This window comes from Actinokineospora sp. NPDC051303 (assembly GCF_055586285.1).
The window spans coordinates 1-55,909 of sequence record NZ_JBVJIN010000014.1; the positions used below are offsets into that span (position 1 = coordinate 1).

Annotated in this window: 55 protein-coding genes (1 of these 55 cut by a window edge); 17 read left to right on the forward strand and 38 right to left on the reverse strand. The window is 70.6% G+C overall.

Features of this window, described 5'->3' with window-relative positions; all coding sequences use genetic code 11:
* Positions 1-162: 162 nt before the first annotated feature.
* From ACZ6SD_RS13235 to ACZ6SD_RS13245, 3 genes are read right to left on the reverse strand one after another with little or no spacing between them, the layout of a single operon-like run.
* A complete protein-coding gene (locus ACZ6SD_RS13235) occupies positions 163-831 on the reverse strand; it encodes a helix-turn-helix domain-containing protein (protein WP_465317175.1) in 669 nt (222 codons plus the stop codon).
* Between the two features lie 16 nt (positions 832-847).
* Complete coding sequence (locus ACZ6SD_RS13240; protein WP_465317176.1) at positions 848-1,588, reverse strand: peptidylprolyl isomerase; 741 nt, start codon at positions 1,586-1,588, stop codon at positions 848-850.
* Complete coding sequence (locus ACZ6SD_RS13245) at positions 1,585-2,430, reverse strand: peptidylprolyl isomerase (protein ID WP_465317177.1); 846 nt, start codon at positions 2,428-2,430, stop codon at positions 1,585-1,587. The genes ACZ6SD_RS13240 and ACZ6SD_RS13245 overlap by 4 nt, the downstream gene beginning before the upstream one ends.
* A 133-nt stretch (positions 2,431-2,563) precedes the next feature.
* On the opposite strand from ACZ6SD_RS13245, the gene ACZ6SD_RS13250 reads away from it, so the two are divergent.
* A complete protein-coding gene (locus ACZ6SD_RS13250; protein ID WP_465317178.1) occupies positions 2,564-3,271 on the forward strand; it encodes an MBL fold metallo-hydrolase in 708 nt (235 codons plus the stop codon).
* Between the two features lie 2 nt (positions 3,272-3,273).
* On the forward strand, positions 3,274-3,909 hold the full coding sequence (locus ACZ6SD_RS13255; protein ID WP_465317179.1) for a hypothetical protein: 636 nt from the start codon (positions 3,274-3,276) through the stop codon (positions 3,907-3,909).
* A 17-nt stretch (positions 3,910-3,926) separates the two neighbouring features.
* Here the strand turns inward: ACZ6SD_RS13255 and ACZ6SD_RS13260 are convergent, their stop codons facing one another.
* Positions 3,927-5,156, reverse strand: coding sequence for a YibE/F family protein (locus tag ACZ6SD_RS13260; RefSeq protein WP_465317295.1), 1,230 nt, complete (start codon positions 5,154-5,156; stop codon positions 3,927-3,929).
* Positions 5,157-5,392: 236 nt separating this feature from the next.
* On the opposite strand from ACZ6SD_RS13260, the gene ACZ6SD_RS13265 reads away from it, so the two are divergent.
* Positions 5,393-7,351 (forward strand): intein-containing Rv2578c family radical SAM protein, encoded by a 1,959-nt coding sequence (locus ACZ6SD_RS13265; RefSeq protein ID WP_465317180.1) that lies wholly within the window; start codon positions 5,393-5,395, stop codon positions 7,349-7,351.
* Positions 7,352-8,232: 881 nt separating this feature from the next.
* Here the strand turns inward: ACZ6SD_RS13265 and ACZ6SD_RS13270 are convergent.
* The 11 genes from ACZ6SD_RS13270 to ACZ6SD_RS13320 all read right to left on the reverse strand — a co-directional run bounded on the left by ACZ6SD_RS13270 (position 8,233) and on the right by ACZ6SD_RS13320 (position 21,757).
* Positions 8,233-8,520, reverse strand: coding sequence for a GNAT family N-acetyltransferase (locus tag ACZ6SD_RS13270; RefSeq protein ID WP_465317181.1), 288 nt, complete (start codon positions 8,518-8,520; stop codon positions 8,233-8,235).
* A gap of 1,318 nt (positions 8,521-9,838) precedes the next feature.
* Positions 9,839-10,732 (reverse strand): hypothetical protein, encoded by an 894-nt coding sequence (locus ACZ6SD_RS13275; protein ID WP_465317182.1) that lies wholly within the window; start codon positions 10,730-10,732, stop codon positions 9,839-9,841.
* Positions 10,733-10,782: 50 nt separating this feature from the next.
* Positions 10,783-13,083 carry a RelA/SpoT family protein gene (locus ACZ6SD_RS13280; protein ID WP_465317296.1) on the reverse strand — a complete coding sequence of 767 codons (2,301 nt, stop codon included), beginning with the start codon at positions 13,081-13,083 and terminating at the stop codon, positions 10,783-10,785.
* 294 nt (positions 13,084-13,377) lie between these two features.
* On the reverse strand, positions 13,378-13,905 hold the full coding sequence (locus ACZ6SD_RS13285; RefSeq protein ID WP_465317183.1) for an adenine phosphoribosyltransferase: 528 nt from the start codon (positions 13,903-13,905) through the stop codon (positions 13,378-13,380).
* Positions 13,906-13,907: 2 nt separating this feature from the next.
* On the reverse strand, positions 13,908-15,146 hold the full coding sequence (gene secF / locus ACZ6SD_RS13290) for a protein translocase subunit SecF (protein ID WP_465317297.1): 1,239 nt from the start codon (positions 15,144-15,146) through the stop codon (positions 13,908-13,910).
* Between the two features lie 58 nt (positions 15,147-15,204).
* Complete coding sequence (gene secD, locus ACZ6SD_RS13295) at positions 15,205-17,001, reverse strand: protein translocase subunit SecD (RefSeq protein WP_465317184.1); 1,797 nt, start codon at positions 16,999-17,001, stop codon at positions 15,205-15,207.
* Positions 17,002-17,196: 195 nt separating this feature from the next.
* Positions 17,197-17,592, reverse strand: coding sequence for a preprotein translocase subunit YajC (gene yajC / locus ACZ6SD_RS13300; protein WP_465317185.1), 396 nt, complete (start codon positions 17,590-17,592; stop codon positions 17,197-17,199).
* Between the two features lie 126 nt (positions 17,593-17,718).
* Positions 17,719-18,762: a Holliday junction branch migration DNA helicase RuvB gene (gene ruvB / locus ACZ6SD_RS13305; RefSeq protein WP_465317186.1), complete on the reverse strand. Its 1,044-nt coding sequence runs from the start codon at positions 18,760-18,762 to the stop codon at positions 17,719-17,721.
* Positions 18,763-18,773: 11 nt separating this feature from the next.
* Positions 18,774-19,370 (reverse strand): Holliday junction branch migration protein RuvA, encoded by a 597-nt coding sequence (ruvA, locus tag ACZ6SD_RS13310; RefSeq protein ID WP_465317187.1) that lies wholly within the window; start codon positions 19,368-19,370, stop codon positions 18,774-18,776.
* A complete protein-coding gene (gene ruvC, locus ACZ6SD_RS13315) occupies positions 19,367-19,945 on the reverse strand; it encodes a crossover junction endodeoxyribonuclease RuvC (protein ID WP_465317188.1) in 579 nt (192 codons plus the stop codon). Before ruvC ends, ruvA begins: the two co-directional genes overlap by 4 nt.
* A gap of 42 nt (positions 19,946-19,987) precedes the next feature.
* Positions 19,988-21,757 (reverse strand): metallophosphoesterase family protein, encoded by a 1,770-nt coding sequence (locus tag ACZ6SD_RS13320; protein ID WP_465317189.1) that lies wholly within the window; start codon positions 21,755-21,757, stop codon positions 19,988-19,990.
* A 79-nt stretch (positions 21,758-21,836) separates the two neighbouring features.
* Here ACZ6SD_RS13320 and ACZ6SD_RS13325 point away from each other — a divergent pair, with 79 nt between their 5' ends.
* Positions 21,837-22,265 carry a cupin domain-containing protein gene (locus ACZ6SD_RS13325; RefSeq protein ID WP_465317190.1) on the forward strand — a complete coding sequence of 143 codons (429 nt, stop codon included), beginning with the start codon at positions 21,837-21,839 and terminating at the stop codon, positions 22,263-22,265.
* Positions 22,266-22,421: 156 nt separating this feature from the next.
* Here ACZ6SD_RS13325 and ACZ6SD_RS13330 read toward each other — a convergent pair whose 3' ends face one another.
* On the reverse strand, positions 22,422-22,580 hold the full coding sequence (locus ACZ6SD_RS13330) for a hypothetical protein (RefSeq protein WP_465317191.1): 159 nt from the start codon (positions 22,578-22,580) through the stop codon (positions 22,422-22,424).
* A gap of 211 nt (positions 22,581-22,791) precedes the next feature.
* On the opposite strand from ACZ6SD_RS13330, the gene ACZ6SD_RS13335 reads away from it, so the two are divergent.
* Positions 22,792-23,319: a cupin domain-containing protein gene (locus ACZ6SD_RS13335; RefSeq protein ID WP_465317192.1), complete on the forward strand. Its 528-nt coding sequence runs from the start codon at positions 22,792-22,794 to the stop codon at positions 23,317-23,319.
* Here ACZ6SD_RS13335 and ACZ6SD_RS13340 read toward each other — a convergent pair.
* From ACZ6SD_RS13340 to pdxS, 7 genes are all read right to left on the reverse strand, one after another.
* Positions 23,309-24,517: a cytochrome P450 gene (locus ACZ6SD_RS13340; RefSeq protein WP_465317193.1), complete on the reverse strand. Its 1,209-nt coding sequence runs from the start codon at positions 24,515-24,517 to the stop codon at positions 23,309-23,311. The two genes, ACZ6SD_RS13335 and ACZ6SD_RS13340, sit on opposite strands and share 11 nt — an antisense overlap.
* 74 nt (positions 24,518-24,591) lie before the next feature.
* A complete protein-coding gene (locus tag ACZ6SD_RS13345) occupies positions 24,592-25,140 on the reverse strand; it encodes a hypothetical protein (protein WP_465317194.1) in 549 nt (182 codons plus the stop codon).
* A 112-nt stretch (positions 25,141-25,252) separates the two neighbouring features.
* Entirely contained in the window at positions 25,253-27,283 is a 2,031-nt protein-coding gene (locus tag ACZ6SD_RS13350) for a multicopper oxidase family protein (protein ID WP_465317195.1), read from the reverse strand.
* A 67-nt stretch (positions 27,284-27,350) separates the two neighbouring features.
* Entirely contained in the window at positions 27,351-27,863 is a 513-nt protein-coding gene (locus ACZ6SD_RS13355; RefSeq protein WP_465317196.1) for a DUF4262 domain-containing protein, read from the reverse strand.
* Between the two features lie 67 nt (positions 27,864-27,930).
* On the reverse strand, positions 27,931-28,680 hold the full coding sequence (locus tag ACZ6SD_RS13360; RefSeq protein WP_465317197.1) for a YebC/PmpR family DNA-binding transcriptional regulator: 750 nt from the start codon (positions 28,678-28,680) through the stop codon (positions 27,931-27,933).
* 30 nt (positions 28,681-28,710) lie between these two features.
* Entirely contained in the window at positions 28,711-29,331 is a 621-nt protein-coding gene (pdxT, locus tag ACZ6SD_RS13365; protein ID WP_465317198.1) for a pyridoxal 5'-phosphate synthase glutaminase subunit PdxT, read from the reverse strand.
* 420 nt (positions 29,332-29,751) lie between these two features.
* Complete coding sequence (gene pdxS / locus ACZ6SD_RS13370) at positions 29,752-30,663, reverse strand: pyridoxal 5'-phosphate synthase lyase subunit PdxS (protein ID WP_465317199.1); 912 nt, start codon at positions 30,661-30,663, stop codon at positions 29,752-29,754.
* 228 nt (positions 30,664-30,891) lie between these two features.
* Here pdxS and ACZ6SD_RS13375 point away from each other — a divergent pair, with 228 nt between their 5' ends.
* The 3 genes from ACZ6SD_RS13375 (at position 30,892) to ACZ6SD_RS13385 (ending at position 34,034) form a co-directional block, all read left to right on the forward strand.
* A complete protein-coding gene (locus ACZ6SD_RS13375) occupies positions 30,892-33,012 on the forward strand; it encodes an elongation factor G-like protein EF-G2 (RefSeq protein ID WP_465317200.1) in 2,121 nt (706 codons plus the stop codon).
* Between the two features lie 72 nt (positions 33,013-33,084).
* Positions 33,085-33,342: a hypothetical protein gene (locus tag ACZ6SD_RS13380; protein WP_465317201.1), complete on the forward strand. Its 258-nt coding sequence runs from the start codon at positions 33,085-33,087 to the stop codon at positions 33,340-33,342.
* A complete protein-coding gene (locus tag ACZ6SD_RS13385; RefSeq protein WP_465317202.1) occupies positions 33,339-34,034 on the forward strand; it encodes a hypothetical protein in 696 nt (231 codons plus the stop codon). Before ACZ6SD_RS13380 ends, ACZ6SD_RS13385 begins: the two co-directional genes overlap by 4 nt.
* Here the strand turns inward: ACZ6SD_RS13385 and ACZ6SD_RS13390 are convergent.
* The 5 genes from ACZ6SD_RS13390 to ACZ6SD_RS13410 all read right to left on the reverse strand — a co-directional run bounded on the left by ACZ6SD_RS13390 (position 33,962) and on the right by ACZ6SD_RS13410 (position 38,546).
* Positions 33,962-34,939: an NUDIX hydrolase gene (locus ACZ6SD_RS13390; protein WP_465317203.1), complete on the reverse strand. Its 978-nt coding sequence runs from the start codon at positions 34,937-34,939 to the stop codon at positions 33,962-33,964. The genes ACZ6SD_RS13385 and ACZ6SD_RS13390 overlap by 73 nt on opposite strands.
* On the reverse strand, positions 34,936-36,066 hold the full coding sequence (locus ACZ6SD_RS13395; protein WP_465317204.1) for a glycosyltransferase family 4 protein: 1,131 nt from the start codon (positions 36,064-36,066) through the stop codon (positions 34,936-34,938). Before ACZ6SD_RS13395 ends, ACZ6SD_RS13390 begins: the two co-directional genes overlap by 4 nt.
* Entirely contained in the window at positions 36,063-36,998 is a 936-nt protein-coding gene (locus tag ACZ6SD_RS13400) for a phosphatidylinositol mannoside acyltransferase (RefSeq protein WP_465317205.1), read from the reverse strand. The genes ACZ6SD_RS13395 and ACZ6SD_RS13400 overlap by 4 nt, the downstream gene beginning before the upstream one ends.
* Positions 36,995-37,606, reverse strand: coding sequence for a phosphatidylinositol phosphate synthase (pgsA, locus tag ACZ6SD_RS13405; protein WP_465317206.1), 612 nt, complete (start codon positions 37,604-37,606; stop codon positions 36,995-36,997). Before pgsA ends, ACZ6SD_RS13400 begins: the two co-directional genes overlap by 4 nt.
* A 445-nt stretch (positions 37,607-38,051) precedes the next feature.
* The gene (locus ACZ6SD_RS13410) at positions 38,052-38,546 is read right to left on the reverse strand and encodes a MarR family winged helix-turn-helix transcriptional regulator (protein ID WP_465317207.1); all 495 of its coding nucleotides are present in this window, start codon (positions 38,544-38,546) and stop codon (positions 38,052-38,054) included.
* A 99-nt stretch (positions 38,547-38,645) separates the two neighbouring features.
* On the opposite strand from ACZ6SD_RS13410, the gene ACZ6SD_RS13415 reads away from it, so the two are divergent.
* Positions 38,646-39,209: a YceI family protein gene (locus tag ACZ6SD_RS13415; RefSeq protein ID WP_465317208.1), complete on the forward strand. Its 564-nt coding sequence runs from the start codon at positions 38,646-38,648 to the stop codon at positions 39,207-39,209.
* Position 39,210: 1 nt separating this feature from the next.
* Here the strand turns inward: ACZ6SD_RS13415 and ACZ6SD_RS13420 are convergent, their stop codons facing one another.
* From ACZ6SD_RS13420 to ACZ6SD_RS13430, 3 genes are all read right to left on the reverse strand, one after another.
* Positions 39,211-39,780 carry an HIT family protein gene (locus ACZ6SD_RS13420; RefSeq protein ID WP_465317209.1) on the reverse strand — a complete coding sequence of 190 codons (570 nt, stop codon included), beginning with the start codon at positions 39,778-39,780 and terminating at the stop codon, positions 39,211-39,213.
* Positions 39,781-40,436: 656 nt separating this feature from the next.
* Positions 40,437-42,491 (reverse strand): threonine--tRNA ligase, encoded by a 2,055-nt coding sequence (gene thrS, locus ACZ6SD_RS13425; RefSeq protein WP_465317210.1) that lies wholly within the window; start codon positions 42,489-42,491, stop codon positions 40,437-40,439.
* A 147-nt stretch (positions 42,492-42,638) separates the two neighbouring features.
* On the reverse strand, positions 42,639-43,271 hold the full coding sequence (locus ACZ6SD_RS13430; protein ID WP_465317211.1) for a DUF305 domain-containing protein: 633 nt from the start codon (positions 43,269-43,271) through the stop codon (positions 42,639-42,641).
* Between the two features lie 162 nt (positions 43,272-43,433).
* Here ACZ6SD_RS13430 and ACZ6SD_RS13435 point away from each other — a divergent pair, with 162 nt between their 5' ends.
* The gene (locus ACZ6SD_RS13435) at positions 43,434-44,861 is read left to right on the forward strand and encodes an LVIVD repeat-containing protein (RefSeq protein WP_465317212.1); all 1,428 of its coding nucleotides are present in this window, start codon (positions 43,434-43,436) and stop codon (positions 44,859-44,861) included.
* A 43-nt stretch (positions 44,862-44,904) separates the two neighbouring features.
* Here ACZ6SD_RS13435 and ACZ6SD_RS13440 read toward each other — a convergent pair whose 3' ends face one another.
* Positions 44,905-45,519: a malonic semialdehyde reductase gene (locus tag ACZ6SD_RS13440; protein ID WP_465317213.1), complete on the reverse strand. Its 615-nt coding sequence runs from the start codon at positions 45,517-45,519 to the stop codon at positions 44,905-44,907.
* Between the two features lie 240 nt (positions 45,520-45,759).
* Entirely contained in the window at positions 45,760-46,719 is a 960-nt protein-coding gene (locus ACZ6SD_RS13445) for an EamA family transporter (protein WP_465317214.1), read from the reverse strand.
* A 343-nt stretch (positions 46,720-47,062) separates the two neighbouring features.
* Between ACZ6SD_RS13445 and ACZ6SD_RS13450 the strand changes: the two genes are divergently transcribed.
* Complete coding sequence (locus ACZ6SD_RS13450; protein WP_465317215.1) at positions 47,063-48,301, forward strand: PP2C family protein-serine/threonine phosphatase; 1,239 nt, start codon at positions 47,063-47,065, stop codon at positions 48,299-48,301.
* Positions 48,302-48,310: 9 nt separating this feature from the next.
* Here ACZ6SD_RS13450 and ACZ6SD_RS13455 read toward each other — a convergent pair whose 3' ends face one another.
* The gene (locus ACZ6SD_RS13455; protein WP_465317216.1) at positions 48,311-49,270 is read right to left on the reverse strand and encodes a TIGR01777 family oxidoreductase; all 960 of its coding nucleotides are present in this window, start codon (positions 49,268-49,270) and stop codon (positions 48,311-48,313) included.
* 382 nt (positions 49,271-49,652) lie between these two features.
* On the opposite strand from ACZ6SD_RS13455, the gene ACZ6SD_RS13460 reads away from it, so the two are divergent.
* Complete coding sequence (locus ACZ6SD_RS13460) at positions 49,653-50,876, forward strand: DUF6801 domain-containing protein (RefSeq protein WP_465317217.1); 1,224 nt, start codon at positions 49,653-49,655, stop codon at positions 50,874-50,876.
* 113 nt (positions 50,877-50,989) lie between these two features.
* On the opposite strand, the gene ACZ6SD_RS13465 is transcribed toward ACZ6SD_RS13460, so the two are convergent.
* Positions 50,990-51,304: a hypothetical protein gene (locus tag ACZ6SD_RS13465; protein WP_465317218.1), complete on the reverse strand. Its 315-nt coding sequence runs from the start codon at positions 51,302-51,304 to the stop codon at positions 50,990-50,992.
* An 83-nt stretch (positions 51,305-51,387) separates the two neighbouring features.
* Between ACZ6SD_RS13465 and ACZ6SD_RS13470 the strand changes: the two genes are divergently transcribed.
* Positions 51,388-51,978, forward strand: coding sequence for a TetR/AcrR family transcriptional regulator (locus ACZ6SD_RS13470; RefSeq protein ID WP_465317219.1), 591 nt, complete (start codon positions 51,388-51,390; stop codon positions 51,976-51,978).
* A gap of 568 nt (positions 51,979-52,546) precedes the next feature.
* Here the strand turns inward: ACZ6SD_RS13470 and ACZ6SD_RS13475 are convergent.
* Positions 52,547-52,975: a MarR family winged helix-turn-helix transcriptional regulator gene (locus tag ACZ6SD_RS13475; protein WP_465317220.1), complete on the reverse strand. Its 429-nt coding sequence runs from the start codon at positions 52,973-52,975 to the stop codon at positions 52,547-52,549.
* 51 nt (positions 52,976-53,026) lie between these two features.
* On the opposite strand from ACZ6SD_RS13475, the gene ACZ6SD_RS13480 reads away from it, so the two are divergent.
* Together ACZ6SD_RS13480 and ACZ6SD_RS13485 are read left to right on the forward strand one after the other, a co-directional pair.
* The gene (locus ACZ6SD_RS13480; protein ID WP_465317221.1) at positions 53,027-53,623 is read left to right on the forward strand and encodes a TIGR03086 family metal-binding protein; all 597 of its coding nucleotides are present in this window, start codon (positions 53,027-53,029) and stop codon (positions 53,621-53,623) included.
* Between the two features lie 49 nt (positions 53,624-53,672).
* The gene (locus tag ACZ6SD_RS13485; RefSeq protein ID WP_465317222.1) at positions 53,673-54,143 is read left to right on the forward strand and encodes a GNAT family N-acetyltransferase; all 471 of its coding nucleotides are present in this window, start codon (positions 53,673-53,675) and stop codon (positions 54,141-54,143) included.
* Between the two features lie 23 nt (positions 54,144-54,166).
* Here the strand turns inward: ACZ6SD_RS13485 and ACZ6SD_RS13490 are convergent, their stop codons facing one another.
* Positions 54,167-54,997 (reverse strand): alpha/beta hydrolase family protein, encoded by an 831-nt coding sequence (locus ACZ6SD_RS13490; protein ID WP_465317223.1) that lies wholly within the window; start codon positions 54,995-54,997, stop codon positions 54,167-54,169.
* Positions 54,998-55,091: 94 nt separating this feature from the next.
* Entirely contained in the window at positions 55,092-55,541 is a 450-nt protein-coding gene (locus tag ACZ6SD_RS13495; RefSeq protein ID WP_465317224.1) for a winged helix-turn-helix transcriptional regulator, read from the reverse strand.
* Between the two features lie 131 nt (positions 55,542-55,672).
* On the opposite strand from ACZ6SD_RS13495, the gene ACZ6SD_RS13500 reads away from it, so the two are divergent.
* Together ACZ6SD_RS13500 and ACZ6SD_RS13505 are read left to right on the forward strand one after the other, a co-directional pair.
* Positions 55,673-55,795 (forward strand): hypothetical protein, encoded by a 123-nt coding sequence (locus ACZ6SD_RS13500; RefSeq protein WP_465317225.1) that lies wholly within the window; start codon positions 55,673-55,675, stop codon positions 55,793-55,795.
* Positions 55,792-55,909, forward strand: partial view of a PPOX class F420-dependent oxidoreductase gene (locus ACZ6SD_RS13505; RefSeq protein WP_465317226.1) — the 5' end (the start) only. Its footprint extends 293 nt past the window's final position; 118 of the gene's 411 nt are visible here — the first part of the coding sequence; its start codon is at positions 55,792-55,794; its stop codon lies beyond the right edge, outside the window. The genes ACZ6SD_RS13500 and ACZ6SD_RS13505 overlap by 4 nt, the downstream gene beginning before the upstream one ends.

Genomic DNA, 55,909 nt, shown 5'->3' on the forward strand with positions numbered 1-55,909 from the left:
CCCACCGAAAAACTCAACGAACTCCTGATCAACCACGGTGTCGCACCCACCACCTGAGACCAAGGCCCCAAAGAAACCACTCCACCCCATCGAGCGGACCCCACGAAGCCCGAGACCACCCCACCCCATCGAGCAAACAACGAAGCAGAACCCCAGAAAACCTCACACCACCCGACCAAGCGACACTCCAGCCAACCCCCGAACCTCCCGAGCAAGATGCGCCTGATCCGCATACCCAGCCGCATAAGCCACATCCCCAAACGCCATCCCAGCCCGCGCCAACCGCAACGCCCGCTGAAACCGCAACACCCGATGCAGCACCTTCGGCCCATACCCGAACGCCGCCAGAGCCCGCCGACGCACCTGCCGCTCACTCATCCCCAAAGCGTCAGCGATCCCCCGCACACCGCGCCCCTCAGCCGCCAACCCCCGAATCACCGCCACAACTGGATCAGGGACAACCGGCAAAGCAGCCACCAGAACATCCTGCGCGGCCACCACATCGGAAGCCGACGCCAACCGCTCCCCCAAGTCGCCTGCCCCAGCCCACAGGTCAGCCAACGCCACCCGCGCGTCCCGCAGAGCATCCGCAGGCACCTCTAACGCGATGTCCCCAGGCCGAAACCGCAGCCCCACCAGCGTCCCCGGCTCGCTCACGTGCAGCTGCGGCCCTGTGTCCGGCCCGGCCACCCACAGCCGCCCGCTCTCCCGATGCCAGATGACATCCACGCAGGCGTCCGGCACGATCCGGCTCTCCACCACCCGCGAGTACTCCCGCGACCACACACACGCGACCGCCGCCCCAGGCACCTGTCGCTCGCGGTAAGTCACGATTCCGGAGAACCCGTCAGGAAGAGCTGACCGCAGCCTGTTGGATCGTCACCGGCAGAGTGGGGGAACCGTCGGTGTCCATGCTGACCGGCGTGATCCCGCCCGCCGCGATCTTGTCGAGCACGGCCAGGCCCGCGTCGTCCACCGAGCCGAAGACCGCGTACGTGGGCGGCAAAGTCGAGTCGGCGTAGACCAGGAAGAACTGGCTGCCGCCGCTGTCGGGCTGCCCGGTGTTGGCCATCGCGACGGTGCCGCGCGGGTACACGACCGCCCGGCCCGTCGCGGGCTTGAGGTGGGTCGGGTTCTCGTCGGGGATCGTGAAGCCCGGACCGCCGGAGCCCAGGCCGGTCGGGTCGCCGCATTGCAGGACGCTCAGGCCCGGCGTCGAGGTGAGGCGGTGGCAGGGCGTGTCGTCGTAGTACTTCCGCTCGGCCAGGTAGGCGAAGCTGCGCGTCGTGCACGGCGCGATGTCGGTGGCCAGCCGCACCTCGATCTCGCCGTGGTTGGTCGTCAGGGTCACCTCGGCCGCGTCGTCCTCGCCGTGCTCGGGCGGCTTGCCCACGTCGCGAACGGCGTCGTCCGAGCTCGTGGCGTAGTCACAGGTCGTGCCGCTGCTGGACTTCGCGGTCGGCTGGGACGTGCCCGACCGCGCCGCCGACTTGCTGGGGGTGGCCTGGCTGCCGCTGGAGGTGCCAGAGCAGCCGACCACCGCGAGCGCCGCGCACGCCAGCACCGCGGCCAAGCTCACCCGGCTCACGCGACCGCCACACTCTTGATGTCGACCGGGGTCTTGGGCTTGCCGTCGCCCTGGCCGCCCTGCGGGATCACGCCCGCCTTGGCGACCTGGTCGACCTTGGTGAGGCTTTCCGCGTCGACGGTCCCGAACGCGGTGTACTTCGCGGGAAGCGGAGTGGGGCCGTAGACGATGAAGAACTGGCTGCCGTTGGTGTTGGGGCCCGCGTTGGCCATCGCGAGGGTGCCGCGGCCGTAGGTCAGCTCCGGGAAGACCTCGTCGGCGAAGCTGTAGCCAGGGCCGCCGCTGCCGGTGGCGGTCGGGTCGCCGCACTGGAGGACCATGATGCCCTGGGTGGTCATCCGGTGGCAGGTCGTGTCGTTGAAGTACCCCTGCTTGGCCAGGCTCACGAAGCTGTTGACCGCGCACGGCGCGAGCGAGCGGTCGAGGGTCAGCTTGAGGTCGCCGATGGAGGTGGCGACCGTCGCGGGGACGGTGCCCTCGGCGGAGACGTCCGCGGTGGGCGGGGCCTGCGCGGGCTTCGCGGGGGGCTTGGCCGAATCGGCGGGGTAAGCGCAGGTGGCCTTCGCGGGCAGCGGCGTTGGCCGCTTCGGCGCGGGCGCGAGTTCGGTCGGGATCTCCACCGGCGTGTCGGCTGGCGCGTCCGACTGCTGCGCGGCGGGGGTGGTGGCCGGGTCGTCGCCCATGTTCGCCAGCCAGTAGATCAGGCCGACCACGGCCACGACGCCGACGACCGTGCTCACCACGCCAATGGTCCGGCGCTTGCGGGCGCGCTCGACCCTGTTCGCGAGCTGGCGTTCCAGCTTGCGCTTGGCCGCTTCCCGGCGCTGCTCATTGCTCGGCACCTGGCACCCTCCCTGACCTGACCTGTTGCTGGCTGGCGCGCAGTCTATGGGGGACCCCGGTAAGAACCGTGTGGAGGTACCGGCCACTAGGCTGAGAACCGGCAAAGAAAACCCGCCGACCGGAGGTTCGCCCGTGCTTGTCGTCGGCTTCCCGACTGGGGCCTTCCAGGCCAACTGCTTCCTGATCGCCCCTGGCGCCGGGGAGCAATGCGTGATTGTCGACCCCGGCCAGGACGCGGAGGAGCCGATCGCGGCGGCGTTGCGCGAACACCGGTTGTCGCCGGTCGCGGTGGTCCTCACGCACGGCCACCTCGACCACATCTACTCGGTGACCCCGGTCTGCGACGGCAACGACGTGCCAGCGTGGATCCACCCCGAGGACCGCTACATGCTCAGCGACCCGCTGCGCGGCCTGAGCCGCGAGTCCGCCCAGTTCTTCGGCGGTCTGCAGCTGCGCGAGCCCAAGGACGTCCGGGAGATGACCGACGGCGCGGAGCTGGACCTGGCCGGGCTAAAAATGACCGTCGAGCACACGCCCGGCCACACCCTGGGCTCGGTCAGCTTCCGGCACGCCACCGACGAGGGCGGCCAGCTGCTGTTCTCCGGCGACACGCTGTTCGCGGGCTCGATCGGCCGCACCGACCTGCCCGGCGGCTCGATGGCGATGATGACCGAGTCGCTGCGCAAGGTGCTCGAACTGGACGACGAGACGGTCGTCCTCCCCGGCCACGGCCCGACGACCACCATCGGTCGGGAACGCGTGAGCAACCCGTTCCTCACCGGCCTGGTCGACCTGTCCGATCCGGCGGCGGAGCACCGCGGGCGGGGCCGGGGCATCTGAGCATGACCGAGGACACCCTTCCCGAGCGCATCCCGCTGACCCTGGCCGAGCCGGTCACCCGCCGCCGCGGCTGCGTGTCCGCCGGTGTGGCGCTGGTGTTCGGCGCCGCTCTCGGCGGCATCGTCGGCCTGATCGCGGGCCGCTGGCCGGGCGTGGTCACCGCCGCGGTCGTCGCGGGCCTGCTGATGCTGCTGGCCTGGGCGTCGGGCAGGCGCAAGCTGTGGCTGGAGGGCAGCAGCGTGGTGGCCCGCACCATCGGCACCAAGGCGGTGGACCTGCGGCACGCGGACCGCCTTGAGCTGCTGGTCACCGACGTGCGCGGCGTCCGGACGATCGGCCTGCTGGTCGCGCGGGGCCGCAAGACGATCAACCTCTCGCTGGCGGTGTACTCCGGCACCGGTGGCCGCGAGCTGGGCATCCTGGTGCTGCGCAAGCTGGCCGACACGCTCGCGAGCAGCGAGAACACCTCCGGCCTGGTGTTCTCCCAGCTCCTGGTCGCGCAGCTGCGCGCGGAGGCCAAGGGCGAGGCCGCGCCCGACCGGCCGCTGTTCCGGCTGGCCTCGGTCGCGCCGGGCGGGCGGCTCGCGCAGCGGCTCAAGGCCGACGCGGTGACCCGGTTCGTGGCCTCGCTGGACTGAACTACCCCCCGCGTCGCTCAGTCCCCCGCGTCGTCGGGCACGGGCTCGCGCACGGCCACGAGCGCGGCCACCGCCGTGGTCACCGGGACCGCGGCCACCAGGCCGATGCTGCCCACCAGGGTCCGCACAATCTCCTGCGCGATGCTCTGCTGCTGCAAGATCGTGCCCAACCCGACCCCGGACAGCGACGAGTACAGCAGCACCGGCAACGCCGCGCCCGCGTAGGCCATGACCAGCGTGTTCACCGCCGAGGACACGTGGTCGCGGCCGATGCGCACCCCGGCCGCGTAGAGCCGCCGCCAGCCCAGCGCCGGGTTCGCCGCCCGCAACTCCCAGACCGCGCTCGTCTGGGTCACCGTGACGTCGTCCAGGACGCCCAGCGCGCCGATCACGATCCCGGCCAGCAGCAGCCCTCGGGTGTCGATGCCGTGGCCGAGCGAGCCGACCAGCGTCGCGGTCTGGTCGTCCAAGCCGGTCAGCCGCGCCGCGGCGCTGAACAGGGCGCTCAGCACGCCGATCAGGCCCAGGCTGACCATCGTGCCCAGGACCGCGGTGGACGTGCGGGCCGAGAAACCGTGCGTCAGGTAGAGGACCCCGAACATGATCACGCCCGCGGCGGCGATCGCCACCAGCAAGGGGTTCTCCCCGCCCAGGATCGCGGGCAGGACGAACAGCAGCAGCACCGCGAAGCTCAGCCCCAGCGCCACCAGCGCCTTGAGGCCCTGCCACCGGCCCAGCACCAGCACCGCGACCGCGAACAGGCCCGCGAGGACCGCGAGCGGCATCCCCCGCTGGAAGTCGACGATCTGGTACGAGCCGCCGCTGAGCGGGTCGCCGCCGCTGTAGCTGAGCACCACGTCGTCGCCGACCGCGAAGCGCGGCGTGCTCGGCTCCAGCGGCACGGTCGTGCGGATGTCACTGCCCGCCGCGGCGCCGTCGGTCATCTCCACGGTCACGATGAGGCACTGGTCGCCCTCGGTCTCACCCACGCCGCACGGGCCCGCCGCCGCGGTGGTGATCGTGCCGAGCACGGCCTGCTGGCCCGCCGCCGCGCTGGTGGTGTCGCCGGTCGGGAACAGCAGCACGACGCCGATCACAGCGGCCACGGCGAAGGGGGCGACCAAGAGGGCCAGCAGCCTGCGCACTGGCCGGGACACCGGTCGCGCCGGGCCGTGGTGGTGGCCGTGCCCGTGCCCGGTGGGGAGCGCGTCGTCCTTGGCGTGCCGTCCGCCGGTCACCCGGGGAATCGGCCGGGTCTCCCAGTCATCCACCAGGCCATCCTGTCAGCCGCACCGGTCACAGTGGATTGGCGTAGCTCTTAAGGGTTCCCGCACACGCCCGGATCGCGCGACACGCGCGGTGCTTGGTAGAGCCAGCAAGCAGCGCCCTCGTCCGATGTCGCCTGAGCCTGCGAAACGCCGTTCGTCTCCTCCCTCAGCCGTTCGTCGCAAGCCGCGGCGGAGTGGTTGCACGGTTGTCGAACATGTGTTCGACTAGCGGTGTGCGATGGGATGGCCAGCGGGTGGACAGCCACCGAGCGACCGAGACCGGCGAGCAGGCACTGCCTGGCTTGCCCGGTCTGGTGCGCAGCGTGCGAACGCCGGAGTTCGCCGGGATCGTCTTCCACGAGGTCCTGGCGAAATCGGTGCTGAACCGGGTGCCCGGGAGCTCGCCGATGCCCTTCGGGTGGACGGTGAACCCGTACCGCGGGTGCTCGCACGCGTGCAGCTACTGCCTGCACGGCGACACGCCGATCCTCATGGCGGACGGCAGCACGAAACCGCTGGCCGAGCTGCGGGTCGGCGACAAGGTCTACGGCACCGAGCGCAGGGGGAACTACCGGCACTACGTGCCCACGGAGGTGCTCGACCACTGGTCGACGGTGAAGCCCGCGTACCGGGTCACCTTGGCGGGCGGCACGCAGCTCATCGCCAGCGGCGACCACCGGTTCCTCACCGAGCGCGGGTGGAAGCACGTGGCGGGCGCCATGTCCGGCCCCGGCCGCCGCCCGCACCTCACCGAGGGCAACAAGCTGATGGGCACCGGCCCGTTCGCCGCGCCGCCCAAGGACACCGTCGACTACCGCCGGGGCTACCTGTGCGGCGTGGCCCGCGGCGACGGTAGCCCGCCGCCCGACCCGCAGGTCAGTGCCCGGGTCGCGGAGTACCTGGAGGGCGACCTCGCGGTGAGCCTGCCCGTCGAATGGCCCGCCGCGCCGACCGACGAGTGGCGCAAGGGCCTGCTGGCGGGTGTCTTCGACACCGACGGCACGTTCTCGCGCCGCATCCTGCGCCTGCCGAACCTCGGCGCCCGCGCCCTCGACGCGGTCACCGAAGCGTTGGCCGCCTTCGGTTTCCACCATGCCATCGAGTCCCGCCGCGCCCCCGGCGGCAAACGCTGCGTCCGCGTCGACGGCGGGCTCACCGAGCACCTGCGGCTGTTCCACCTGGTCGCGCCCGCCGTCACCGCCAAGCGCGCCATCGACGGCGCCGCCATCAAGTCCGGCGCCCGCCTCGGCGTCGCGTCGGTCGAGCCACTGGGCCTGGACCTGCCCCTGTTCGACATCACCACCGGCACCGGCGACTTCATCGCCAACGGCGTCGTGAGCCACAACTGCTTCGCCCGAAAATCCCATACTTACCTCGACTTGGACGCGGGCCACGACTTCGACTCGCAGATCGTGGTCAAGGTCAACGCCGCCGAAGTGCTCGCCCGCCAACTCGCGGCGCCGCGCTGGACCCGCGAGCACGTCGCCATGGGCACCAACACCGACCCCTACCAACGCGCCGAGGGCCGCTACCGCCTGATGCCCGGCATCATCCGCGCGCTCGCCGACTCCGGCACCCCGTTCTCCATCCTCACCAAGGGAACCGTCCTGTCCCGAGACCTGCCCCTGCTGTCCGCCGTCAGCGCCGACGTCCCGGTCGGCCTGGGCGTGTCCATCGCCCTGCTGGACCGAACCCTGCAAACCAGCCTCGAACCGGGAACCGCCAGCCCCCAGGCCCGCCTGGAGTTGGTGCGCCGAATCACCGACGCGGGCCTGTCCTGCGGCGTGTTCGTCGCCCCGGTCCTCCCCGGCCTCTCCGACTCGGTGGAGCAACTGGACACCCTGCTGTCCGAGATCGCCGCCGCGGGAGCCACCGGCGTGACCGTGCTGCCCCTGCACCTACGCCCAGGCGCCCGAGAGTGGTTCGCAGGCTGGCTCGCCCGCGAACACCCCACGCTGGTCCCGTTGTACAGACGGATATACGGCAAGGGAACCAACGCCGACATCCGCTACCGCCGAGCTTTGGGAACCCGCGTCGCCCCCTTGCTCCGTCGCCACGGCCTGGCTCCCAAGGCGGCCCGAGACGCCCAGAACAACGACCGGTGGCCAGGCGGTAGCCTGCCCGCGGGAGCCCCGGAAGTGGAGGTGTCCCAAGAGCAGCTGACCCTCCTCTAAGTCCTCAAAGGACCAACCGAAGGTTGGCCTCTAGGACCAAAACCGAATACTCAGGTCGCCTCCTGAGCACCCGGCGCCATGCCCACCACCCGCGGTCACCCCCGCACCCTGGCACCCGCAGACCCTGTTGCGGGCAACTTGGGCACACCTGCCGTGGTTCCACAGGACCCCACGGTCGTCGCGACCGCTCCCCCGACCAACGCCGAACCATGCGGGCCGCGGCCTGCCACCGCTCACCCTCTGGTGGCACGCTGTCCAACCGGTGTCGGCACGGGCGCTCCGCTTCGCCAGCCATCGAAGCGAGCGCGCCTAGGTCGGCGTCCGACAAGCCCCCGTTGTCGGCCTGTCATTTGCGACGCGCAGGAAGGGTCCATGCCGGAACGCGAGCGCGCAGCGTCCGGCATGACCGATCGGTGGGGCGCAACTGGACCGATGGGTTGCGGCAAGACCAACGCAGCAGGCGCGGAACCAGCCGGGCCGCAACCGGACCGCGCGGCTGAAGCTGGATCAGTGGCGGCGAGCGCCGTTGCTGGTGTCCGCGAACTGGCGGGAACCTTGGCGGTGTCGACCGGCTTCACTGGCGGCAGTGCATACCCGTGCACGCCCCTGGGCGAGCGATGGTCCGGCGAGTTCCACGAACGCCGTGCGGGCACGAGCGTCGACCCGGCCGCGACGCGCGGGCCAGTTGGTGGGCGACTAGCGGTGGGTGTCCGACGCTCGCCCGGGGCCGGTCCAGTAGGTGCGCTGTACCGCGTACTCGACTTCCCCGTGCTCGGTGCCGGGGAGTGATCGTTGAAGTGGAGGTGGAAGGTTCGGACGTGTGTCAGGCCCGCTTTCGCCAGGACGCGGAGGGAAGCGGTGTTGACCGCCATGGTCTGGGCTTACACGCGGCGCGTGCCGAGGTCGGTGAACGCCGTCCGGATCAGGGCGCGTCTCCCTTCGGTGGCGTGCCCCTGGCACCAGGCCGACACCTTGAGACGGTCGCCGAGTTCCACCTCCGCGACACCACCCTCCTCGGGTGGTCGCAGGGCGAGCCAGCCCAGGAACTCCCCGGTGGAGCGTTCGACGGCTGCCCAACGCCCTGCTGGGCTGCGGGCGTGGGTGCGCGCGTTCGCTTCGGGGAATCGGCGCGGCACCAGCCGATCGGTCGCCAGGAAAAGGCGGGCCACTGGCCTTTCTCGACAGACGGGCATGGCCCACTCGCCATTATGGACGAAACCGGACTCGACCGTCCACGGATTTTCCGGCTCACGCCCCGCGGCCGCACCGTGATCGGACGGTCCCTGAGCCGCGCGCTTTGCGGAGGCAATGCAGTGGGAACCCATCGGCCGTCCACGGACTCTGATCTTGTGAACGCACCACCGATCCCGAGGAGGTCAGACCACTGGAAGGCACCTAGTCACGACGGAGTCAGCGCGTGTCCCCTCTGCCCGCGAAGACGGCGGCCGCAGATTTTTGCTGACTTTTTCGCTCCAGGAGGGGACAAGGACCGACTCTGGAGCGTTATAGAGGTGTAAGAGCAGCGCACTGCCGAGGCAGTGCCAACGTATGTCCGCACGAAGCGTCTGGGGAGGCGCTTCACGGACAAGGGGGGCCGCGAGGCCGGGATCCAACGGATCCACGTGTACGCAGGTTGTTAGACGACTTTCGCTTGGGGGACTTGCGAATGAGTACAGTTCATGTTGTTCTGCCGTTTTGCCCGCAATCGGACCGCCACGGCCGCGATCGTGAATGGTAGGTCCGTCTGAGGGCGCCGACTTCTCGGTCGGCGCCGATTCTCCACAGTGTGGTTCTGGTCTGCCAGGTGAGTTTGGGAGCCGGAGTCCGCCTGTAGTGCTGTCCTGACGGTGGCCTTCGGGGCTTCGAGCGCGGTTCGAGCGCTTCGTTGTCTCGGAGGCTGCCGTTGTGGGCTGGAGTCTGGTGGGGCTCGTTTGGGTGGGGTTGCTCGATGGGGTGGAGTGGTTTCTTTGGGGCCCCTATGAAGGAAGATCCCGTCGTGGGAAAGACGGGTGGGGAGCCTTCGGCCCCACGACCACGGCGAGTTTAGGGATCTTCCTTCTCCCCCAAAGAAACCACTCCACCCCATCGAGCACCTGGCAGGGTTCGTGCGGCTTCGTTGACGGGCCGGTTCGCTGCCCGTTCCGCACCACCGAGCACCCGGCAGGGGTTGGGTGCGACCCGGCAAGGGGCGGCTGCCCTCCTGCATCCCATCGAGCGCCTGGCAGCGTTAGGTGCGGTCTGGTTGGGAGCCGGGTGTCCTCATTGACCCCATCAAGCACCTGGCAGACTTGGGCGCGGCCTGGTTGGGGCGGTGTCCTCTTGACCTCACCGAGCACCTGGTCGGTCTGAGTAAGCCCTCCCTGGGCAGGGGCTTGCCTGCCTTCCCATCTGCACCCCTGCCAAGGCCGTGTGCGGCCTGGGTAGGGGCGAGCGGGCCTGTGTTCCATCCGGCACTGGCAGTCGCTCGGGTTTGGTGGGCCTTGGGGGTTAGGAAGGTAGGAGGTTGTAAGCGCGGAGGATCTTGAGGGACTCGATGGTCAGCACTCCTGCCCACTCGAATTCTGTTATGGGGGTCCAGATTGCCCAGCGGGGACGCCAGCCGCCGTCGGGGTGTTGGGTGGTGACCAGGGTGTTTAGGCTGACTTCCATCTCGGCGTCGGTGAACCAGTGCCGGGCCAGGCTGGTGGGGGTGGGGGCGTACTCGTGGGGGAAGTGGAGTTCTGCCGGGTTGTAGCCGGGTGGGGTTGTGCCCTCGGGGCCTCGGCGGACGTAGTTGCTTTCGCGGATCAGGGTGCCTATGTGGGCGGCTGCCGTCTCGGCGCGGGAGCGGTCGGGGGCGGCGTCGAGGAAGGTCACGCAGGCGAGTGCCTCGTAGGGGTGAGTCGCGGTGAGGGACTCGATTCGGGGCCAGCAGAAGGCTGCTGCGCGGTCGATCCACGGGTGAGTCGCGTTGGACTGCCAGAGGGCGGCTACCAAGTTTGCTGTGGGGAGCAGGGAGCCCTCGTAAGTGTCCGGGACAGCCCACCAAGGGGCGCGTGGGTAGTCAAGGGCGTTGGGGTGCACGAAAGGGACACCACCGTCTGGGGCGGTGATGGACTCCAGGTAGTCACAGACACCGTCGTCTGGTTTGGCGCCTGTCTCGTGCAGGATGTGCAGTGCCGATAGGACGGTCACGGGCTGGCTGCCGGGGCCCCGGCCATCGGGTTCCAGCGCGTTTCCGTAGCCGCCGTCAGGGTTGCGGTAGGCGGCCAGGGCGGTGCGGACCGGGGCCGGGGAGCCCGTTCCGAACAGGAACTCGAACCGCCTGCGCTCCAGGATTCGGGCCGTGCGCAGGATGAACGTCTCCGCGAGGCGCATGGCCTCGTCGCTGAATGTCTTCACGCTGTCAAGGTAAGTGGGGGCGACGGGGCCGTCTTGTACGAATCGGACTCTTAGGACGCCGAGGTCACCCGGTAGACGTCGTAGACGCCCTCGACGCTGCGGACGGCTTTCAGCACATGGCCCAGGTGTTTGGGGTCGCCCATCTCGAAGGAGAAGCGGCTTACCGCCACTCGGTCACGGGAGGTGGTGACCGACGCGGAGAGGATGTTTACCTTCTCGTCGGCTAGCACCTTCGTGACGTCCGAGAGCAGCCGGTGGCGGTCCAGAGCCTCGACCTGGATGGCGACCAGGAACACCGACGAGTCCGACGGCGCCCACTCGACCTCCAGCAGGCGCTCCGGGGACGCCAGCAGGTCGCCCGCGTTGGTGCAGTCGGTGCGGTGCACGCTGACGCCGCCGCCCCTGGTCACGAACCCCAGGATCTCGTCGCCGGGGACGGGGGTGCAGCAGCGGGCCAGCTTCACCCACACGTCGCTGGCGTCCTTGACCACCACGCCCGCGTCGCCGGAAGCGCGGCGGCGGGTGACGGTAGACGGGGTGGCGCGTTCGGCCAGTTCCTCTTCCGCGTGCTCGACGCCGCCGAGCAGGGCCACCAGCCGCTGGACGACGTGCCGGGCGGAGGTGTGGCCCTCCCCCACCGCCGCGTAGAGGGAGCTGACCTCGGGGTAGCGCAGCTCGCGGGCGAGCGCGGTGATCGAGTCGGCGGACACCAGGCGCTGCATGGGCAGGCCGACCCGGCGCACCTCCTTGGTGATCGCGTCCTTGCCCGCCTCGATCGCCTCTTCCTTGCGCTCCTTGGCGAACCACTGCTTGATCTTGGCCCGGGCCCGGGGCGACGCGGCGAACGCCAGCCAGTCGCGGCTGGGCCCGGCGCCCTCGGCCTTCGAGGTGAAGATCTCGACGACCTCGCCGTTTTCCAGCTTCCGTTCCAGCGCGACCAGCCTGCCGTTGACCCGCGCGCCGATGCACCGGTGCCCGACCTCGGTGTGCACCGCGTAGGCGAAGTCGACCGGGGTCGACCCGGCGGGCAGCGTCTGCACGTCGCCCTTGGGGGTGAACACGAAGATCTCGCGGGTGGCCAGGTCGTAGCGCAGCGACTCCAGGAACTCGCCCGGGTCGGCGGCCTCCCGCTGCCAGTCCAGCAGCTGGCGCATCCAGGCCATCTCATCGACCTCGACGCCGCTGTGGGTGCCCTTGGTCTCCTTGTACCGCCAGTGCGCCGCGATGCCGTACTCGGCGGTGCGGTGCATCTCGTGGGTGCGGATCTGCACTTCCAGCGGCTTGCCGTCCGGCCCGATCACGGTGGTGTGCAGCGACTGGTAGACCCCGAAGCGGGGCTGGGCGATGTAGTCCTTGAACCGGCCGGGCATCGGCTGCCACAGCGCGTGCACCACGCCCATGGCCGCGTAGCAGTCGCGCACGTCGTCCACCAGGATGCGCACGCCCACCAGGTCGTGGATGTCATCGAAGTCGCGGCCGCGGACGATCATCTTCTGGTGGATCGAGTAGTAGTGCTTCGGTCGGCCCTCGACCTTGGCGGTGATCCGCGAGGCCTCCAGGTCGGAGCCGAGCTGGGTCACGACCGTCTGCAGGTATGTGTCGCGTGAGGGGGCCCGGTTGGCCACCAGCCGCACGATCTCGTCGTACTTCTTGGGTTGCAGGATGGCGAACGCCAGGTCCTCCAGCTCCCACTTGACCGTGGCCATGCCCAGCCGGTGGGCCAGCGGGGCGAGCACCTCCAGCGTCTCGCGGGCCTTCTTCGCCTGCTTCTCCGGCGGCAGGAAGCGCATGGTGCGCATGTTGTGCAGCCGGTCGGCGAGCTTGATGACCAGCACGCGCGGGTCGCGGGCCATGGCGATGACCATCTTGCGGATGGTCTCGGCCTCGGCCGCGGTGCCCAGCTGCACCTTGTCGAGCTTGGTGACGCCGTCGACCAGGTGCGCCACCTCGTCGCCGAAGTCGGCGCGCAGGCTCTCGATCGAGTACTCGGTGTCCTCGACGGTGTCGTGCAGCAGGGCCGCGACCAGCGTCGTGGTGTCCATGCCCAGCTCGGCCAGGATCGTGGCGACGGCAAGCGGGTGGGTGATGTACGGGTCGCCGGACTTGCGCCGCTGGCTGCGGTGCATCTCCTCGGCGATGTCGTAGGCGTGCTGCAGCAGGGCGAGGTCGGCCTTGGGGTGCAGCTCGCGGTGGACCGCGGCCAGCGGCTCCAGCACCTGCTTGACCGGGGCGGCCCGCTGCGCGGTGATCCGCCGGGCCAGCCGCGCCCGGACGCGCCGGGTGGCCGAGGGCTCCCGGCTCGCCTGGGTCAGCGGCTCGGTCCCGGTCGCCCCTGCGGCGCCTGTCTCCACGTCGTGGGTCACCCATGCTCCCGGCAAGCTCGGTCGCCCTGCGGCGCACGACTCCCTCCGGGTCACGGGTGTGGCCCGGGTACCGAGAATAACTCTGAAACCCCTGCTTACCGGTGGGCGGGGCGGCGAACAGCCCACACTGGACGACGAACCGCGCACTGGCGACACGCCCGACGCGTCGCGGATGACCGCCCGTCGCGGCACTGGGACAGTGGTCAGGCGGTCACCGCGGAGAAGCGGCCGAAGGCGCCGGGGCAGGCGATCTTGGTGATGAGCGCCACTGGCCGCGCTCGGTCACGCCGCGATCAGGGACCGGACCGCGTGCGGGGCGAGCCGGGCCCGGCCGCCGAGGGCGGCGATCTCGATCACGACCGTCACGCCTGCCACGTGCGCCCCAGCGCGCCGCACCAGGCCCGCGGCGGCCTCGACGGTCCCGCCGGTGGCCAGGACGTCGTCGACGATGACCACCTGGTCCCCCGGCCGCAGGACGTCGGCGGGCAGTTCGAGGGTGGCGGTGCCGTACTCCAGGGCGTAGGTGGCGCGGTGAGCGACCGCGGGCAGCTTGCCGGGCTTGCGGACCGGGACGACGCCGTAGCCGTGCGCGGCGGCCATGGCGGCGCCGAAGAGGAAGCCGCGCGCCTCGACCGCGACCAGGGTGGTGACCCCGGCCGGGACGGTGGCGGCCAGGGCGTCGGTGACGGCGCGGAAGCCGTCGCGGTCGGCCAGCAGCGGGCTCAGATCACGGAACAGGACGCCCGGCTCGGGGAAGTCGGGGACTTCCCGGACGAGACCGAGCGCCCTGTCCAGAGCGGTTTCCGGCACGCTCAGCGGCGCTTCTTGCCCGAGGGCCTGCCGGTGCGCCGCGCGTCCGCCGCCTTCGGGTTGCGGGCCGGGACGCTCGCCGCGCTGGCGTACGCCTTCTCGCGGCGAAGCTCGCCGTCGAGCGACTCGTCGTCGGTGAGGTCCGGCTCGGCGGCGCCCGCCTGCGCCTTGCGGGCCGCGTTGGCCCGGCGCAGCGCGACGCGCTCGGCCTGCTGCTTGAACTTCGGCTCGGTCATCTTCAGGTCGACCAGCAGCGGCGTCGCCAGGTAGATCGAGGACAGCACGCCCGCGAGCATGCCGGTCAGCTGCACCAGTGCGAGGTCCTGCAGGGTGCCGACGCCGAGCAGGCCGACGCCGACGATCAGCAGGCCGATGACCGGCAGCAGCGCGAACAGCGAGGTGTTGATCGACCGGATCAGGGTCTGGTTCAGCGCCAGGTTCGCGGCCTCGGCGTAGGTGCGCCGGGTCAGTCCGAGCAGGCCGCGGGTGTTCTCCTTGACCTTGTCGAACACCACGACCGTGTCGTACAGCGAGAACCCGAGGATGGTGAGCAGGCCGATCACCGTCGCCGGGGTGACCTCGAACCCGACGATCGAGTACACGCCCATGGTGACCACGACGTCGTGGATCAGCGCGCCCAGCGCCGCGACGGCCATCCACTTCTCGAAGTAGAGCGCGAGGAAGATCGTCACCAGCACCAGGAACACGCCCAGCGCGATCAGCGCCTGCTGCGAGATCTGCCCGCCCCAGGTGCCCGACACGGCGCTGTCGCTGATCTGCGCCACGGAAGGCTCGCCGTTCGGCGGCTGCGGGCGCAGCTGCTCGAACAGCGCGGCCTTCACCCGCGAGACGTCGGCGACGGTCAGCGTCTCGGACTTGATCTGAATCGTGGCGTTGGCCCCGGTGCCGACCAGCTGCACGGAGGCGGGCTCGCGGTTCAGCGTCCCGCTGAAGACCTCTTGGACCCGCTCGGTGGCGATCGGGCCGGACGCGCTGGCCGCGGGCAGCTGGATCTTCGTGCCGCCCTCGAAGTCGATGCCGAGGTTGAACCCGCGGAAGATCATCGAGGCGATGCAGATCAGCATCAGCGCGCCGAAGACGACGTACCAGCGCTTGCGCTTGCCGACGATGTCGAACGCGCCCGTGCCGGTGTAGAGCCGGTCGAACACGCTCGCCTTGCGGCCCCGGGCGGTGACGTCGCCGGTCGAGCCAGTCCCGTTGGCCGCGGTCTCGCTTGCCACCGTGCTGTCAGCCGCGGTCTCGTTGGCCTCGTTGGCCGGAGTCTCGTTAGTGGACACGTCACACTTCCTTCGCGGCTGCGGCCGCGGCGGACCGCGGGGCGCGCTGGGCGACCAGGGACCGCTGCGCGGTGCCCAGGCCCGACAGCTTGGGGTTGCTGGACAGGTACTTCGACTTCGAGGCGAGCGCGACCAGCGGGTGGGTCACCAGGAACACCACGATGAGGTCGAGCACGGTCGACATGCCCAGGGTGAACGCGAAGCCGCGCACCTGGCCGACCGCCAGGACGTAGAGCACCGCGGAGGCCAGGAAGCTCACCGCGTCGGCGGAAAGGATCGTGCGGCGGGACCGGACCCAGGCGCGCGGGACCGCGGAGCGGAACGTGCGCCCCTCGCGGATCTCGTCTTTGAGCCGTTCAAAGAAGATCACGAACGAGTCCGCGGTGATGCCGATCGCCACGATGAACCCCGCGACGCCCGCGAGGTCGAGGGTGAAGTTCATCCACCGGCCCAGCAAGACCAGCACCGCGTAGACGACGACCCCGGAGAGCACCAGCGACAGGATCGTCAGCACACCGAGGAGCCGGTAGTAGATGAGGCAGTAGATGAACACCAGCGCGAGGCCGATGCCGCCCGCGATGAGGCCCGCCTCCAGCGAGGCCAGGCCGAGTGTCGCGGAGACCGTCTCGGCCTCGGACGGCTCGAACGACAGCGGCAGCGAGCCGAACTTGAGCACGTTCGCGAGCTTCTGCGCCTCGCCCTGCTTGAAGCCGCCCGCGCCGCCGGTGATCTGGGTGTCGCCGCCGCTGATGGCGGTCTGGATGGTCGGCGCGGAGACGACCTCGGTGTCGAGCACGAACGCGGCGCGCTCGCTGATGTGCGATGCGGTGTACTCCGACCAGATCCGCGAGCCCTCGGACTTGAAGCTCAGGCTGACCACGAAGCCGACGCCCTGCGGGTCGGTCGTCGCGTTGGCGTTGCTGACCTCGGTGCCCTCCATGAACGACGGGCCGAGGATGAACTTCTCCACGCCGTCCTGGTCGCACGCGGCGAGCGGCAGCTTCGGGTCGTCGTTGCCTACCAGCGGGTCCTTTTCGCCGGGCGCGCAGTTCAGGGTCGCCAGGGCGGCCTGCTGCAGCGCCTGGTCCGCGGGCACGTCGGCGCCGTCGGGGCCCTTGCTCGGGGCGAGCCGCACGTCCTGGCGGCACGCCTTGCCCATGCTGATCAGGTCGGAGGTCGGCGTCTTGGGGTCGGCCAGCATCGCCGAGTACTTGGCGCACTCGTCGGCGCCCGCGGGCGGCGCGGGCGGCGTCGGCGGCGCGGTCGGGTCCTGCGCCGCGGCGGGCGCGGGGCGGCCCTGCGGCGGGGCGCTCGACGGCGGCGGGCTCGCGGGCGCCGAGGCCGATGGCGCCGCGGGCGGCGTCGTGGCTGGCGGCGTCGTCGCTGGGGCCTGGCCGGTCTGCTCCTGCTGGGGCTGCGCGCCGATCGAGCCGATCACCGGGCGGAACCGAAGCTGCGCGGTCTGGCCGAGGTCCTTGGCCCGCTCGCCGTTCTCGCCGGGGACGGTGATGACGATGTTGTCGCCGTCGAGGACGACTTCGGCCCCGGAGACGCCGGTGCCGTTGACCCGGGTCTCGATGATCTGGCGGGACAGCTCCAGCGATTCCTGCGACGGCGGCGCGCCACTCTCCGTGCGCGCGGTAAGCGCGACCCGGGTTCCGCCCTGCAGGTCGATGCCCAGCTTGGGCTTCGCCTGATGGTCGCCCGTGGCGAAGACCAACGCGTACAGGACAGCGACGACTGCTACGAAGAACGCCAGATAGCGTCCTGGGCGGATCTGCCCAACCGGTGGTGCCACGGTCGGTCCGTCTCCTCGGGTCGAGCGGATGTGCTCGGGTCGCCGCGCACGCCGCGAAGGTGTGGTCAAAGCGCCGCGCCCGCACCCGACTTCCAGATGTGGGTGAGGGCGCAGCGTACCTCTAGCCAGGTGAGGCCCGCGTAGCGCGGGTCACGCCGCGCTCCCGGTCGAAGCGCGGCGTGTCGGCCTGGTTCGTCAGTTCTGCTTGCCGTGCTCCAGCGGCGGGGCGACCTCGGCCTTGCTGGCGGTGGAGCCGGTGGACTCGGCCGGGATCGACTCGTGGTCGACGGCCTCGTCGGCAAGGGCCTCGTCGCCGTCCTCGTCATCGACATCCGGGCCGACCTTCTCGCGGATCGCCTGACGCAGCCAGGTGGTCTCATAGCCGGGAGCGATCTCGATGCCGATCGTGGCCTCGTCGGAGACGTCCGAGACAGTGCCGTAGAGCCCGGAGGTGGTCATCACCCGGTCGCCGACGGCGAGCGAGTTCTGCAGCTCCTGCTGCTGCGCCATCATCCGCTTCTGCCGACGCGAGCCGAGGATCAGCGGGATCGCCAGCACGGCGACGAGGAGCAAGGGGAGCAGAGCGTCCATTTTCTCTCCGTTCGGGAACAGTTCCCCGATGCGGGAAAAGTCCGGTTGTTCGGGTGGGCCGCACCCGAGTCTGCCAGTTCACGGCGGTCCGGATGGACCCGCCATCGGGCGGCCGTGTGCGAGCGGTCACTCATCGAACAGGGTAGGCGCTGCCCACCCCGGCACGTCGTTCGGGGCGGTCAGCCCCAGGTGGGACCAGGCGAGCGCGGTGGCGACCCGGCCGCGGGGCGTCCTGGCGAGCATCCCGGCCCGGACGAGGAACGGCTCGCACACCTCTTCCACGGTAGTCGGCTCCTCGCCGACCGCCACCGCCAATGTCGCGACGCCGACCGGTCCCCCGCCGAAGGAGCGCACGAGAGCGGACAGCACGGCCCGGTCGAGCCGGTCGAGGCCGAGTTCATCGACGTCGTAAACCGCCAGCGCGGCGCGCGCGATCTCCCGGGTGACCGTGCCGTCCGCGCGGACCTCGGCGTAGTCGCGGACCCGGCGCAGCAGCCGGTTGGCGATGCGCGGGGTGCCCCGGGAGCGGCCCGCGATCTCCGCTCCGCCCTCGGCGTGCAGGTCGATGCCCAGGATGCGCGCGGAGCGGCGCAGCACCAGTTCCAGCTCCCGCGGCGTGTAGAACTCCATGTGCGCGGTGAAGCCGAACCGGTCGCGCAGCGGGCCGGTGAGCGAGCCGGACCGGGTGGTGGCGCCGACCAGGGTGAACGGGGCGATCTCCAACGGGATGCTGGTGGCGCCGGGGCCCTTGCCGACGACCACGTCGACCCGGAAGTCCTCCATGGCCAGGTACAGCATCTCTTCCGCGGGCCGGGCGATGCGGTGGATCTCATCGATGAACATGACCTCGCCATCGGTGAGGTTCGACAGCATCGCGGCCAGGTCGCCCGCGCGTTCGAGGGCGGGCCCGGAGGTGATCCGGATCGGCCTGCCCAGCTCGGCGGCGATGATCATCGCGAGGCTGGTCTTGCCCAGTCCCGGCGGGCCGGAGAGCAGCACGTGGTCCGGCGGCGCCCCGCGCCGGGTCGCGCCCTGGAGCACCAGTTGCAGCTGCTCGCGGACCCGGGCCTGGCCGACGAACTCGTCCAGCCGTCGCGGGCGCAGGGTGCTCTCGTCGTCGCGCTCCCCCGGCTCGGCCTCCGGGGAAAGCTGCCACTCGTCAGGCTCCATGGCCGCGTCCACTAGCGCTTGCGGCCAAGCGTGGCCAGGGCCTTGCGCAGCACGGCCGGAGTGTCAGCGGCACCGTTCTCGGCGAGCACGCCGTCGACGGCCTGCTCGGCCTGCTTGACCGGGAAGCCGAGCCCGGTGAGGGCCTCCACGACCGACCCGCGCACCTGGCCCGCGGCCGGGGCGACCGGGGACTCCGCGCCCGCGGCGAGGGCGCCGACCTTGTCGCGCAGTTCGATGATCAGCCGTTCGGCGCCCTTGCGGCCGATGCCGGGGACCTGGGTCAGCACATTGACGCTGCCGTCGGCCAGGGCCGCGCGCAGTTGGGCGGGCTCCAGCACGGCCAGGGTCGCCAGGGCGAGCCGGGGTCCGATGCCGGACACGGTCAGCAGCAGCCAGAACAGGTCGCGGGTCTCGGTGTCGGCGAAGCCGAACAGGGTCAGCGAGTCCTCGCGCACGACCAGGGCGGTGGCGAGAGCGGCCTCTTCGCCCCGGCGCAGCGTGGCCAGCGTGTGCGGGGTGGCCTGCACCGCGAAGCCGACCCCGCCGACCTCGACCACCGCGTGGTCCAGCCCGATGGCCGCCACGTTGCCCCGTACCGAGGAAATCACTTGATCACCGTCCTGCTCTCCCGCGCCGCGGCGGCCAGCCTCGCACGGTGCTTCTTCGCGAGTTCCGCCGCCCTCGCCTCCGCCTCGGCCATCCGGTCGCGCATCGGCGCGCGCCACAGGTGGCAGATGGCGAGCGCGAGGGCGTCGGCGGCGTCGGCGGGCTTGGGCGCGGCGCTGAGCCCGAGCAGGCGGGTGACCATGATGGTGACCTGGGCCTTGTCGGCGCGGCCGGAGCCGGTGACCGCGGCCTTGACCTCGCTGGGAGTGTGGAACATGACTGGCAGGCCGCGGCGGGCGGCGGCGAGCGCGACCACGCCCGCCGCCTGCGCGGTGCCCATGGCGGTGCGCACGTTGTGCTGGCTGAACACCCGCTCGATGGCCACGACCTCGGGCCGGTGCCGGTCGAACCAGCCCTCGACGGCGTCGGCGACCTTGAGCAGCCGCACCGACAGGTCGTCCTCGGCGGGCGTGCGGATCACGTCGACGGCCACCGCGCGCACCGCGCGGCCGACGCCGCCGTCGACCACCGCGATGCCCAGGCGGGTCAACCCCGGGTCGACGCCCAGCACGCGCACGGTAACCGCTCCCTGTCCGCTCGTGAACACTCGTTCGAGAGCCTAGGGGGTCGCCGCCGCCGGATCGGGGACGGACACGCGGGGGACGACGATCGGCGGCTCGATCAGCTCGGGGGTGAGCGGGTCGCAGTCCGGGCGCAGCCAGGGCGCGGTCGGACCCGCGGCGGGGTCGGCGCGCCAGTCGCGGCAGACCTTGTGGACGCGGATCGGGTAGATGGTCAGGTCGCCGCGGGCGTCGACGCGCATCCGCAGGAACCCCTTGTGGTCCTCGATGCTCTGTCCGGCCATGACCTCGTTGAGGTTGATGCCGAAGCGGCTGACCAACATCAGGTAGACCGCGACGATCTCGGCGTCGATGAGCCCGATCACCAGCGGGGTGCCCAGGGCGACGATCACCAGCGTCGCCCAGTCCGCGACCGGCCCGTCCGGCAAGACGTCGGTGTAGAGCGCGACCACCACCAGCGCCCAGGCGACGCTGAGCCCCAGATGCGCGATCGCGTGCAGCGCGCCCGAGACCTGGGCCAGCCGGACTCGCGGCGGACTGCCCAGCCGGGCGAACGCGAGGGCCCCGATGACGAGGACGATGCCCACCATGGCGGCCGGGGTCCAGCTCGCGACCAGCCCGAAGAACCCGCTGGCCCCGCCGAAGGTCTGCACCAGCCCGTAGAGCACGGCGAGGGTCATCACGGTCTGGAAGACGCCGGTCAGGCCCCAGAAGCCCGGGTTCCGCCACGGCAGGTTGACGATCCCGGACGCGAACCGCTTCGAGGTCGCGCGGTCCGGATAGCGGCTTTCCAGGTCGTAGTAAGTGACCTCGGACCGCGCCCGGACCCGTGATTTCAGGGGCGGCAGGCACAGTTCCTCGGGCAGCTCGTGGGTGGCGGCGAGGTAGGCGCCGCCGAGTCCGCAGGTGATCCGCTGCCGGGTGCCGCCGCGCTCGGCGTAGCGGGCGTAGTGGTGCTTGTCGCCGGAGAGCATGACTCGGATGGACGCCCCGGCGGAGCGCACGATCTCGCGGTCGAAGAACTCGATCGTGTCGTAGCGCTTGGTGTGCCCGCCCGCCCCCGCGTCCGCCCACGCGGGCGTCGATGTGCACAGGATCACCGCGTCGCCGGGTTCGAGCTCGGCCGAGACCTGCCGGAAGTACTCCAGCTGCGGTGCGTCGACGTAGTCGTCGAACTGGGTGTCGATCGCCAGCAGCCACCAGCGCTGGGGCAGCCGCACGGCGAAGTAGGAGCGGGTCTGCTCGGTCGCCCATCCGCCGAACGGCCTGCGCTGGGCGAACACGCGCAGGAAGGAGGTGAGGCCGTCGTACCAGTCGTGGTTGCCGGGCAGCGCGAACAGCGTCGGCGGCTGCCCCTCGGTCGCCGGGAGCGCGGCGCGGTAGACGCCTTTGGCGCGGTCCTCGTAGGCGCGGGTCGACGCGGACGGGTAGACCTGATCGCCGCCCATGACCAGCAGCCGCCCGCGCGGCAGCGGCCCGTGCTCGGCGGACCCGTCAGCGAGGTCGATCCGTTCCGCGGCGAGCAGGCTGGCGACCGAGTAGGTCGCGTCGAACCCGTCGCCGATGTCGGCGACGAAGTCGAACCACAGCTCGTCCTCGCCGTCGTGGCGGTGCACGTCCGCGGCCAGACTGCCCTGCAACTCCCGCTTGTCGGCGTAGGACCCGAAAATCGCGGCGATCAGCGACTGGATGCCGGTGCTGACCAACACCTTCGGAGCGAGCCACCGCACCGCGCGCTGCGGCGCGAAGCCCAGCTCGACCTCGGTCATGGCCGTGGGCCGGGGGCGGGCGGTTTCGGGCTGGGACACGGGCGTCCTTCCAGGCGGGGAGAAGATCGTCAACCTCATGATCCCCTGTTCCCGGCGGCCGTTCAGGCATGATCGGTTCATGACCGATCCCGATGCCCTCGTCGCGGCCCTCGGCCTGGCCCCGCTGCCGGTGGAGGGCGGACTGTGGTCGCAGTCCTGGCGCGACTCGACGTTCTCGGCGATCTACTACCTGCTCAAGGCCCCGGAGTTCTCGGCGTGGCACCGACTGGACCGCCCGGAGCTGTACGCCTACCACGCGGGCGCCCCGCTGACGGTGCGCCTGCTCGGGCCTTCAGGGCTCACAACCCACGAACTAGGCCCGGATGTGGCGGCGGGACAACGACCGCAGTTGGTCGTGCCCGCCGGGGTGTGGCAGTCCTCGGAGTCGCCGTCGTGGACCCTCGTGGGCACCGTCGTGGTGCCGCCCTACACAGACTCCTGCGTGGAGTTCGCGGACCCCTCCGTACTGCGCGACCACCCAGACCTCACACGGCTCTGCCGCCACTGACGTCACCGCGTCTGGGAACAAGCCGCGGGCTCAGCCCAACCAAAGGAATCGGGGTCGACTGGTAGGTCGCGGCGGCAGTGGTGGTTGTCGTCGCCGCGGGAGCGAGTCGAGGAGATGCGACCGGCGTCCCTGTCGCGCTGATGAATCCCACGGCCATCACGCCGAGGACCAGCCCCACCCGCAGCGCGCGTCGGTTCCAGGGCCACGGCGCGAGTAGTGCACCCCGCCCTCGATGATTTTCGCCTGCACGGTATTGGCACTGGACGGCAGAACAGTCACCTCGTTCTGTGCGTGCCACGTTTCGTAGTCGCCCATCAATACCCCTACTAGGAGAGCGTGACGAGCTGCGCGCACGCATTGATCGCCATTTTCGCTATTGGCAGAATGCGGTCACGTTCGGCCCACCGTCACAGGATCGACAAGCCGCCTGGCGCAACCAACCGGTTGTGTGACGGGGGTTCCGGTTGCGGGTCACCGGGCTTGGGTATGTGGTCGGGAGGTTGGTCGACAGCAAGGAGGAACGGTCGTGGCGGATGGGTTGGTCGTGCCCCCGAACCAGGGGCGACGGGTAGTCACCGGGGCGCAAGAGGTGACGTTCAAGGTGACTGGCGCGGAGTCTCGGTTCGCGTCGAGTTTCGAGGTGGTTGTGCCGCCGGGATTCGATGTGGGCGCCCATGTCCACGCCGAAGAGGAAGAGCTGTTCTATGTGCTCGAAGGCGAATTGGACGTGTTGGCGTTCGAGCCCGTGCAGCCCGTGTCGGACGATTGGCGGGAGTGGCGCGGCAAGGCGGCGCAGCGGGTGGTGCGGGCAGGGCCGGGCAGCGTGATGTTCGTGCCGCCCGGCTGTCCGCACGCTTTCGCCAATTCCACCGACAAGCCCGCCCGCATGTTCTTCCAGTCGTCGCCGCCGGACGCGCACGAGCGGTACTTCGATGAATTGCTCGAAATCCTCGGCTCGGCGGGCGAGGTGGACCGGGAGGCGATCGTGCGGTTGCGCGACCGCTACGGCATCGAGCAGTTGACGCCGCTGCGGGCCCCGGCCCCTACCAGGTGACTGGAAGCTCCACCGGTCCGCGGATGAGCATCCCCTTCGGCCAGGGCACCTGGTCGAAGGGGACCGCGAGCCGCAGCCCGGGCACTCGCTCGACCAGCGCGCGCAGCAGCACGTCGGACTCCATCTTGGCGAGCATCGGCGCCATGCAGTAGTGCGGGCCGTGGCCGAAGGCCAGGTGCGGGATGTGCTGGCGGTCGAAGTCGATCCGCTCGGGGTCCTCGAACACCTCCTCGTCCCGGTTCGCGGTGAGGTAGGAGACGTAGACGACTTCGTCCTTGCGGATCAGCACGCCGCCGACCTCGACGTCCTCGGTGGTGATCCGCGGCTGGCCGAGGCCGCTCTTGTGCGGGATGTACCGCAGCAGTTCCTCCACCGCGCGGGGCGCCAGGTCGGGGTCGGCCACCAGCCGCTCCCACAGCGGCGGGTGGGTCAGCAGGGTGTACATCATCATCGAGCTGTTGTTGCGGACCGCGTGCCAGCCGTTGAACTGCAACAGGACGGCCAGCGCGAGCAGTTCCTCCTCGCTGAGCCTGCCCGCGTCGACGGCGGCGGCGAGCACGCTCATCAGGTCGTCTCTCGGCTCGGCGAGCCGCCGCGCGGCCATGTCGCGGAAGTACGCGCTCACCTCTTCCTTGACCCGGCTCGTCCGCTCGGCCGCCGCCTTGTCCGGCGCCACGGTCAGCAGCGTCTGCGCCCACTCGACCATTTGCGGCCAGTCCGTCTCCGGGACGCCCATCATGGTGCCGATCATCGTCACCGGGAACGGCGAGGTGACCTGCTCGACCAACCGGCCCGGCGACCCCTGCGCCACCATCGCGTCCACCAGCCGCCCGACGACGCGCTCCGCGGTCGGGCGCAGCCGGTCGACGGCGGGCTGGGAGAAGGCGCTGGCGACCACGGTGCGGACCCGGGCGTGCTCGGGCGGGTCGGCGAAGCTCACCGCCCGGTCCAGCGGGATGTTGTGCGCGGTCATCTTCGGAATGGGCCGCCCGGGGAGGGCGGCGCGGCTGAACCGGGGGTCGGAGGTGACGAACTTGACGTCCTCGTAGCGGGTGACCAGCCAGGCCTCCCCTTGGCCATAGGGCATTCGGATGCGGGCCACTGGCTCATCGCGCAGCATCCGAGCCAGAAACGCGTCGAATTCCAGGCCGGGCAGATCCTCGACCTGATAGAACCAGACTGGGCAGGAAGTGGTCACTGGAGCACCTTTTTCGTCATTATTTCGCCGACCATTGTTTCGCGGGATTTCCTGGTGATCGACTTTTCATTCGCTCACGAGGACCGTCGGTCCCTGGTGACGCGCAGGGTCGCGACGCCGCGCGCGGTGGACGCGCCCGCCTCGGCGCACCCCGGGCCCTGGTACTCGACCACCACCACCCGCTCGATCCGGCTGCCCGCGAACAGGCCGTCGACCACGTGGCCCTTGCCGGACACCACGGTCCCGTGGTCGCCGCGCAGGTTGACCGCGCTGCCGCCGGACATCGTGCTCCGCTGCCCGTTGTCCCAGTCCGCGACGATGGTGCCGCGGAACCGGCCACCGTCGCAGTCGAACACCCCGCCGCCGTCGATGGCCAGGTGGACGCCGGTGATGTCCGTGGTCCGCGACTGGCACCGATAGTCCCCCCGCATCGACACGCGCAGTCTGCGCGGCGTGTCGCTGATGGCGGGGGTGTAGGTGACCGTGTCGGTGCCCTGGCAATTCACCAGCGTGGTCGACGCGCTCGCCGGAACCGGAAACGCGGCGACCGTCAGCGCCATGGTCGACAAGGTGACAGCGGATAGAGCGACCGCGATCCTGGCCGCATTCGGGTTGCGCCTCATCTTCTGATTATCAGCACGATCAGCACGATCGTCCACACTCGATCGGGTGTTGTTGAGATCGCGAAAATCGGGGTATTCGTCAACGCTGTTTCCCGGCTCGGCGATTATCTCATCACTCCGGGCGGTTGCCGGTTTCCCGGCCGCTCAGGCGCGACGAGGTCACGCCCTCGTAGACGAAGTGGGCCATCATGCCCAGCGTCGCGTGCTCCAGGTTGTGGCAGTGCGACATCCAGATGCCGGGATTGCTCGCGCGGAAGGCGAGGTCGAACGTCTCACCCGGCCGCACGTCGAGGGTGTCGGTCCACCACGGCGACCCCCGGCTCGGCGCGCCGTTGCGGGACAGCACCAAGGCGTGGTGCCCGTGCAGGTGAATGGGGTGGTTCTCCCGGCCGCGGTTGACGATGGACATCCGCACGAGGTCGCCCTGCCGCACGGTCAGCGACGGCACGTCCGGGAAGCTCTGCCCGTTGATCAGCGAGATCAACTGGAGCGTGCCGTCGTAGAACCCCAGCCTGTCGTCCAGCACCATCTTGTAATCGACGTCGACGTGGCTGGTCCGGTCGAACGGGGTCGCCGCGGGCGTGCCGTAGGTGAGCGGGTCGAACGTCGGCCCGTCGAACCGGGGCGCGGGCGCCGGGGTGTCGGCGGCGGGCGCGAGAACCAGGCCCGCGACGGGATTCGCCTCCTCGGTGAGCCGCACGGGCCCGTCGGGCATCACGAACGTGAGGTCGTACCGCCCGCCCGCGGCGAGGCCGAGCCGGACGTCGGTGAGGTCGGTCGGGCCCACGAGGTCCGTGCCGTCGATCGCCGCCACCCGAAACGGCGCGCCGATCAGGGTGAAGGTGGCGGGCAGGTCGTCGGTTCGCGGGTCGAGGTTGCTGTTGGTGTTGATCAGTCGCAGCCGCACGCTCGTGCCGGGGGCCACGACGACGCGCTCGACGGTGTCCGCGAGGTCCAGCGCCGACACCGGTCTCGACTCCGCGGGCCAGATGTGCTTGAGGACCGAGCGGTCGAAGTCGGCCTGCTCGCCGTCTCGGGGCAGGACGACCAGCGCCCCGAACAGGCCAAGCGTCACCGACCGCGCGCTCGCCTGATGCGAGTGGTACCAGAAGGTTCCCACCTGCATAGGGCGGAAGCGGTAGACGTAACTGCCGCCGGGTGGCACGGCGTCCTGGGTCAACCCGGCGACGCCGTCCTGCGCGTTGGGCACGTCAACGCCGTGCCAGTGCAGTGTGACGCCGTCCTTGGTCATCCGGTTGACCAAGGTCACCTGCACCAACGCGCCCTGCCGGACGCGCAGCTCCGGGCCGGGGGCCTGCCCGTTGAACATCAGCCCGTCCAGGCTCTCGCCCGAGGACAGGCGGATCTTGCCTTCCTGCGCGGTGAGGGTGAACACGTGGTCGGGCACGCCGTCGACCGCGCCGGTGAGCTGGCTGACCTCGGTGACGGAGTCGCCCGTGTGCTCGTCCGGGCCGTGCCCGCCCATGCCGATCCGGTCGGGCAGCCGGGTCGACCACGAGCCGAAGGCGTGCAGGGCGACCCCCAGCAGGGCGACCGCGACCAGCGCGCCCACGGTCCGCAGCAGGCCCGACCACAGCGGACGCGCGGGGACGGTCCCGTCGGGCAGGACCCGCTGCCGCAGCCACAGCACCGCGGTCGCGATGGCCAGCAGCGCGCCGTAGAGGGCCAGTTCGTCCGCGTACGGGGCGACCGGCCGGACCAGGGTCCCGGCGTACCAGCCGAGCATGGCGCCGACCGCGGTGGCCTGGACGGCGACCACCGGCCACGGTCCGACCGGCCCGACGTCGCGGTCGCGCGCGAGGCCCACCGCCAAGGGGACGGTGAGCACCGCCACGCCGATCATGGGCGCCAGCAGCAGCGGAAGGACGACCAGCACATGGTCGCTGACGAGTTCCCACCCGATCGACCACAGCGCCGCCAGCACGATCACATGCGCGAGCAGGACGAGCCCGCCGAGCCCGAGCAGCACCAGCAGGTCGCGGGCGGTCCCCCGGCGGGCGCCCCCGGACTGGGCACGCAGCCGCCCGGCGAGGAACCCCAGGACCGCCCATAACACGAACTGCGAGCCGGAAAGCAGCAGCGCGGTCTGGTTCAGCAGCTCATACCTGGCGGGCAGGTCCATGCTGGGATGCTAAGTCGCAAGTGGACCTTGCGCGGGCTGCCGTCACCCGGATTGGTGAGGACGGGAATCAGGGTCCGTCGATGCCGGGACGCCAGCTTTCCGGCAGGCCGCTGCCGGTGAGGACCGGCTGCCAGTCCGCGAATCCGGCCGGGGCGTGCGGGCTCCAGGGGAAGTGGCCGTCCGGCGTCGCCACGATCAGCTGGAGCGCGGGGAACTCGCCGGAGGGGTAGAGCAGGAACGCGCTGCCCAGAAACTCGGGGTAGTAGTCGCGGTGGACCCGTTCCACGACCACCGGGGTGCCCTCGAAGAAGTCCAGGTACGGCAGCCCGGGGAAGAACCTCTCGCCGGAGGCCGCGCGGCGGACGTAAAGGTCGATGAGCGGGCGGGCCATGTCCACCGGAAGGCCGATGACGACCGCCTCCGGCGCCCCGAAGCGGCGCCACGCGCCCGCGGAGAAGGCGTAGGGCGCGCCGAACTCGTCCCCGGGGACCTCGATGACGGCGTGGCCGTCCTCGTCGGTCGTGCGCAGCAGCCACTCGCGTAAGCGGGCGTCCTCGGCGGTGATGTCGTCCAGGGACACGGGCGGGCTCCTCGTCGGTGGGGACCGGAACGGGCCCGGGCGCGGCTGCCCGGGCCCGGTTGCGAGGTCAGCCGACCTCGGCCATCACATCGTCGGACACGTCGAAGTTCGCGTAGACGTTCTGCACGTCGTCGGAGTCCTCCAGCGCGTCGATCAGCTTGAAGATCTTGCGGGCGCCGTCCGCGTCGAGCTGCACGGTCACCGACGGCAGGAAGCTCGCGTCGGCCGACTCGTAGTCGTAGCCCGCGTCCTGCAACGCGGTGCGGACCGCGACCAGGTCGGTGGCCTCGGAGACGATCTCGTAGCTCTCGCCCAGGTCGTTGACCTCTTCCGCGCCCGCGTCGAGCACGGCCATGAGCACGTCGTCCTCGGACAGACCGGCCTTGGGCAGGATCACGACACCCTTGCGGTTGAACATGTACGCCACCGAGCCCGGGTCGGCCATGCTGCCGCCGTTGCGGGTCATCGCGGTGCGCACCTCGCCAGCGGCGCGGTTGCGGTTGTCGGTGAGGCACTCGACGAGCACGGCGACGCCGTTGGGGCCATAGCCCTCGTACATGATCGTCTGCCAGTCGGCCCCGCCCGCCTCCTCACCACCGCCGCGCTTGCGGGCACGCTCGATGTTGTCCTGCGGAACCGAGTTCTTCTTCGCCTTCTGGATGGCGTCGAACAGCGTCGGGTTGCCCTCGGGGTCACCGCCGCCGGTGCGGGCGGCGACCTCGATGTTCTTGATCAGCTTCGCGAAGAGCTTGCCACGCTTGGCGTCGAGGGCGGCCTTCTTGTGCTTGGTTGTCGCCCACTTGGAGTGGCCGCTCATCTCTCCTCCGTCATCCTTGCCAAATCCGATTCACGCGCCGCGGACGATGTCCACGAACAGGCGGTGCACCCGCAGGTCACCGGTCAGTTCCGGGTGGAACGCGGTGGCCAGCACGGACCCCTGCCGAACGGCGACGATCCTACCGGCGGCCGCGCCAGCCGTCGGGGTCTCCGGCACCGTGGCCAGCACCCGCACCCTCGGCGAGGTCGACTCGACCCACGGCGCGCGGATGAACACCGCGTGCACCGGCCCGCCCTCGACGTCGGCGAAGTCCAGATCCTCCTCGAACGAGTCGACCTGCCTGCCGAAGGCGTTGCGCCGCACGATCATGTCGAGGCCGCCGAGCTGGTGCTGGTCAGGACGGCCGTCGAGGACCTTCTCAGCGAGCAGGATCATCCCGGCGCACGAGCCGTAGGCGGGCATCCCGGCGGCGAGCCTGGCGCGCAGCGGCTCCAGCAGGTCGAAGGTCTCCAGCAGCCGGGAGATGGTGGTCGACTCGCCACCCGGGATGACCAGACCCGCGACGTCGGCCAACTCCGACTGCCTGCGCACCGGCAGCACCCGGGCGCCACCCGCCTCCAGGGCGGCGGTGTGCTCGCGCACGTCGCCCTGCAACGCCAGCACGCCGATCAGCGGTCGCTCAGCCGACACCCTGCTTGCCTTTCCTCATCACAACCCGGTCTGCCAGCCTAGTCGGGGCTGGGGTGGGGTGGATCAGGCCACCCTGCCGTGCTCGTTGCTTGCTGTCTGCTCGATGGGTGGCCGGCTGTGTTGGTTTGCTCGATGGGGTGGAGTGGTTTCTTTGGGGCCCCTACGAAGGAAGATCCCGTCGTGGGAAAGACGGGTGGGGAGCCTTCGGCCCCACGACCACGGCAAGTTTAGGGATCTTCCTTCACCCCCAAAGAAACCACTCCACCCCATCGAGCACTGGGCGAGCGTCGGCGCGGCTTCGTTGGGGGGCGGGTTGCTCCCTGCTCCCTGCTCCCACTCATGCCGTGGACTGAAGGCCACTTCGGAACGTGGAGGGGTCCGAAGTGGCCTTCAGTGAGCGAGGTTGCTTTACCGCCGGGACTACCAGCCGCGTTCGGCCAGGCGGTGGGGTTCGGGGACGTCTTCCACGTTGATGCCCACCATTGCTTCGCCGAGGCCACGGGAGACCTTGGCGATGACATCTGGGTCGTCGTGGAAGGTGGTGGCTTTGACGATTGCCTCCGCGCGTTGGGCGGGGTTGCCGGACTTGAAGATGCCGGAGCCGACGAAGACGCCTTCCGCGCCGAGTTGCATCATCATCGCGGCGTCGGCGGGGGTGGCTATGCCGCCTGCGGTGAAGAGGACGACCGGGAGCTTTCCGGCGCGGGCGACCTCTCGGACCAGGTCGTAGGGGGCCTGGAGTTCCTTGGCCGCTACGTACAGCTCGTCCTCGGGGAGGGTGGTGAGCTTGCGGATCTCGGCGCGGATCTTGCGCATGTGGGTGGTGGCGTTCGACACGTCGCCGGTGCCTGCCTCGCCCTTGGAGCGGATCATGGCGGCGCCTTCGGTGATGCGGCGCAGGGCCTCGCCCAGGTTGGTGGCTCCGCAGACGAAAGGCACGGTGAACTGCCACTTGTCGATGTGGTTGGCGTAGTCGGCCGGGGTCAGGACCTCGGACTCGTCGATGTAGTCGACGCCCAGGGACTGGAGGACCTGGGCCTCCACGAAGTGGCCGATGCGGGCCTTGGCCATGACCGGGATCGACACCGCCGCGATGATGCCGTCGATCAGGTCCGGGTCGCTCATCCTGGCCACGCCGCCCTGGGCGCGGATGTCGGCGGGGACGCGTTCGAGGGCCATGACGGCGACCGCGCCCGCGTCCTCGGCGATCTTGGCCTGCTCGGCGTCGACCACGTCCATGATCACGCCGCCCTTGAGCATCTCGGCCATTCCGCGCTTGACGCGCGTGGTGCCGGTCTCCGGAGTGGGGGCAGTGGGCTGTGCGTCGGACACGATGCGACCTTTCCAGGGTGTCGGAACTCGGCGGCGGCAAGCCGCTGACCACAGCTTACGGCGCAGGTGGCCCGCTCTCAGTGGCCAATTACGGCCGATCTCGCCAGGCCACTTGGCCCCGATGGGGCCGCTGGGGTTGTCGACCGACCGCGAACAGTGTGAGATCGACCACAGGACTGCCGATGGGGTGGCCCGGCGGCTCCCCGAACCGAGTGGGAGGTGGGCGACATGGGGTCCAAGAGCTCCGAGAACGGCCATGCCGAGTCCGCGGTCGCCGCGGACGACCCGGCCAAGGTCCGCAACATCGCGCTGGTCGGACCATCCGGGTCGGGGAAGACGACGCTCGCCGAGGCGCTGCTCGCGGCGACCGGGGTGCTGGGCCGGGCCGGGTCGGTCACCGAGGGGACGACCGTGTGCGACCACGACCCTGCGGCGGTGCGGCAGCAGCGGTCGGTCGGGCTGGCGGTGGCGCCGCTGGCGCACGACGGCGTGAAGATCAATCTGATCGACACCCCGGGATACGCCGATTTCGTCGGCGAGCTGCGCGCGGGGCTGCGGGCGGCCGACGCCGCGCTGTTCGTGGTCTGCGCCGCCGAGGGGGTGGACGCGACCACGACGGCGCTGTGGGCGGAGTGCGCCGCGGTGGGGATGCCCCGCGCGCTGGTCATCGCCCGGCTCGACCACGCGCGCGCCGACTTCGCCGCGGAGCTGGCCGCCTGCCAGGAGGCGTTCGGGGCGAACGTGCTGCCGCTCTACCTGCCGACGGCCGACGGGACCGGGCTGCTCGGGCTGATCACCCAGCGCCTGTTCGACCACTCCTCGGGCCACCCGCCGACCGTGGCCGAGCCGAGCGCGGCGGGCCTGGCGCGGGTGGCGGACGCCCGAGACCAGCTCATCGAGGGGATCATCGCCGAGAGCGAGGACGAGACCCTGATGGACCGCTACCTCGCGGGCGAGCCCATCGACACCGACACGATCATCGCCGACCTGGAGACCGCCGTCGCGCGCGGCTCGTTCCACCCGGTGTTCCCCGTGTGCGCGCAGACCGGGCTGGGCCTCGCCGAGCTGGTCGACGCGCTGGCCAGGGCGTTCCCGTCGCCGCTTGAGCACCCGCTGCCGGAGGTCACCGCCCTGAACGGCAAGCCGCACGCCGCGCTCACCGCCGACCCGGACGGGCCGCTCGCCGCCGAGGTCGTGCGCACCGCGGTCGACTCCTACGTCGGCCGGGTGTCCCTCGTGCGGGTGTTCTCCGGCACCCTGCGTCCCGAGCGGCCCGTGCACGTGTCCGGGCACGGCCTGGCCGACCGTGGCCACGAGGACCACGACGCCGACGAGCGGGTCGCGCACATCTACTCGCCGCTGGGCGCCGCCCTGCGCGAGGTGCCGTACTGCGTCGCGGGCGACCTGTGCGCGCTGACCAAGATCGGCTCGGCCGAGACCGGCGACACCGTCTCCGCCCCGGACGACCCGCTGCTGATGGCCCCCTGGGCGATGCCCGAGCCGCTGCTGCCGGTCGCCGTCACCGCCAAGTCCCGCAGCGACGAAGACACCCTCGCCCGCAACCTGTCCCGCCTCGTCGCGGGCGACCCCACCCTGCGCCTCGACCGCAACGCCGAGACCCACCAACTGGTCCTGTGGTGCATGGGCGAGGCGCACGCCGACGTCGTCCTCGACCGCCTGCGCGCGGGCGGAGCCGAGGTCGAGACCGAACCGGTGAAGGTGCCGCTGCGCGAGACGTTCGCCGCCCCGGCCCGGGGCCACGGCAGGCACGTCAAGCAGTCCGGCGGCCACGGGCAGTACGCGGTCTGCGACATCGAGGTCGAGCCCCTGCCCACCGGCGCGGGCTTCGAGTTCGTCGACCGCGTGGTCGGCGGCGCGGTCCCCCACCAGTTCATCGGCAGCGTCGAGAAGGGCGTCCGCGCCCAACTCCAGCGCGGCCTGCACGGCGGCCACCCGGTGGTCGACATCCGCGTCACCCTGGTCGACGGCAAGGCCCACAGCGTCGACTCCTCCGACACCGCCTTCCAGACCGCGGGCGCTCTGGCCCTCAAGGACGCCGCGGAGAAGGGCCGGATCTCCCTGCTGGAGCCCGTGGACGAGGTCCACGTCCACGTCCGCGACGAACACCTCGGCGCCATCCTCGGCGACCTGTCCGCCCGCCGCGGCCGAGTCCTCGGCACAACAGCCGACGACTCGGGGCGCTCGGTGGTGCACGCGGAGGTCCCCTCCGCAGCCCTGCTGCGATACGCGATCGACCTGCGCTCGCTGACCTCAGGCTCGGGCGCCTTCACCCGCGAGTTCTGCCGCTACGACCCGCTGCCGGAGTCCCTGGCCGCCCAGTACGCCTAGGCGCGATCACCCGATGGGGTTGTCTAGTTGGTTTGACGCTTGCGCGTCTAGCTTGCTAGACATAGCCTTGTGGTGAACAAACGGTTGCGCCCCAAGGCGCTCCTTGCCCTCGTGCGAAAGGTCGCTCGGCAGAACCAGCGCACGGTGGTGGAGGAGCCCGGACGAGGCGAGGGATCCCACAGGTTGTATCGGCTGCTCGACCAGGACGGACTGGAGATCGGGAGGTTCGCAATGCCGGATCACGCACGTGAACTGTCCTGGACGGTTCTGCGGAGCATCGAGAACGCTTTGGCGCAGGAGTTCGGCGAACACTGGATGGAGGAGAAGTGAGCGGCGAACTTCCCGTCTATTCCGTTGTCGTCTCCCGACAGGACAACCTCTGGGTGGCTGTCGTGGAAGGGCTCCCCGGCGGCGCGACCGACGTCGAACACTTTCGAGACTTGCCCGACGCGGTCCGAGATTTGATCGCGACCCTGCTGGGCGGGGAAGCGAACGCCTTCTGGATCGATTGGCACTACCGGCAAGGAGATCACGACCTCACCCAGGTCATCGAGAATCTTCGACAGTGGGAACGGTTGGCGGAACGCGCGGCCCACTACCGGGACGCGTCTCGCCAGGCCGTGGTCGAAAGCCTGCGCGCGGCCGGGTTGACCTATCGCGAGATCGCGGACGTGGTTCAGATGTCCCACCAGCGTGTGTGGCAACTGCTGGATACCGAAGGCAAGGCGGCCGACCAAGGAAAGGACTCGGAAACACTCAGCCCGCTAGAAGCATCGCTGCTCGCTTTCCTGAGCAGCGTCGGTCAAGTACGCCCGGATTCAAGGTCAAGCCTGCTGACGACTACAGCGGCCATGCTTGAAGAAACAGCGACAGACGTGGCCTTCTTACATCCGAACATCACGGTCGAGGTGGGCTTAACACCACTTCCCCCGTCGATCGTGGGCCGGGCTCAGCGGACCGCGCGCACCGTTCCATCCCACGAGGACACGTCGGGAAGGAGGTCGGCCAGTTGGACCGGGTAGACGGTTTCGTCGGTGTCGTGCAGGTCGGTGGGGCTCCACCAGCGGTGGTCGGCGATGGTGCGCGCCTCCAGTTCGGTGAAGCCGGAGGTGTCCACCGACGAGCCGTCAGGGAGGCGGGCGACGAAGAACCATTCCTCCGCGTCGTAGGTGCGGCCCTCGAAGCTGAACACGACCCGGCGGCGCCAGACCGGGCCGGTGAGGGTGTCGGCGGTGACCTCGACGCCGGTTTCCTCGTGGAGTTCGCGGGCGGCGGCGGTGCGCAGGTCCTCCCCGGGCTCGACGCCGCCGCCGGGGGTGAACCAGAAGGTGTCCCGGGGGCGGCCGGGGTCGTGGCCGTGGAAGAGCAGCACGCGGTCGTCGGGGTCGAGCAGGAGCACCCTGGCCGAGGGGCGGGGGCGGGGCACGTCCTCGGCCAGGTCGGGTTCGGCGATCTCGAAGTAGGTGGGCTGCGGGGCGGTGCCCGCCAACTTGAGCCAGCGGGCGGGCCTGCGGCGACGCTGGGCCAGGGTGTCGCGCACGGCGTCGCCGTGGACGCGGCGGGCGATGACCAGGCGGTGTTCGGCGTCGGCGAGTTCGGCGACCAGGGACAGAGGCAAGTCCTGACGGTTGACCGAGGCCAGTTCGCGGGTCAGCGCGTTCTCAGCCGACTCCCGGTCGGCTCGCGGGGCGTGTTCGGCGCGGTCGGCGACCACCCGCAGGCGGTCCCCCGCATGGGGGTCGATCACGCCGGACACCGCGCGGGCGACAACCGCGCGGCGGGCCAACGCGGCGTCGAGGGCGGCCCAGGCCGCGTCGGTGCGCACGTGCAGGCGGTCCAGGCGGTTGGCGGTGCCGACCAGCCAGCTTCCGATCATGACCACGACCGCCAGCACCACGATCAGCGCGGTGATCTCCCAGCCGGTCACGGCACCTCGCCCACGCGGCGCGGGTCGGCGGCGATGGCCTGCTCGTAGACGCGCAGCACCTGGTTGGCCACCACCGACCAGTCGAACGCGGCGACCCGGTGCTCCGCCTCGGCCACCAGGGTCGCCCGCCGGGACGGGTCGGTCAGCACCGCGCGCAGGCCCTCGGCCAGGGCGGGCGCGTCGCCGACCGGGGTGAGCACACCCGCGCGGCCGTCGTCGAGGACGCGGCGGAACGCGTCGAGGTCGCTGGCGACCACCGCCGTGCCCGCCGACATGGCCTCGGTCAGGATGATCCCGAAGCTCTCGCCGCCGGTGTTCGGCGCGCAGTAGGCGTCGACACTGCTCAGCGCGCGGGCCTTGGTGGCGTCGTCGGCCTGGCCGAGCAGGTCGATGCGGGCCGCCAGCGCCGGTCCGGCCGCGCGGCGCAGATCGCCCTCGTCGCCCCGGCCGACGACCAGCAGCCGCAGGTCGGGCAGGTCGTCCAGCAGCAGGCGCAGGGCGGCGAGCAGGATCGACATGCCCTTGCGCGGCTCGTCGTAGCGGCCGACGAACCCCACGGTGCCGCCCGCGCGCGGGTAGCCAGCCAGCGGCTCCGCGTCGCGGAAAAAGGCCACGTCGACGCCGTTGGGGATCTCCACGGCGTCGCCGCCCAGGTGCTCGACCTGCACCCGCCGGGCCAGCGCGGACACCGCGATCCGGGCGGTGACCTTCTCCAGGAACGGCTGCAAGACCATCTGGAACGCGCTGAGCGTGCGCGAGCGCGGCGTCGAGGTGTGGAAGGTGGCCACGATCGGGCCATCGGCGATCATCAGTGCCAGCATGGACAGGCTCGGCGCGGTCGGCTCGTGCAGGTGCAGCACGTCGAAGTCGTGGTCGCGGATCCAGCGGCGCACCCGGGTGAACGACACCGGGCCGAACGACAGCCGCGCCACCGACCCGTTGTAGGGAATGCCGACCGCGCGGCCCGCCGGTCGGACGAAATCCGGCAGCGGGGTGTCCTCGTCGGCGGGGGCGAGCACGTCGACCTCGTGGCCCAGCGCCCGCAGCGCCCGCGCCAGATCCATGACGTGGACCTGCACCCCTCCGGGGACCTCGAAGGAGTACGGGCAGACGACCCCGATCCTCACCGCCGCTCCCGCGCTACCTTCCCGGCGGCAAGCGCCTCCTGCCCGGCGGGCGACAGGTCGGAGATCCACAGGTCTTGCAGCATGTGCCAGTCGGCGGGGTGCGCGGCGATGTCGGCGGCGAGCGTGTCGGCCAGCGCCTGGGTCGCGGCCGGGACCCCGCGGATGCCGTTGACCTGCAACGGCGGGTGAATGCGCAGGCCCCAGCCGTCATCGGTGAACCACAGGCCCGCCGGGAGCAGCGCGGCCCCGGTGCGCGCGGCCAGGTAGGCCGGGCCGGGGGGCATCCTGGTCTGCGCGCCGAAGAAGGTCACCGGGGTGCCGGTCGGGGTCAGGTCCCGGTCGGCGACCAGGCACACGATCTTGTTCTCCCGCAGCCGCTCGGCCAGCACGACCCCGGGCAGGCGGTCGCCGCCGCTGGCGGGCAGGATCTCGAACCCAAGCGACTCGCGGTAAGCGACGAACCGCTCGTAGAGCGACTCCGGTTTCAGACGCTCGGCGACGGTGGTGAACCGGCCGTGCTCGCCGACCAGCCACACGCCCGCGGCGTCCCAGTTGCCCGAGTGCGGCAGCGCCAGCACGACGCCGTTGCCCTCGGCGAGCGCGGCCTCGATGTATTCCTTGCCGGTCATCGTCGCGTCGATGGCGGCGTGGATGGCCCGGTGGTCCATGGTGGGTAGCCGGAACGCCTCCAGCCAGTAGCGCGCGTAGGACCGCAGCGCCTGCCGCACCAGGTCGTCCAGCTCGGCGACCCCGGCCTGCGGCACGACCCGGGCGAGGTTCGCCCGCAGCCGCTGGCTGCCCGGGCCCGCGCGGCGGGCGGCGAGGTCGGCCCCGGCCTGGAACAGCGCGCGCGCCGCCCCGTCGGGCAGCGTCCGGACCAGGCGCCAGCCCACGCCGTAGCCGGTGGCCTGTAGTCGGTCGCCCCAGTTCATGCCGCCTCCTCCATCGCCGAGCGCCGGACCGCGACCAGCCGCTGCGCCACCGTCACCACCGACCCGGCCGCGAGGATCCACAGCCCCGCCTCCAGCGCGTACGGCACGCCCAACCCGCTCAGCCCGGCCCCGACCAGGGTGATGATGAGCCGTTCCGCCCGCTCCACCAGCCCGCCGTTCGCGCTGAGCCCGGACGCCTCGGCGCGCGCCTTCACATAGGAGATCACCTGCGCGAACACCAGGCACACCAACGCCGCGACCGCCGTGACCCGGTCGTGCGCGACCTCGAACAGGTACCAGGTGACCCCGCAGAACAGCGCCCCATCCGCGATCCGATCACAACTGGCGTCGAGCACCGCCCCGTAACGCGTCCCCCCACCTTGGGCGCGTGCCATGGCCCCGTCGAGCAGGTCGAACATGGCGAACCCCCACACCACCAGCGTCCCAGCGAGCAGGTGACCGGTGGGGAACAGCCACAGCGCGCCCACCACCGCCCCCACGGTCCCCACCACCGTCGTGGCATTGGGCGTGAGACCGATGCGAACCAACCGCGCCCCCACCGGATCGGTGACGCGCGAGACCGAGGCACGAGCGAAGATGTTCAGCATGAGGCTGTGAAAGGCACCTAACCGGCGGGACGACCTGGCGAGCGCAGCCTAACCGCCCCCATGCCCGATCCTCGCGCACCACCCCCGATGCCCGCGACGCACTCGCGGGTTGCCGTGACGGGAAACGCCAGGGCTGAACGCGACAACGCGCCACACCGTCGCGGCGCCAGGCTGACTCGACCACCGGCCACGCCACGAGCTCCAAGCGGGCGAACGGGGCGTGTGCGGGCTGTTTCCGCTGGTCAGCGCACCCGACTCAGACCCGGCCGGGCCTACCTCAGCGCGAGCGCGGGCGGGAACGGAAGAGGGGCGCGAAATCTGTGGATAACTCGCGGCTGGCGACACGTTCGGGGGACGGAAAAGGGCCTGGGCTGTGGACAAGTGGGAGACGCGACACCATCGGCAAGTGGGGCGAAGGCGCGTCTCGGGGGCGGGTGGGGGTGGATCAGCGGCCGGGTTCGGGGGAGCCGGGGAGGTTCTTCTTGTCCGGGTCCAGGCCCTCCAGGACTATGGCGCTGATTTCGCCGAGGGATTTGACCTGGTCCGGGGTGAGGCGGTCGAACAGGATCTCGCGCACGGCCGTCACGTGGCCGGGGGCGGCGGCGGCCAAGGCGGCGAAGCCCTCGTCAGTGAGGGCGGCGAGGGAGCCGCGCTTGTCCGTCGGGCATTCGCGGCGTTCAACCCAGCCTGCTTCCTCCAGGCGGGCCACGGCGTGCGAGAGCCTGCTGCGGGAGGAGTTGCGCAGGCCCGCGAGTTCGCTCATCCGCAGTTCGCGGTTCGGGGCGTGCGAGAGGACGACCAGGATCTCGTAGTAGGTGTAGGGCATTTTCGAGTCGCGCTGCAGCTGCCGGTCCAGGTGGTCGACCAGGGCGCCCAGCATCGTGACGAACGCGCGCCACGCGTCCTGCTCCGTGTCGGACAGCCACCGGGTCTCAGCCATGAGCCCAGTCTACCCCTCTGGTTGAACTCTCAACAGAGCCGGTGTAGCGTCCTGATTGAGCGGTCAACAAACAAGCGTTCAACTAACTCAGGAGACGACATGACCACCGCACTGACCCAGATCCCCGGCTTCGTCGCGGGCACGTGGGATATCGACCCCGTGCACTCGGATGTGGGCTTCACCGTCCGCCACATGGTGGTGAGCAAGGTCAAGGGGCGGTTCGACGGTGTGTCCGGGCACCTGGTCACGACTGAGGACCCGGCCGCCGCGAGTGTCGAGGTGGCCATCGACCTCACCACCGTCAACACCTTCAACGAGCAGCGCGACGGGCACCTCAAGTCCGCCGACTTCTTCGACGTCGCCACCCACCCCGAGATGACTTACCGCGCCACCGGTGTGCGCGAGTCCGGCGACGGCTACGTGCTCGACGGCGAACTGACCCTCAAGGGCGTCACCAAGGTCGTCCCGCTGCGGTTCGAGCTCAACGGCTTCGGCCCGGACCCCTACGGCGGCACCCGCGTCGGGTTCTCCGGCTCGGCCGAACTCAACCGCAAGGACTTCGGGGTGAACTTCGAGGGCGTGCAGAACGGCATCGCCGTGGTCGGCGACAAGATTTCTGTGCACATCGAGCTGGAGGCGGTGCTGCGCCAGCAGCAGTCGTGACCTAGTCGGCCGAGGACCAGGCCTCGGCCAGCAGCGCGCGGGTCTCGCCCAGCAGTTGGGGCAGGACCTTGGTGTGGCCGACCACCGGCATGAAGTTGGCGTCGCCGCCCCACCGGGGCACCAAGTGCTGGTGCAGGTGGGCGGCGATGCCCGCGCCCGCGACGACGCCCTGGTTCATGCCGATGTTGAACCCGTGCGGCGCCGCCACCCGCCGGGCGATCCGCATGGCGCGCTGGGTGAACACGGCCAACTCGACGGTCTCGTCGTCGGTCAGGTCCGTGTAGTCGGCGACGTGCCGGTAGGGCACGACCATGAGGTGGCCGGGGTTGTACGGGTACAGGTTGAGCACCGCGTACACCAGCCGCCCGCGCGCGATGATCAGCGCGTCGGCGTCGGCGAGTTCGACCAGCCCGCAGAACGGGCACCCGGCCCGGTCGTCGCCCTCGGGCTTGCCCTCGCCGCGGATGTAGGCCATCCGGTGCGGCGTCCACAACCGCTGTAGGGCATCGGGAATCCCCACCCCGTCCTGGGCGACGAGTTCGGGCTCCTCGGAGCGCACGAAGGCGGCCATGGCACCGATCCTAGTGGCCCGCCCCAGGCCGCGAACCGCCCATGGTCACCGACCCGCACCGCGAGCAGCGGCGATCGCCACCCTGGCGAACCGCTTCGCACGAGCAGCGGCGAGCGAGTTCGCGCAGCAAGCGAGCACGAGTGGTGTGCGCCGCAGTCGGCACAACCCACCACGCCCTGCGCGCGGGCGGCGGGACCCGGTGGGCACGTCAGGTGGACCAAGGACGGACGAGCCCGAAGCGCACCCCGCGGGGCAGAGAGGCTTGCGGGCGACTCCATGCGGCGGGTGGGGGCGGTTGTCCCGTGGGGAATAGCGGCCCGCAAGGGGTAGCAGTCGCCTGGAGGTGCGGTCTGCCGAGGTGGCAGTCCGGCACGGCAGCAGTCCGCCCGAGCAGCGGACCCGGCGAGAACAACAGCCCGACAGAGACCACAATCCCACAGCGACAACAGCCCGACGCGGGCAACAACCCGTGCAGGACAACAGCCGATATCAGGCAACAACCCGGCGGGCGGCGGTCCCAGGCGTGGCCAACGCGACAGGAATCCCGGCGTGGGCGACAGCCCGGCAGGGGTGGCGGTCCGGCGGTCGCGGTGCGGGAAGCCTGCCGCGGGTCCTGGGACTGGGATCGCAGGACCCGCAGGCGGGATGAGTGTGGGTTAGTCGAGGGTGAAGGTTTCGGCGGTGGGAGAGGTGTTTTCCCGGCGTTGGATCCACTGGTGGACGGCGTCCACGGCGCGGTCCACCGGGATGCCGTTCACCTGGGAGCCATCGCGGAAGCGGAAGGAGACCGAGCCCGCCTCCACGTCCTTGGCGCCCGCCACCAAGAGGAAGGGGACCTTCTGGAGGGTGTGGTTGCGGATCTTCTTCTGCATCCGGTCGTCGGAGGTGTCCACCTCGACGCGGACGCCCTTGGCGCGCAGGGACTTGGCTATCTGCTGGAGGTGCTCGACGTGGTCTTCCGCGATGGGGATGCCGACCGCCTGGACCGGGGAGAGCCAGGCGGGGAACGCGCCGGCGTAGTGCTCGGTGAGGACGCCGAAGAAGCGTTCGATGGAGCCGAACAGGGCGCGGTGGATCATGTACGGCTGCTGACGGGAGCCGTCGCTCGCGGTGTATTCGAGGTTGAACAGGTCGGGCAGCTGGAAGTCGATCTGGATGGTCGACATCTGCCAGGTGCGGCCGAGGGCGTCCTTGGCCTGCACGGAAATCTTGGGCGCGTAGAACGCCGCCCCGCCAGGGTCGAGGACGAGTTCCAGACCGCTGGACTCCGCCGCCTCGCGCAGGATGGCGGTGGCCTCGGCCCACTGCTCGTCGGTGCCGACGTACTTCTCGTCGTTGCGGGTGGACAGCTCCAGGTAGAAGTCGTCCAGGCCGTAGTCGCGCAGCAGGTCGAGCACGAACGCCAGCAGCGAGCGGATCTCGGGCAGCAACTGCTCGCGGGTGACGTAGATGTGCGCGTCGTCCTGCGTCATGCCGCGGACCCGGGTGAGGCCGTGCACGACGCCGGACTTCTCGTACCGGTACACCGAGCCGAACTCGAACAGCCGCAGCGGCAGCTCGCGGTAGGAGCGCCCGCGGGAGCGATAAATCAGATTGTGGAACGGGCAGTTCATCGGCTTGAGGTAGTAGTCCTGCCCGGGCTTGCGGACCGTGCCGTCGGCGTTCAGCTCGGCGTCGAGGTGCATGCCGGGGAACATGCCGTCCTTGTACCACTCCAGGTGCTTGGAGGTCTCGAACAGCGCGCCCTTGGTGATGTGCGGCGAGTAGACGAACTCGTAGCCCGCCTCGACGTGCCTGCGGCGCGAGTAGTCCTCCAGCTCCTGCCGGATGATGCCGCCCTTGGGGTGGAACACCGCGAGGCCGGAGCCGATCTCGTCGGGGAAGCTGAACAGGTCGAGTTCCGCGCCGAGGCGCCGGTGGTCGCGCCGCTCGGCCTCGGCGATCTTCTCCAGGTGCGCGTCGAGCGCCTCCTGGGACTCCCACGCGGTGCCGTAGATGCGCTGGAGCTGCGGGTTCTTCTCATTGCCGCGCCAGTAGGCCGCCGCGACGCGGGTGAGCTTGAACGCCGGAATGTGCTTGGTGGTGGGCACGTGCGGCCCTCGGCACAGGTCGCCCCAAACCTGGTCGCCGCTGCGCGGGTCGAGGTTGTCGTAGATGGTCAGCTCGCCGCCGCCGACCTCCATGACCTCGCTGGTGTCGACGTCGCTCTTGATGTCGACCAGCTCCAGCTTGTACGGCTCGGCGGCCAGCTCCTGCTTGGCGGCCTCGACCGAGTCGACCACGCGCCGGGAGAACCGCTGCGCGCCCTTGATGATCTGCTTCATGCGCTTCTCCAGCGCCTGCAGGTCCTCCGGGGTGAACGGGCGCTCGACGTCGAAGTCGTAGTAGAAGCCGTCGCGGACCGGCGGGCCGATGCCGAGCTTGGCCTCGGGGAACTGCTGCTGCACCGCCTGGGCGAGCACGTGCGCGCAGGAGTGCCGGATCACCGAGCGGCCGTCCTCGGTGTCCGCGGCGACCGCCTCGACCGTGACGTCGGCGTCCGGGGACCAGGACAGGTCGCGGAGCCTGCCCTCGGGGTCGCGGACCACGACGATCGCGTCCGGGCCCTTGCCGGGCAGCCCGGCCTCGCGGACGGCCGCGCCCGCCGTAGTGCCCGCCCGCACCACCACGCTCGGGGCGGGTGCGAGGGCTGCGGGCTGCGGCTGGGACACGGTGACTCCTCGGTGCGCTGACGGTCACTAGGGGCGTGACCTGGACACCAACGATGCTATCGACCCGTCCGGACGGCTCGCTCCCCGGTTTCCCCCGCCTGTGGACAACTTCGGATCTTGATCGTGGATTCGAGCTGTGACCTGGGGTCAGGGGCCGAGCATGGCGCGCATGCGGCGGATCTCGTCGGTCTGCTCGGCGATGACGTGGTCGGCCATCTCCTGGACCTTGACGTCCGCGCCGTCCTTCTGCACGGCGTTCGCCATGGCCACCGCGCCCTCGTGGTGCTTGATCATCAACCGCAGGAACGACCGGTCGAACTCGGCTCCGGTCGCCGCGCGCAGCGCCGCCAGCTCGGCCTGCGTCGCCATCCCCGGCATGCCCGCGTGGCCGCCGTGTCCGTTCGGGTCGGCCGTCGGCTTGCCGTTGCGCGCCAGCCAGCCGTTGAGCATGTCGATCTCGACCTGTTGGGCGTCGAAAATGCGATCGGCCAGCCCCTTCAGCGCGGCGTCCTGGCCGCGGTCCGGGACGAGCTCCGCCATGGTCAGCGCCTGTCCGTGGTGGACCACCATCATCTGGACGTACTCGACGTCCGCCTGGTTCGGCGGGCTTACCGGGACGCCGGAAGACACGTCCTCTGCGGACAGGGTCTTATTCGGCTCCCCCGGCCTTCCCGGCTGCACGACAGCGTGCGGCGGCGGGGCCGCCTCGTTCGCGCACCCGGCCGCTCCCGCGACGAGCACGAGCGCGACCGCACCCCAGGCGACCCGCGGCCAAGACATTCGCAGCACTCCCCTCACAGCCGAATTCCCGAACTTACCGCGCGCGGGAGCGCGGCAACAGACTCCGTTCAACTGGTGAAAACCGGTAACTAAAGGGGGTGTTCGCGCACCACCCGAATGGGCATACTGCGATTTTCGATCCACTAGAGGGGGGTACCGAGCGTGCCAACACCCAGGCGCGGCCGACGTGCCACAGCGTCCGTCGCTGTCATCGCGGCGGCGGTCTTCGCCTCCGCGCTGTCGAGCGCGCCGTCCGCGTCCGCGCGGGGGGCGTTCCCAGCCGCGGACGAGATCGTCAGCAGCCCCAACATCGTCCACCTCGCGAACATCCCCGCCACGGCGCCGCTGTCTGGGCCCAACTCGGTGGGCACCGACCTCGCGTTCACCGGTAACTACGCCATCGCGGGCAACTATCTCGGCTTCACAATCTACGACATCAGCAACCCCAAGAAGCCCGCGATCACCAGCCAGGTCTTGTGCCCCGGTGCGCAAAACGACGTGTCGGTAAGCGGGAACCTCTTGTTCCTCTCGACGGACTCCCGGCGCACCGACGACTCCTGCTCCTCGGCCAGCCAGCCCGACGGCGCCAAGCCGTACTGGGAGGGCATGAAGATCTTCGACATCAGCGACAAGAAGAACCCGCGCTATCTCAAGGCGGTAGAGACCGCCTGCGGGTCGCACACGCACACGCTGGTGCCGGACCGACAGGGTAAGAACGTCTACCTGTATGTCTCCTCTTATGGCCCGGCAGAGTCGCTCTCGGACTGCAAACCGCCGCACGACAAGATCTCGATCATCAAGGTGCCGCTGAAGAACCCGGCCGCCGCGGCCGTCGTAGCGACCCCGAACCTGTTCCCGGACGGCGGCAACGCGGGCAAGCCGGGCACCATCGAGTCCGGGTACGTGACCCCGACCAGCGGCTGCCACGACATCACCGTGTACCCGCAGAAGAACCTCGCGGCGGGCGCGTGCATGGGCGACGGCGTGCTGATGGACATCTCCGACCGGGAGAAGCCCCGGGTGATCAACCGCGTGCAGGACGACGCGCACTTCGCGTTCTGGCACTCGGCGACCTTCAACAACGACGGCACCAAGGTCGTGTTCACCGACGAGCTCGGCGGCGGCGGCGCGGCCACCTGCAACGCCGCCATCGGCCCGACCCGGGGCGCGGACGGCATCTACGACATCACCGGGCGCGGGGACGGGCGCAAGCTGGAGTTCCGCAGCTTCTACAAGATCGACCGGCACCAGACCGACGATGAGAACTGCGTGGCGCACAACGGCTCGCTGCTGCCGGTTCCCGGGCGCGACATCATGGTGCAAGCCTGGTACATGGGCGGTTTGCAGGTCATCGACTTCACCGACTCGAAGGATCCGCAGGAGATCGGCTTCTTCGAGCGCGGCCCAGCGGCCGACCCGAACGAGGGCGGCGGCTCGTGGTCGGCGTACTACTACAACGGCCACATCTACTCGTCCGACCTGGGCAAGGGCTTCGACGTGCTCGCGCTCAACGACCCGCGCACGGACATCGCCAAGGCGTTCAAGTCGACCGAGTTGAACGTCCAGACCCAGACGCTGTTCGGGCGTTAGAGCGAAACCGGGGCCCCGCGCGGCGCGCGGGGCCCCGGTGCTCTCAGACCGTCTCGACTACCTGCTCGTACGCCAGCCGCGGGTTGCGCGCGAACCAGGCGTTCTCGCCGGGGTTGCCGATGTTGACCACCAGCAGCGACTTGCGCCTGCCGTCCGGGAAGAACTCGCGGTCCACCCCGTCCGCGTCGAACCCGCTCATCGGACCGGCGGCGAGCCCGGCGGCCCGCACGCCGAGCACGAAGTACCCGACCTGGAGCAGCGCGTTGAACCGCGCCGTCTCAACGCGGCCTTCCTCGTCGGTGAAGAAGTCCTTCGCGTTGGGCACGTGCGGGAACTGGGTCGGCAGGTGCTCGTGGAAGTCCACGTCGGCCGCGAGGATCACCGTCAGCGGCGCGGCGGCCGTCTTCGCCCGGTTGCCCTCGGACATGTGCTTGAGCAGCCGCTCCCGGCCTTCCGCCGACCGCACCAGCAGCACCCGAAGCGGCTGCACGTTCATCGAGGTCGGCGCCCATTTCACCAGGTCGTAGATCGCCTGGACCTGTTCCTCGGTCACCGGCTCGTCGGAAAACGTGTTCGCCGTCCGCGCCTCCCGGAACAGGAGGTCCTGGCCCGCCTCGGCCAGCCGAAGAACCTCGGTGTTCTGCTCCACGCTCATCACACACTCCCCTGTGCAGTCCGCCATCTCTGTCTCACAACTTAGTTGAGCGCTTGATGATTCCCGCGCGGAGGTGGTTCGACTCACATGAAGCGTGCTTCGACCCGTGCGCCACACGAGATGCCCCGAATGGGAAAGGGTCACCGGGGGCCAGCACGATCACCGGCATGGGGGGCAGCGGGACCCGCGACCGAAGCCGAGTCGTACCGGCACGGCCGCCGCTCCGCCGTTGTCACGGGTCGCCTACCTGTCGCTCCCCGGCCGAGCGGGGACGCTTGGCCGCGGGGCTGCCGGGGCGCCTACGGGAAAGACAAGAAAACCGAGGCCCACGGCGAGCACGGCCAGCCCACCCCAGGAGACCGCGGTCAGGCCCTCCCCCAAGACCGCCACGCCCAGCACCGCCGCGACCGCGGGCTCCGCCAAGGTCAGCGTCGTGGCCACCTGCGCGGACGTGCGGCGCAGCCCGTATCCGAACAGCCGGTAAGCGACGAACGTGGTGAGCACGGCCAGATGCGTCACCACCGCCACCCCGCGAAGCGTGCGCAGCCACTGCCCGTCGCCGCACAGCAGAACGGGCAGGACCAGCACCGCGGCGACACCGAACATCGCGCCCATCACCTCCGCGGCGGGGCGTCCCCGGTCCGTGAGCGCTCCGGCGATGAGCGAGTAGCTCGCGTACGACAGCCCGGCTAGTGCGGCCGACGCGACGCCGAGCACGTCCACCGGCGTGCCATCGCCCGAGAGCCGCGGGCCTAGGACCAGCAGGGCGCAGCCGATGACGGCCACCGTGGTCGCGCAGGCCCAGCGAAGGGTCGGCCTGGCCTGCCGGGTGAGCCAGGACAGCAGCCCGGCGAACACCGGCGCGCTGCCCAGCGTGATCACCGTGGCCACGGCCACGCCGGTGCGTTCCACGGCGGGGTAGAAGGTGAGCGGATAGGCGGCTACCGCCGTCGCGCCCAGGAGCAAGAGCCGCCGTTCGACTCGCCCGCACCTCGCCAAGAGCGTGCGGGCGCCGGGTTTGCCGAGGAACAGCAGAAGGCCGCCAAGGACCAGGCCCGCCGCGCCTGCCCCGGCCGCCGAGGCGCCCGCCGGGGCCAGGGAGCCCGCGGTGCCGGTGGTGCCCCACAGCAGCGCGGCGATCAGGATGGGCAGTGCTCCACCGGATTCGCGCGCGGGAAGGCGCGCTGGGACGTGCTTTGGCATGGTCGTGAACTCTCCGTTGTCGAATACCGTGCTGGATTCGGAAACGGGCGCACGACACGGGCCCCTGGCCGGTCGCCAGGGCCTTCTGTCACACCGTCAGCGAGTGCGCCCGGTCAGGCGCACAGCGGTGGCAGAACCACATGCCAATAAGAGTTCACGCCGCGATGCTACCGGCCGTCGCGCGTCCCCCGGGCGAGTGAACGGCGGTGGGCTCGGCGCGGTATCGGTGGCCGTCGGCTCAGCCGGGTACGGTGGTTCTCCGGCACCGGCTCACCTGGCAACCGTCACGCGCTCGTGCTGTTGGAGTCGGCAGGCGTTGAAGGGCGTAGACGGGGTTGACCGGATGACTGACGGGAGAGGCGCCGACCTGCGGCTGCGGGTGCTGGAGGCGGTGACCGACAGCTCACTGCGGGAGCTGGACCTCGATGAGTTGTTCGACGAGATGCTCGCCCGGGTGCGGAGCCTGTTCACCGTCGACACCGTGACCGTTCTGCTGGTCGACCCGCGTGGCGAGCAGCTGGTCGCCAGGGCCACCTCCGGGCTGGAGGCGGAGGTCTTCCAGGGCGTGCGGGTGCCGGTGGGGGTCGGGTTCGCCGGGCGGGTGGCGAAGCTGCGGGAGCCGGTGCGGATCGAGCACGTCGACCCGACGACGGTCGTCAACCCGCTGCTGTGGGAGCGGGGGCTTCGCGTCCTGCTGGGAGTGCCGATGGTCGCCCAGGGCGACCTGGTCGGCGTGCTGCACGTGGGCAGCACCACGGCCCGCCGGTTCACCGACGAGGAGATCGTCCTGCTCCAACTGGTCGCCGACCGGCTCGCGATCGCCGCGCACATGCACCGGTCGCGGTCGGAGCGGGCCGCGACCGCCATGTTGCAGGACAGCCTGCTGCCCGGGCTGCTGCCCGCCACCCCGGACTGGGAACTGGCCGCCCGCTACGTCCTCGGCGCGGACAGCGGCGTCGGCGGCGACTGGTACGACGTGTTCGACCTGCCCGACAAGCGCATCGGCCTGGTGATCGGCGACGTCGCGGGCAGCGGCCTGTCCGCGGCGATCGTCATGGGCCGCCTGCGCAGCGCGCTGCGCGCCTACGCGCTGGAGTTCGCCGACCCCGCCGAGGTGCTCAACAAGCTCGACCGCAAGGCCAGCCACTTCGAGGGCCACACCATGGCCACGGTGGGCTACGCGGTCATCGACCGGGTGACCGGCCGGATGGACCTCGCCTCGGCGGGCCACCTCCCGCCGATCATCGCCATTCCCGGGCGGGAGACCGCGTTCGTGGACACCCCGCTGGGCCCGCCGCTCGGCTTCGGCCTGGCCGTCACGGGCCGCAAGAGCGCCAGCGTCGAGGTGCCGCCCGGCGCGGTGGTCGTCCTCTACACCGACGGTCTGGTCGAGCGGCGCAAGCTGGACCTGGACAGCAGGTTGGACCTGCTCCGCCAGGTTGTGACGCCCGCCCCGGCCGAGGCGACCTGCGTGCGGATCATGTCGGCGCTGATCGGCACCCAGCCCGCCACCGACGACATCACCCTGCTCACGATCAGGCACACGCCCGCCCGCGAGGACAGCCCGGCCGAGAGCCCTTGAGCCGTCGCGTCAGCGCCGTTCGCGGGTCGCCCGCACCAGGTCGGCCGCCGCGTCCGCCCACCGCGGGAAGTCGAACGCGAACCCGGCGTCCAAGAGCCGCCCTGGGACGACCCGGCGGCTCTTGAGCAGCAGCTCGGTGTCCGACCGCAGCGCGAACGCGCCGATCTCGGCCATCCACTTCGTCGCGGGCAGCCCCACCGGCCTCCGCCAGGCCCGGCGCAAGGTCCGGACGAACTCCCGCTGCGGGACCGGGTCCGGCGCGGCGAGGTTGACCGGCCCGTGGAGGTCGTCTCGGGCCAGGAGGAAGTCCACGGCCCGGAGGAAGTCGCGCCCGTGGATCCAGGAGACGTACTGCCGCCCGCCCGCCACCGGGCCGCCCAGCCCGAGCCGGGCCATCCAGGACAGGACGTCGAACACGCTCCCCCGGTCCGGGCTCATCACCATCGCGGCCCGCAGCGCGACTTTCCGCGTTTCCGGCGTGGCCGCCCGCTCCTGAGCCAGCTCCCACCGCTTGGCGATCTCGACGCTGAACGCCCAGTACCCCGGCACGCCCGCCTCGTCGCCGCCGATGATCCCGGTCGTCTCGTCGTTGGCCGCGTCGTGCCGGTGGGCGTAGATGGTCGCGGTGCTCATCTGCAGCCACACCCGCGGCGGCGCGGCAGCCGCGGCGATCGCCTCGCCGACGACCCGCGCGGAATCGACCCGGGAGTCCATCATCTCCCGCAGGTTCGCCTCGGTGTACCGGCAGCTCACGCTCCGTCCGGCGAGGTTGACCACCGCGTCGGCGCCGTCGATCTCGGCCGCCCACGGGCCGAGCGCGCGCCCGTCCCACCGCACCCGGCGGACCCCGTCCGCGGAACCGCCCCCGCCCTGCCGGGACAGCACGACCACCTCGTGCCCGGCCGCGGCCAGCGACCGCCCGAGAAACCCGCCGACGTTCCCGGTCCCGCCGGGTAACACGATCTTCATGCGACACCCCCTTGAGGCACGCTACCGCCGCCGGGACGCCGCGGACCGGCCTGCCGAGGAGGGGTTGGTCACTGGCTGTCGGACTCGCGCGCTCTGGTCCGGGCCGCCGTTTTCGGCGAGAGAACCGACAACGGCGGCGACCAGGCTCGGTCCCGCACCATGCCTGCCTGACCTCGCCCAAGGCGGAGGTGAACTGTTAACACACTCTTGTTCCAGGTCGTGAAGTACGATACGTTTCTCGACGTACTGACCGGTACTTCAACCTTGGCGCCGCCGGGCACGACTCGTCCTCCTCGGCCGTGGCGAAGCGGTCAGAATTGCCGTTTCCTCATTTCACGGGAAATCACGAAATGAGGTGGAACATTCAGACGAAAGGACAGCTATGACACGTTTTCGCGTGCCCGGAAAACTCACAGCCGCGGTCGGCGCGGCCTGCCTGGTCGGGGTAGGACTGGTCGCCGGGACGGGGAGCGGTTCCGCCGAGCCGGTCAGCCTGAACCAGAACTACACCTGCGCGTTCCCGCTGATCGGCGCTCAGCCGATCAAGATCGCGATCAGCTCGGAGATCCCGGCGAGCGTGACCCGCGGCGAGCCGACCGGCGCGATCAAGTTCAAGGCCGTGTCCACGGTCAGCGCGACCGCCGCCCAGGGCCTTGCCCTCGTCGGCGCCAAGACGATCGAGGGAAGCGCGACGTCCAGCGTCGAGATCGATTCGCCTGAGCTCAAGGCCACGGTGCCGGTCCCGGTGACGATCACCCAGCAGCCGGTCCCGCCGTCCGGCGAGTTCACGATCGAGGCCGCGGGCGAGGCGCCGTCGCTGAGCTTCACCAAGCCCGGCGCGGTGCGGCTCAACGTCCAAGACATCGCGCTCACCCTGCTTCCTCGCCGAGCCGACGGCTCCCCCGTCGACCTCAGCGGCGGCGGCCCCACCAGCCCCGCTTTCCAGTCCGACTGCGCGCTCAAGGACGGCGACCCGACCGCCCTCGCGACCATCACGGTCAGCGACGAGCAGTGGACCGGAGCCCCGCCGCCGCCCCCGGTGACCCACACCCCCACCCCGCGCCCGCCGGGACAGCCCGCCACCCTGGGCCAGACCTACAACTGCGTGTTCCCGCTGCTGGGCAACCAGCCGATCGTCGTGGACATCAAGGCCGACCTCCCGGCCGAGATCCCGGCCAACCAGCCGACCGGCGAACTCGCGATTGAGGCCGACTCCACCGTGCCCGCGTCTTCCACGCAGGGCCTGAGCATGCTGGGCGCGACCACGATCGAGGGCACTGCGGTGTCCGGCAGCGAACTCAACGCGCCGGGCTTCTCGCTGCCGGTGAGCGTGCCGATCGGCATCGCGGCGCAGCCGGTTCCGCCGTCCGGCGAGTTCAAGATCCGCGCGAGCGGCGCCACGCCGTCGTTCGCGTTCCCCCAGGCGGGCGATGGCGACATCAAGGTCAAGACCATCACGCTGTCGCTGACCCCCAAGAAGGCCGACGGCAATCCGACCGCCCTGGGAACGTTCGAGGCGGGCTGCACCCTGTACCCCGGTGAGCCCGACGTCCTGACCACGTTCAAGGTCACCGAGGCCGCGCCGGTTTCGGCGACCCGCGAGTAGTCCACTTGGCACGGTGACGGCGGGCGGTCCCACTTCCGGGACCGCCCGCCGTTTGTCTGAAGTGGACAGTGTCAACGGCGACCAGCCCGGCGAGGCACACCGGATCGGGCCAGTCAGGGCGTGGTCGGGTTAGCGCGGCCAGCGGCGGCGTTAAGCCAGAAGGCACCGCGCAGGCCGTGGAAGGCGGCCATGACATAGGCGCCGATGGCGATGCCCGCCGCGGCGGGCCAGGGGTGGCCGGGGATTTCGGCCAAGAGCGCGAACAGGACTGCCAGCAGGAGCCCGGTCACGCCTGCGAGCGCGTTGCGCAGGGGCGAGTTTCCCAGCAGGTTCGGAAACTCCTCGCCGAGGAGGCCCTTGATCAGGTGCGGCAGCGCGTTCGTGCCCATGAGGCCCGCGAGAAAGGAGAGGGCGACAGTCTGGAACATGGTTCCCCCTAGTTTCGGTCAACAGCCGTTGACCGAAACTAGCATCGACCCGAACCTTCAGTCAACGCATGTAGACTGAACGCATGGGTTCCGCACCGGTCTCCCGAGCCGAGCAGCGCCGCCGCACCCAGGAGCGGATCATGGCCGCTGCGCGGAAGTTGTTCGCCGAGCACGGTTATGACCGGACGACGGTTCGCGCGATCGCGGCCGAGGCGGAAACCGATCCTGGGCTGGTCATGCGGTACTTCGGGTCGAAGGAGAAGCTGTTCGCCCGGGTCGCGGTGGTCGACCGGCACGAACCCGTCGACGGAACCCCGGAGCAGATCGCCGAGTCGCTGTTGGCGATGCTCGGCGCGAAGGTCGCCGCGGAGCCCGCGGGCGCGCTGGCGGCGGTCCGATCGATGTTCACCCACCCCGAGGCCGCCGCGGAGGTGCGCGCGGCAATGCTGGCCGAGCAGCGGCAAGTCGCCGAGACAGTGCCCGGGGAAGACGCGGCACTGCGGACCGGGCTGATCGGCGCGCTGACCCTGGGAACGGTCATCGGGCGACACCTGTTGGGCCTGGACGGACTACGAGACGCGTCGCCGGACAAGATCCTCGCGTTGCTGCGCCAACCGTTCCACTCGATCATCCACGGCGATCCAGCGCCGGACACGCCCGAACTCTCCCCCTGACCCGATCATGGCGGCCCGGTCGCCTTGGCTCCCTCCGGGCTTCCCGACACGGGCGCCGGTTCGGCGCGGCTCGCCACGAACGCGATGAACAGCAGCCCGAACACGAACGTCCCAGGCACCGCCCAGATGGACTTCGGTGTGATGAGGCAGGCGGAACCGGGTCTCGTTCGCGTTCCGCAGAACCCCGCTCGCCACACCACTGACCAAGCCGACGATCACACCGTCAACAAGAAGGCTTTGCGCCTCATTCGTCCAGATATCCCGTCTGGCGTTTGAAAGCGTCCTGATGGTCCTCAGGGACGCCCATTCTCCAACCCTTCTGCCACCCGCCCGAACTCGATGTCCCGCACCGCCCCGTTCGGGCGCGACGGTCACTGTGACCGCGCCGTCGGGAGAGCGCACGGTCGCCGTGCTCTCCTCGATCCGTGCCGCATCTCCGCCGACTTGCGCGCGAGATCCCACGCGCGCCTCAAGATCGGCGATCATCTGCTCCGGCTGCACCACCTCTCCCTTCGGCATGGGTGGCTCCGGACGGATTGCCGGGCATGGCCGCAACCGGCCACGCGGCTCAGCCGGAGTCGGCGCGGTCGGCGAGCAGTTCCAGCACCTCGACAAAGGCTTGGCGCTTGGCCGGTGGCGCCGCGGCCAGGAACTCGGCCTCCATCGCCCGGATCTCGGCGCGGCAGGAGGCGAGCACGGCGCGTCCCTCGTCGGTCAGGGCGACGACGCGGTTGCGTCGGTCTGTCGGGTCGGGGGTGCGGCTGAGGAAACCCTTTGCGGCCAAGCGGTCGAGGATCGGGATGAGCCGCGTCTTGTCCCGCCGGACCGCCACGGCCAGTTCCGACTGGGTCGGCGCCGCGGCGGATTCCAGTGCGCTGAGCACGGCGTAATCCCACATCTCGATCCCGTGCGCGCGCAGGATCGGCTCCTCCGCCTCGATCATCGCCCTGGTCAGGCGGGCGAACGACGCTCCGAGGTCGTGCCGCTGTCCCGTCATGCGCCAACAATAGACGTTGACCAATCGTCTACCGGCGTAGATAGTTGACGTATGCAGAACATCTTCGACCTTCATCGCCGCTCGCTCGACGCCATCCGACCGGTCGTCGCGCGGGTCCGCCCCGCCGATCTGGACTCGCCGACGCCGTGCGCGGGCTGGGATCTGCGGGCGCTGCTGGCGCACATGATCGGCCAGGACCACGGCTTCGCCGCCGCTGCGCTGACCGACGTCTCCACCGACGCTTTCGCGCCCCGCGACCTGCCCTTCACGGCGCACGAGGCGGGCACAGCGGCGGTGGCCGCCGCGTTCGCCGCGGCCGACCCGGCGCGGCAGGTGCTGCTGCCGGAGTTCCCGGGCCGCCGGTTCCCGCTCCGCACGGTGATCGGCTTCCACCTGCTCGACACCCTCGCGCACGGCTGGGACGTGGCCCGCGCCCTCGGCGTCGAGGTGGACTACGACGAAGACTTGGTCGCCGCCGCCCAGGCCGTGGCTGAAACGATCCCCGACGGCCCCGAGCGCACCGCACCGGACGCGCCTTTCGCCCCGAGCCTGCCGACCGCGACCGGGCTCACCGGCTGGGACCGCACGCTGGCGCTGCTCGGCCGCGACCCGCGCTGGACCGGCGAGCGCACAGACCTCGCCGGGTGACGCGAACGCGGGTTCAGCGGGCCCGACCGAGCCGCGAGAGGATGCTCAAGTGCGCGACACAGTGCGGGTCATCGAGGCCCACGGCGAGGACGGGCTGCGCGAGTCCGCCGCGATCTGGGCTCGCGCGAAGGCACGCCGCGACCACGAGCCCGCCGCCGTGGCGGAAGCCGTGCCGGGCATCCGGCAGCGCCTCGGCGTCGAGGGCGCGACACTGCTCCTGGCCTGGCGAAACGATTGCCCCGTCGGCTTCACCCTGTTCGCGCCTGGCCCGGCGGCGCTGGAAGTCTTCTATCTCGGCGTCGATCCCGACGCGTGGGGCGGCGGGGTGGCGGGGCACCTGCTCCGCGGGGTGGAGGACCATGCCCGGGAGATCGGTCGCGACACGCTGGAGCTGTGGGTGATCAGCGACAACGAGCGCGCCATCGGCGTCTACGAGCGGTTCGGCTGGGTCGGCGCCGAGGAGACGCGACGGAACCCGTCCGGACGACTGGAACGCCGCTTCCGCAAGCACATTCGTTAGGCGCGAGCACGGTGTCGGGGTGATCAGGCCGTGCTGAGCCGCCGGAGGAACCACCGGGTCAGGATCTCGTCCACCGCCTTGGCCGCGGGCAGTTGCGGGGCCGGTGCCAGTCCGGGTTCCTCGGCCAGCGGGTGCGGCAGGCCCGGCACGGTCGCCGACTCGACGTCGTCCGGGTGCGTGTACCGCTCGCGCAGCGCGTCGACCAGAGCGACGGCGTCCGCCCGGAACGTCGGGTGGTCCAATTCGCCGCTGACGATGAGCAGTGGCGGCTGCGCCGGGACACCTCCGGCGACGCGGGCGACGAAGTCCAGGTCGTCGGCGGTCTCGCGAGACTTCTCCGCCCACGAGTACGGCTGCCCGAACCCGGCTTCGATGAGTTCGACGGCCGACCGCAGCCGCACCGCCGGGTTGACCAGGGCGACCGCCTTGAGCGGAATCCGCCCCCTGGTCAGCACTTCCAGCGCCACGGCTCCACCGAGCGAACCGCCGAGGACGCTGACTGGCCCGTCGTCCACCGGCAGCCGGTCGCGCAGCGCGGCCAGCGCGGCCGGAAACTCGTCGGCGGCCTGGCGAAGAAAGGGGGCAAGGTAGGCCATCAGCGGGTCCCGGCGGATGAGGTCGATGACGGCGTCGACGCGGCCGTCGACCATCCGCGCCCCGCACATCGGCATGCCCAGGTGCACCCGCCAGGCGGGCACCCGGGCCATGGGCAGCGCGGCCGCGAACGCCGCGTCGGTGCGGGGCGCGTCCAGCATGTGCCAGGTCACGATCAGCGGCGCGGGTCCGTCGGCGACGCCCGCGGGCGGCAGCGCCGTGAACGGCACGCCCGCGGCGGTCCCGGTGATGGTTTCCATACGCCCCCCAACGGTTTTCTCCTCTTTCCGGCCACTGTAGACAGCGGGGCGGGCGGCGAACCTGGTTTCCGCCAAGGGCGAAACACCGACCGGGCTAGCCCGCGCCGGGGCCGGGCAGCGGGTCGATGTCGGTGGCGTGCATCGGTTCGCCGCAGTGCGCGCAGCGCAGGTCGACTCCGCTGATCTCGCCGCACGCGTGGTGGCGGTAGAGCACGGGCGGGCCCGCGTCGCCCGCGAGCCACTTGTCTCCCCACCCGGCCATGACCATGAGCAGGTCGACCAGTTCGGCGCCCTTTTCCGTCAGGTGGTACTCGTGCCGCGGCCGCCGGTCGTAGGGCTTGCGCTCAAGCACGCCTTGGTCGACCAGATGGTTCAGCCGCTCGGTCAGAACCTTGCGCGAGATGCCGAGATCGGCCTGGATCTGCTCGAACCGGGTGAGCCCGACCCACACGTCCCGCAGCACCAGCGGCGACCAGGGCTCCCCGATGACGTCGAGGGTGCGCGCGATCGAGCACACCATCCCGCCGAAGTTCGTGCGCTGCATGACGCCAGCCTAGCAATTCGAGTTCCCTTAAGAAACTCACCGTGCTATGGTTACGGCGTCTCTTAAAGGAACTCGGAAAGGACGGCGGAGATGAGCAAGGGCATCGGCGAACACTCGGTGTGCTCAACGAGGTGATCCCGCACCAGGCGCCAGTCCCGCTCGGCGCGGGCAGGCCCGTCTTCCCGGCGCTGCCCGCGCACGTGCGCCTCATCGACGCCGTCCCCGCATACCTCCACTACGCGGTCGAACGTTGACCACTAAGAACCCCACCCAGGAGACGACGATGCTCGATCCCGCTGTGCGCCGCGTGCTCGACGGCGCCCCGATCGCCCACCTCGCCACCGTCCTGCCCGACGGGTCCCCGCACG

Bases quoted from the DNA above. Each gene is read 5' to 3' on its own strand.
- ACZ6SD_RS13265 (WP_465317180.1), top strand. From the start codon at position 5,393: ATGTGTTCGACTAGCGGTGTGCGATGGGATGGCCAGCGGGTGGACAGC.
- ACZ6SD_RS13460 (WP_465317217.1), top strand. From the start codon at position 49,653: ATGACACGTTTTCGCGTGCCCGGAAAACTCACAGCCGCGGTCGGCGCG.
- ACZ6SD_RS13360 (WP_465317197.1), bottom strand. From the start codon at position 28,680: ATGAGCGGCCACTCCAAGTGGGCGACAACCAAGCACAAGAAGGCCGCC.
- ACZ6SD_RS13375 (WP_465317200.1), top strand. From the start codon at position 30,892: ATGGGGTCCAAGAGCTCCGAGAACGGCCATGCCGAGTCCGCGGTCGCC.
- ACZ6SD_RS13325 (WP_465317190.1), top strand. From the start codon at position 21,837: ATGACCGATCCCGATGCCCTCGTCGCGGCCCTCGGCCTGGCCCCGCTG.
- ACZ6SD_RS13415 (WP_465317208.1), top strand. From the start codon at position 38,646: ATGACCACCGCACTGACCCAGATCCCCGGCTTCGTCGCGGGCACGTGG.
- yajC (WP_465317185.1), bottom strand. From the start codon at position 17,592: ATGGACGCTCTGCTCCCCTTGCTCCTCGTCGCCGTGCTGGCGATCCCG.
- ACZ6SD_RS13420 (WP_465317209.1), bottom strand. From the start codon at position 39,780: ATGGCCGCCTTCGTGCGCTCCGAGGAGCCCGAACTCGTCGCCCAGGAC.
- ACZ6SD_RS13450 (WP_465317215.1), top strand. From the start codon at position 47,063: ATGACTGACGGGAGAGGCGCCGACCTGCGGCTGCGGGTGCTGGAGGCG.
- ACZ6SD_RS13480 (WP_465317221.1), top strand. From the start codon at position 53,027: ATGCAGAACATCTTCGACCTTCATCGCCGCTCGCTCGACGCCATCCGA.
- ACZ6SD_RS13470 (WP_465317219.1), top strand. From the start codon at position 51,388: ATGGGTTCCGCACCGGTCTCCCGAGCCGAGCAGCGCCGCCGCACCCAG.
- ACZ6SD_RS13495 (WP_465317224.1), bottom strand. From the start codon at position 55,541: ATGCAGCGCACGAACTTCGGCGGGATGGTGTGCTCGATCGCGCGCACC.
- ACZ6SD_RS13430 (WP_465317211.1), bottom strand. From the start codon at position 43,271: ATGTCTTGGCCGCGGGTCGCCTGGGGTGCGGTCGCGCTCGTGCTCGTC.
- ACZ6SD_RS13465 (WP_465317218.1), bottom strand. From the start codon at position 51,304: ATGTTCCAGACTGTCGCCCTCTCCTTTCTCGCGGGCCTCATGGGCACG.
- ACZ6SD_RS13475 (WP_465317220.1), bottom strand. From the start codon at position 52,975: ATGACGGGACAGCGGCACGACCTCGGAGCGTCGTTCGCCCGCCTGACC.
- ACZ6SD_RS13255 (WP_465317179.1), top strand. From the start codon at position 3,274: ATGACCGAGGACACCCTTCCCGAGCGCATCCCGCTGACCCTGGCCGAG.
- ACZ6SD_RS13350 (WP_465317195.1), bottom strand. From the start codon at position 27,283: ATGGACCTGCCCGCCAGGTATGAGCTGCTGAACCAGACCGCGCTGCTG.
- ACZ6SD_RS13345 (WP_465317194.1), bottom strand. From the start codon at position 25,140: ATGAGGCGCAACCCGAATGCGGCCAGGATCGCGGTCGCTCTATCCGCT.
- ACZ6SD_RS13410 (WP_465317207.1), bottom strand. From the start codon at position 38,546: ATGGCTGAGACCCGGTGGCTGTCCGACACGGAGCAGGACGCGTGGCGC.
- pgsA (WP_465317206.1), bottom strand. From the start codon at position 37,606: ATGCTGAACATCTTCGCTCGTGCCTCGGTCTCGCGCGTCACCGATCCG.
- ruvB (WP_465317186.1), bottom strand. From the start codon at position 18,762: ATGGAGCCTGACGAGTGGCAGCTTTCCCCGGAGGCCGAGCCGGGGGAG.
- ACZ6SD_RS13400 (WP_465317205.1), bottom strand. From the start codon at position 36,998: ATGAACTGGGGCGACCGACTACAGGCCACCGGCTACGGCGTGGGCTGG.
- ACZ6SD_RS13455 (WP_465317216.1), bottom strand. From the start codon at position 49,270: ATGAAGATCGTGTTACCCGGCGGGACCGGGAACGTCGGCGGGTTTCTC.
- ACZ6SD_RS13445 (WP_465317214.1), bottom strand. From the start codon at position 46,719: ATGCCAAAGCACGTCCCAGCGCGCCTTCCCGCGCGCGAATCCGGTGGA.
- ACZ6SD_RS13330 (WP_465317191.1), bottom strand. From the start codon at position 22,580: ATGGGCGACTACGAAACGTGGCACGCACAGAACGAGGTGACTGTTCTG.
- ACZ6SD_RS13490 (WP_465317223.1), bottom strand. From the start codon at position 54,997: ATGGAAACCATCACCGGGACCGCCGCGGGCGTGCCGTTCACGGCGCTG.